The sequence below is a fragment of the Mucilaginibacter inviolabilis genome (assembly GCF_011089895.1).
In the GTDB taxonomy this organism is placed as follows: domain Bacteria; phylum Bacteroidota; class Bacteroidia; order Sphingobacteriales; family Sphingobacteriaceae; genus Mucilaginibacter; species Mucilaginibacter inviolabilis.
On sequence record NZ_JAANAT010000001.1, the window covers coordinates 1,037,366 to 1,095,036 of the forward strand.

Consider the following 57,671-nt stretch of genomic DNA (forward strand, 5'->3'; position numbering starts at 1 on the left):
GTTTTGCCAGTTAGAAAAATTTAAGTGCTTACGGCCCGTATTCACGTGGCTGGCTACTTTCCAGTAAACTGGCGACACCTGGTCATACCAGCGCAGGTTAGTTTGGTTCGAGTGGCAATCATAGCAAGCCCGTACCAGTATACTTTTTACCTCTGCAGGAGCTTCTATCTCAGCTTTTACCGGTGGATTTGTAATTTGTGGGCGGATGAATTGAACAGATAAAAAGCCTATCAGTAAAATGGCTGTGATGATGACAGGCTTTCTTCTGAATAAATTGGGCGACTGGATATTCATAGTTTGATGATTATATCGTAAAGTTGCTTAATAATAAGCATTTATAACGCATAATCAACCGTGAAGTAGACAATCGTACGGATGAACCAGACATTTTAATAGTTGAATTAGCCAATGCTCCTATCCGATTAAAAAATACGGATAGTTATTTTTAACCGGCCTCTACAGCTTTATCTAAATCCAATTGAAAGGCTTTATCTGCATCACTTATTTTAATATCCTTATCGGCTTCCAGGTTAATGATGGTGTCATTATTTTTGAAAGCCATGGTTGCATGCAAGGTATATTTACCCAAAGGCACCTGCGTCGCTGTAAATTCTGAACTTTGATCGTCGACAGGTTTTTTCAGGGTAATAATATCGCCTGTTGAGGGTTTTAGTGTAACAATTGCCGTATTAAAGCCTCCGTCAATAATATCGGCGGCTTCCGGTGTTGATAACATAGCCTGGGCTAATTGCAGGCTTATGGTTATATCTGCAGTTTTATCAATGTCATTGGCTGTAGAGGCGTTATTGTTAATTGTGGTACTGTCGGTTGAGCTTAAGGGTAATATCAGATCTTTTAGCCGGTCAATAAATTTCATAACCCGACCTGAAAAGAAACCGGAAATAAAAGAAAATAGTAACAATCCTTTACCTACGCTTATATCTGTCATTTTGGTGTTGCTGCCGGCCAGTAAGTTGTATCCGAGTACTAAAACAAGGGCACATACAGGGGCATAAAACATTTTTGATACCTGTCCAGATATTTCAGCAGGGTCAAATGGCCCTGTATCAGCGTCACCAGCCACTTTTAACGACTGGCCGTTAGCAATACTCACATAATAAATTAAACTCACTAAAACGCCTATAAGTGCCCAAAACAGCACTTCCGCATAAGTGCCTGTTCCAACAAACCAGAAAAAATCATTTACAATGATCTCCGTATCCGTAAGATATGTTTTGGTGTCTTTATTATTCAGGTTGATCAATAAACCATCCATGCGTTTTAGTCGGTATTCATCTATACGGCCGTCGTATTCATTTCTTAAAAAATTAAACAGCGCATGATCACGTTCTTCGCGTTTCGCTAATACCGCTTTTTTAACCGCGGGATCTTTTGAAGCGGATTGTGCCGAATCAGGATCTGGATATACAGCTAGCACGTTATCAATATTTAAGAGCTGCATATTATTAAGTTTTTTATGATCTGTACCTTTATAGCAAAGATGAAGTGCTGTATAAATCATTGCTATAAAAACAAGTAATACGCAAAGGGTCAGTAACCAGCCGGCACCGCTCCAGGTTTTTGCTTTAAAAAGTGATAACATGATCTTTTTATGTTTTTGGTTAAAAATGTTTAGGATAAGTAGCTGCTGAACACCCACTCATCTGCCGTGTTACTTATTTTACTCCATTGATTGGTTGTGGTATAAATAGATACTTCTGTGCCTTGTGTAATAGTTCGCAGAACCGGGAATGATGTGCCTGGCCCCGAACGTACGTTCAATAAGTTCACATTTACAGTGCGGGATGTGATTGGAGGTACAGGGGCTCCATCGAGCTGCTTTATTTTGTTATCGATCAGGGGGAAGAAATTTGCTTCGGCCGATGTAATGGTATTGGTGCCAAAAAAAGCAGTGCCCGGACAGGTTTTCTGTTGGTTGCCCACTTGGTTATTGTTAACTACGCTTTCCGGAAATCTTTTACCTGTGCGATCAAACCAATGGTGGTAAACCACTTGTTCTTTCACTGGTTTCAGATTAAACTTCATACAAAGCACAGCATTTAAAAATACAATGGTATCCTTATGGGGTAATGTCATCTGATCATGCCCTGCATCAAAGTTACCTAAGTTTTCAATACAAATAGCACCAGAGTTTGCTCCAAAAATGCCGGCCGGGGTAATATTTATAGGGCGGCATAAGCCAATATTCCCGGAAGGAAAAGTGGTTAAATTTTGGGCAATATCGCTCCATCCATTATTGTGGATATGGTAATCCCTCATCGACTCGAGCCAATACATTTCTCCCTGATTAGCACTTAATGAGCTATAATTGGGTTCCCAGGTATGGTGGTTCTGTATCACCTTAATGCTTCTTGAAAAAACGGTATTTACCAGATATTGCTGAAACTCCTGCGGTGTGTAAATATGAAATTGTGCTAAAGCCATGTTTTTTTCCTCCGGTTATTTATTTTATTAACTCATGGTACGTTCTTCTTTACGGTATTCCTTTCTGATTGCCTCTATCAAATCGGTATTACGAATATATTGATCATCTCTGGAAATAGATTGTAGCGCCGCGTAATGTATAATATTGAGTATCGCTGCCCCGGTTAGCTCATATTTATCGGCAAGATTCTGTAATTGAATAGTTGGTTCTGGTTTACATGAGGCGGGGAATGCTTTTTCCCATAGTTTTAATCGTTCATGGGCATTTGGCGCCGAAAAATGTATGATGGTATGGAAACGTCTTAAAAAGGCATCGTCCATATTGCTTTTTAAGTTGGATGCCAATATAAGCAAGCCCGGAAAGTCTTCTATGCGTTGTAGTAAGTAGCTTACTTCCTGGTTAGCATATCGGTCATGCGAGTTTTGTACATTGGTACGTTTACCAAATAAGGCGTCAGCTTCGTCAAAAAATAGTATCCAGTTTTTATTTTCGGCTTTTTGAAATACTTTTTCCAGATTTTTTTCTGTTTCGCCTATATATTTACTCACCACCTGCGACAGGTCGATACGATATACATCTTTGCTAAAGTGTTTACCCAATAAGGATGCTGTTAATGTTTTACCTGTTCCGGAAGGGCCGTGGAACAGGGCCCGGTAGCCTGGTTTTATTTTTCGTTTCAGTACTTCATCCTGCATCAGGGTTTCATTATGTTTTACCCATGTCATGATCTCATTAAGCTGATTTTGGGTATAATTATTCAATACCAGATCATCCCATGTCATTGCTGTACTAATATTCTTTGCCGGAAAATCGGGACTAAACTTAGGTACAGTTTCGGCACCGGTGAGGAAACGACTTATCCATTCCGGATCAAGTATTACCCGGCCGCTCATCAATGGTTCACCTTCTTTAACGGTTTCTAAAGATAGTACGCTTTGTTTAACCAGTATGCCATGAGTAAGTAAATACTGAACTGCAAGCCGTTTGTCAATATCATTACTGCCTAATATAAATTGAACGGTTTCGCCTGTTGGCAATAATCCGCGATGGTTACTGCCTTTTATTCCGCCAAATTCCGGAAAATCGCCGCCATTAGGTAAAAATTCTTGTATGATGTTTTCAAAGAAGGAAGTTTGCAAATGCGGAGCCAATGCTGTTAATAAAATAATATATTCCTCAATCGGAAGCTTATTTTCGATGATAAACCTGTTCAGAGAACTGCCATCGTCTATGATGGTAACCGCCGGAAAAGGGGTTTCCGCGTTATTAAAATGTGATTGCAGGCGATTATGTATCACCTGGTACAGCATTTCCAAAGAGTTTGTTATTGATTGAGCCTGCATTTTTTTATTTTTTATCCGGTGCTTTTATATCGCAATCTTTTATGATATCCGCAGAGGGGTGTTGGCCTATATCCGGTAAATTACCGGCGCTCAAAACGGTTATTGCCTTCTGACAATGTTCATCTACCCTTGTTCGTAAGGATTTGGGGTAGTGCCATTTCTGGGTATCTCTGACTCTGGTTTTTGAGGCTAAGCACCAGAAATAATTATTCCACTGATCTGGGTGTACTCCTGTTTGTTTTTCCAGATAGGTATTGGCTTGTGATTGGGATGAAAACTTTTTTCCAGCGGCGCTATTCACAGCCTCCCTAAATTTGGCTAAACTAAGGTTGAATGCAAGGGTAAGATCGCTGCAATGTTCCTGTTCCCCCTCTTTGATCTTATCCGAACCACTCTGGGTTATCTGCCAATGTTTATCGTAAGTGCCTTTAGGGCAAAAATGATTTTCCTCACCGCTGCCGCCATCCTGTATAATAACACTTCCTTTATCTTTAAATGTTTGTGGCAATAAGTAAAAAGAACTAACCGGCATACCGGCAGTTGTTTTTTGTAGTTCACCGTTTTTTAAAATAACTTCCGGGAATGTAACATCGTCCCTATTCAGTGTTGTTTTTCCAAATGAATCATCGGTGTTACCGGCTTGTTTTAGGAACTGATCAATAGTGACACCCTGCGGATCACAACTGGGGCCGGTGCTTGCTTTAATCTCCATAGGCTTAACCTCATCTTTATTTCCACCCTCCTGTTGAGCAACACTATCTTTAGGTGATATTTCGGGATTAGCAACCGGCGCATTTTTCGTTTCTACTGGACTAACAAAGGCGTTTATCTGCTTCTCTGTACCATCATCAGACCCATTGCTTCGCTGTATCCCAAAGAAAGAAGCACTGCGTGAAGTTGTTCTTTGGGTTTGCTCTTCACCCGGTAAATTCAAATATCTTTTTCTTTCAAACATGGTAGCTTTTGTTAAAGGTTTGATTATCAATTAATGCAAATTGTGATTTTATCAAGGCGAGGTTTTATTTGTACCGGTAACAACTACCTCAACAGGTGGTAAGTCTGACAAGCTTGCAAAATCTGTCTTCGCCTTTTGTGCTGCTGCATTTAATTCAGGTGTAACCGGCGCCTCGGCAAGATGTATATGCACAATTACTTTATCTGGCGTACCTGTGCGCTCTACCCGTCTGTATGTATCCGGTGCTATGGGATTTGGATCACGCGCAGCAGCGTTGCCAGTTGGATTATGCAAGGCATCAAAAATGGCATTGAGTTTATTTGTTACTGCATTACCTACATTTTGCGTAGTCGCTTTATCGGCAGATAACACAGTATGCAAACTGGTCCATGTACCACCTTCAACTGATGTTTCCTGAACTGTAATCGGTTTGTTCTTATATTTTGATGGAATATTAGTAGTTGTTTCTTTTCCACCTTCATACCAGTCAAATGCTTTAAATTTAGGAGGAAGCTGTTTTGCGGCTGGTGCATAATCTTTAATTACACCGGCCTCTGCCAATTCGCCAACGCTGGATGCATATGGCGCTTTGATATTAGCAGGCATAGCTTCTTTTAATTCCTTTTCAGCATTTTTCTGCAGTTCCGACTTTGCTGCACCGGGCGCCTCTTTTTCTGCAATATCGGTAGCTAATTTACTCTCGGCAGATTTTGCCAATGCCGATTTTAAGCCCGATGCCATTTTTGCACCTACAGGTAATAAAATAACGTATTCAAAACCATCGGGTAGCGGTGGTCCGGCCATAAAAGCTGTAGCCGCCTTAAAAAGGTTATCCTGGGTATCAACATCAAGAGCATTTATGGCAGCTATTAACCTAGGGGCCACAGAGGCCCGAATATTTTGGGGTTTTATAATGTGCTGAGTGGTGTCTTCATAAAATTTATCAGCTGGTCTGGTATCAATTGATGTATACTTGCCATCGCCTTTTTGTGTGGATGAAGGGAGCTGAAGATCACCTGATTTTTCAAGTTCATCCAATTTCTTTTTGAGTGAATCGCTTATCACTAATGGTTGATTATTACGGTCAATTTGATTTATAGGGATAGCTACTTCGTTTCCATCCTCATATATGAGGTGCACTTCCCGTCTGAAAACGTCATATGAAGCGCTTTTAAAGTTATCAATATAGGCCAGGTCTGATTTTACTTCATTATAATCAGCGTTAACGGGTATCGCATTTTTTAGTGATGATAATTGGCCTGAAACTACACTTAGCGGCACTCTTTTTTTAAATCCCAGATTATTAAAATCTACCGATGGTATCTCTACTTCAAACATCATTCCTCCGAAAAGCTTACTGTTATCAGGCTTGAATATATTCCATGTTCTTAGCGCGTCGGGGCCATAAACCCGTTCGGCCTGATAGTTTCCTGTGATCAGATCTTTACTGATGCTTCGCACAAAACCATCATATTCTCTGCCTCCAATGGTTGTTAGGCGGGCATGAAGAGATTTACTATCCAACACCATGGAGGCAATCGTATCTTCAGTATATCCTTCCATAACATCCAGAGGATCTTTAAGATCTCTTTGTATACTTGCTGTTTGCAAAGCTCCGCCCTGCTGTATCACATGGGTGAGTTCATGAGCCATCAGTCTTTTTCCACTATCACTATCAGGCGAATATTGCCCGCTATTAAAAACAATATTATTACCTGTTGTATAAGCGAGGGCATTAATGGATTGTGCCGATTTTGCGGCTACAGAGTCGGTATGGATGTGCACATTTGAAAAATCATGTCCGAAGCGCGGTTCAAAAAACTGGCGGCTACTATCAGATAATGATTGCCCCGATGATCCTAATGACGCAACATAGCTATCCAGATCATGGCTGCCTTCAGTTTTGGCAGCAGAACTTTCTTTACGGTGAAGTTTTTCTTCCTCTTCGCAATGCTGGCATTTGCGTTGGACGTTTGCCTGAGCCGGTTTAAAAAAAGCATGATCATTTATAATAGGATCAGGCATTCGCGTAACCCGTTCGGCCGTGTCATCTGCCTCGTGCTCATAAACATCATTGGGTTGATTTATGGTAAGTTTGGGTTGAAAAAACACATGTCTGTCACCCTGACCTGCTTTGTCAGTTGACGCTTGACTATTATTGTTCTTAAATACCATGTACGTAAAGTTTATTAACCTGATCTTTATTTATGGAGCAGCGTCTTCGGCTGGAATAATTGGTGAACTGCCGGTATAATATTGCCTTGGATACCAGTTAACCCTAAATGCCGGGCCTGTATAAGCAGTTGGACACGTAGTAGCACAGTTCGACCTGTCAGGTGCTGCCGGTCCCCCTACCGCCGGCCAACCCTGATAACCGGCATATGCCCATACCTGCGATGCGTGAAAATTAGCTGATGGAGTAGCCAGACCAGAGAATCCTGTTCCTTTATAAAGATCGATCAGATGCATCATACTAGCTAAAGTAAACCTGGCATAACCAGTATTGATGGGGCCATGAGCCAGGAAATGATCGGCGCATAGTTTGCACATCGCACCAAAAATTACATAGTTTACTGATCCCGCATAATGGCAGCCATTACCAACCTGAATTGATGAACCGCATGCCGGTGTGGCATGTTCAGAAGCACATGCCGGTCTGTATCCTAATATCCACGCGTTATTATGAACTTCTACAATATCCCATGCCATACCACCGGTTGTAAGGCCATCAAGAGCATCACAAGCTTCAACCTTCTGAGGATCTGTCCATCCTGCGAATCTCGAACGTGTTTGTCTTACCGCATCTTCAACCTGGGTTGTTACATTTGGTCCGCACACAAAAGCAGGTGGCGGTGCTGGTGGGGTACCTTCAATAGTTTCAGGTGCAAAACTAATCGATCTTGACATAACGATCTCTACCCGCCTGTTCTCCGGTCTTGTGGCATAATGAGTGTCTTCACCATGTGCCTCGGTACTCACGCGTCTTGTATCTACTCTACCTGCTCTTAATAAGCGTAACACAGTTTCATCCCTTCGGCGTGAAAGGTCCATATTATAAGCAGCATCTCCTTCTTCGCTCGCATATCCATGTAATACAACCGTGCCATCAGGATTATCACGAAGATAGGTTCTGATCTGTGCCATGCAGGTTGCGAACTCATTGGCGTCAACAAATTCTGTAGATCCTTGTACAAAATGTATGCGGCATGAACTTAAATCTGATGGTGAAGGGCCGGTGGGTGCGGCAGCTGCCTGTCTTTGAATTTTACGCCCTACTGAGCCTCCCTGCTGCACTACATGCGTTAACTCGTGAGCCATTAACCTTTTTCCACTATCACTATCAGGAGAATATTGACCGCTATTAAAAACAATATTATTGCCAGTAGTATAGGCTAGTGCGTTGATGGATTGTGCCGATTTTGCGGCAACCGAATCGGTATGGATACGCACATTTGAAAAATCCTGACCAAAACGTGGCTCAAAGAAGCTTCGACTGCTTTCTGATAAAGCCTGACCAGATGAGCCTAATGAACTTACATAGCTGTCAAGACCCAAACTTCCATTTACATCGGCACCTGAGCTTTCTTTACGATGGAGTTTTTCTTCCTCCTCACAATGCTGACATTTACGCTGAACGGTCATTGATGCATGATTAAAGTCAATATTTTCGTTTACACTTTCCGTTGAGAGTTCCTTACGATGGAGTTTTTCTTCCTCCTCACAGTGCTGACATTTACGCTGAATATTTGCTTGAGCTGGCTTAAAAAAGGCATGGTCATTTATAGCAGGATCTGGCATCCGCATAACTCGGTCGGCCATGGTATCTGCCTCCTGCTCATAAATATCATTCGGCTGATTTACGGTAAGCTTGGGCTGAAAAAATGCTCCCCCACTCCCTGATCTGGCTCTGGTTATTGTTTGATTTTCATTTGTGCTAACTTGTTGTAAATTCATCGCTTAAATTTTATTTAAAAACACATTGAAAATTTATTTACGGTTTTAGATAATCGGACAGCTTGGATCAAATGGTGTTATGCTGTAGATATCAGCAACCAAACTTGAATAACATTCTGGCTCAGTTCTTCTTTGAGCCGATGACTGTGCAAATGGTGCCGTGTCATGATCACCAAAATGGAACAACATATGCGATATTTCATGAATCATGCCTATTGCTTGTTGATCCGGCGCACTCACTCCCCAAAAACCTGGACATATAGCCATTTCGTTACCATGCCCGGCAGAACACGAGGCCAGTACGGTAGAGGCTCCGCAATGATGTGTACAACTACCTATTGTGGTATGGCGGGTGCCTGTGCATTTAAAGTGGATACTCCCGCCCAGAAAATTACTGATGGTTTCTAAACGTTTTGATAAAAATTGTAATTCTGAAGCCTGTGCTTTCACTAACGTATCATGGAGACTGTTATTAAACCGATTTTGGAATTTAGCACCTACAGCTACCGGATCGCCGAATCTTCTTTTGTAAAATGTAAATACAGAGGATGGGCCAAATGTAGCATCCTGAATAAATAAGGATTCGCTAAATAACAATAAGGATGTTCCCAAAGACATTAATACTGCTCTGTCATTTGCCGCTTGTAGCGCAGATGTCGGGTCTGCCGGTGAACCATCGGCGTTCGGGGCGCAGTTAGTACGTGCGCCAAGAGCCCGTTGTATTTTTCTATCAACTCCACCACTTTGTTGTACCACATGGGTAAGCTCATGGGCCATTAATCTTTTACCGCTATCACTTTCAGGTGAGTACTGACCGCTATTAAAAACAATATTATTTCCCGTAGTATAAGCCAGTGCATTAATGGATTGAGCCGATTTTGCTGCAACTGAATCGGTATGGATACGCACATTTGAAAAATCCTGGCCAAAACGTGGTTCAAAGAAACCGCGATTGCTTTCTGATAAGGCTTGACCAGATGAGCCTAATGAACCTATATAGCTGTCAAGATCCAGACTGCTATTTACGTGAGCGCTTGAGCTTTCTTTGCGATGAAGGCTTTCTTCTTCACAATGCTGGCATTTGCGCTGAATACTTGTTGAAGCTGGTTTGAAAAATGAGGACTCATTTGATGCAGAAATATTCATAACCTGATCGGCCATGGTATCGGCTTCCTGTTCATACCTGTCACCAGGCTCATTTACTTGTAATTTTGGCTGTACCAAATGCCCCGAAAAAAAAGGAGCATTATTTTTTACCTTTACGGCATTTTCAGGTTGTGATTGTTTAGTTGCCAACATAACTTTATCATTAATACCAGTCTACGTTTAATATTTCGTGCATCCATGGCAGCCGTATAGTTGAATAACCCCAGGGCAGTTTCCCTAACAACACATCAATGGTTTTTTGTTCAACAGTTAATAGCCAGCCGTTTTCTTTTTGGCTTAGTTTACCATCCCGTTCAAAAAAGGCACTGCGTAAGCCCTTAATCGATGTGTTATTTAACGGAGTCCAATAATCTATAAGGGCTTCAAGTAATCTTTTTGCCTCTGTTTTTTCCTTTCTTGTTAAGGTAATAACAGCCGGCAGGGTTTCTGTAATGGGATAGCCGCATAAAATTTTAGAAAGTGTTAAATCAAATTCAGCGACTTTACTTTTCCCTGTTGTCAGGTAATAAAGTAATAATACTGCCCGCTGATGAGCTATGACATCTTTAAATTTTCCATTAGCTAATAATTTCAGATCAGCAAAATATGGGGATAAAAAATAATGGAGTATTACAATTCCGCTACCTTTTACATATAACGTTTCCTTTTCTGTAATACCCGTGAGGATTTTATTTTGAAATGGTGATTGCTTCCCTTTGTTTATATTTTCTTTTTTATCAGATACGGCTTCGCCCGGTTCACCTCTCCGGTCTCCGACGCTTTCCAGAGGGTTTAAAAATCTTTCATCTCTAGTGTTAGCGGGATGCGCTGTTTGAGTAGCTTCCTGCTCTCTGGCTACGTTTTCACTTATATCAATAGGTGTTTTTTGGAGATCGTTATTTTCTGATAACATATCCCCTTTCATCAAAGCATCTCTATTTTTACTTTTAATCTTGCTTTTTTGACTGTTTATAGGATCTGTATTTCCAGGCCGTTTTTTCTCTGTGTGTTTCTCTTTGCGTGTGCTTATTACTTCTCCCTTATCAGGAACATTATTTTCATTCTGTCTTAAAGCTATAGAATGGTCTGTGTTTTCTGCAAAATCAGTTTCTGTGGTTAAATGGGAATGGAGCTTTTTAAATGCTTTTTTTACGATGTTTGTCTTAAGTTTTTTAGTTACTTGGTTTTTCAATAATACTATATATCGGTCCTCTATATTAAAGTGTTCCACCAGTAAATCTAAGGCATAAAATAACCACTCGGGGTTTCTTTTATTTGCCGGGACGAGGTGATTTTTTAAAAAAGTATAGTTTAAAACTGCTTGGAAAATGTGTTGCCATACTTTATCACGAACCGGTAACCTTTTCTTGGTGAAATTGATGACTAAAGCTTCCAGGTCATTATAAATATTTCCCCAGGATTCATCCGCTAAAGGAGCTATGATTGATAATATTTCTTCCAAAAAAGTATTATCAAATTGCAAAACAAGTCTTTGCAATATCACTGGTTTATCTGCATAATTATCATGAAGCCAGTTAATGAAATATTGATCATTCTTTTTTGAGAAAGCATTTAAGATTTCATTACTCCAATGAGCCATATTCCCGACAGAGCTATACCATGGTAAACGGCCATTCTCCAAAAAATAAATGAAAGCTTTTATAAATGATTGCTCAGGACTTAATATCTCTTCGTCATTTTCCTGAGACGACTTACTTTTTGGGGATGATAGGTTTTTCCTGAGTTTTTCAATAAGATGTACCTTAAATTCCTGTTCAAAATTGTGTATTTCAATTTTACCCAAGTCAAGAAGCAACGAGTCGATCCGTATAATATCGCTACTCGGGAATATTTCATCAAAAATAGTTTCCATGCTGGCTGATAGTTCATTACGCAGTAAGTCGCTCACACGATTTTGAAATACGTGTGCCTCTTCCCGCTTAGGAAGATTTAAAGTGACTTGCTGCTTATGAATAATATGCGATGCCATGGTGATATTACTTATCGATTAGTTTAATTTTTCTTTTTCCTGGTAAAAAGTTTCTCTATAGCCCCTGGTTTTTTAAGCGAAGCCGGTGGCCCGTCTGAAGGCACAGGGCTAAAGCCTATGGAGCTAACATCTAGTTCCATTGAGCTTGTATATGAATTGCAATTTCCGTTTGATATGGTTAATGAAACTTCAACTGTTGAAGCCCGCACATTCACTACCGAGGTATCGTATGATATCCTAACAACTCCGTCGGTAGCCACAGTACCTTTTATGGCATTTGCAGAAACCTTCCAACTATAGGTAAATCTGTTATCCCTGACGTTAGGAGTAAATGTTGCACTTACAATACCTTTATTAACGGGCGCTTTGCTAACTACTGCTGCGCCTTTAACGGTATTACCAGACCAATCATTGATAAAAGTGAACTTGCTATCAGGAACGGGAAGCACGGTTACCACAAATGCATCAGAACTTACATTATTTACGGTATAAATTATTCTATATGTTCCGGCTTTTGCTAGGGCCGGGATAAAGGTTTGTTTGACGGGATCAAGACCTGGCACGGTATTAAAAGTCCCTCCGGGTATGGACACTGTAATTGGCTCAGGATTGGTATCATTATCACAGAAAGTATTACCCATAGTAATAACTGGTGCGGGAGGTGGCGGAGGTGTCATTTCGGCCGAACTACGCTCGATTGGTGAACCGATATAAGGAACATAAAAATCAGCAATAATAATTTTATTGTTGATGTCATAGCTTGGTTCGGGTGCCGGATTATCTCTCCCTGCCAAAATATCTATCAGCCTCATTTTGTCAGCATCAGATACCACTTTACTGTCGGCCACCATTTTTTTGACCATATTTAAGGTATTTACATCAAGCTCTGGAGATACTGCATCACCGGCTTTAAGGGCTGGAGTATTCGTGCTCTTTAAGCCAATAGCATTAAAATTGGGAATATAGTTTTTATAAACTAATACTAATGTACCGCCTTTAGGTACACCCGCTTTATGTTCAAGTCCGGGGTTGTTTTTATAGAAGTTTGAAAATGTATGGTTATGGCCGTAGCGGGAGTACCTGTTGTCGGCTTCATGGGTTAATTCCCATAACCGATCGTCAAGATCAATGTCAATCAGCGTTTCAAACGCTACAATTAAGACGTCTAATTCATAATTCTCAATTAATGATATCATTGAGGCATCCCTGGGCACTTGTGTTTTAGCCACTGGACCTTTTAAGGTAGCGATAACGTTATTGACAGAATCGTAATAGTTATTAAATATAACATCCTGAGCCCTCACGTCGATGTCAAGAATAGAGTTGGTATTGCGTAAATACATCATCAACTCTTCAATAGCATCAATAAAATTAAAAAAGTAGAAATAAAGTTCATCTACACTACCTTGTTGATGACTGGTTATTGGATTAGTGAACACCCTTGTACTGCTTAGCGCATTAAGGTAAGCGCTACCTATTGTATTGGGCTGTGGCGGACAATAGATTCGTATAAAATCACCTTTACTATAGTTGTTGTAATGGATAGTCGATGAGCTTACCGGTTCAGTACCACGAATAGTGCTCGTTTTAAATTCCGAAAATCTTTTAATTGGGTTACCTGTTTCTACAGAAAACCTTCCAGGTATATTAGTTCCTGTGGCAATTTTAGGAACATAGGGCAAGCCTGCAACAAAAGCAAATGGGACTAATATCTTATTTTGTGCTTCGGCTAATATTAGCTTGTAATCAATTTCTAAGTCCTGAGTTTCAGCATTGGGCAATGTTACATTTGAAAAATCAAACTGCTCATCAGCAATAGCTACTACATCAAATGGTAAATTATAGGTTAAACGCTGAATTAAGATATTGGATAAAACATTCTGGTAATTTTGTCCTATATGTCCTTCAACTCTAAAAAAATTATATTTTTCAATATCATACAAAAGCGGTTGCGTCACTGCGGTGCTATTGTTATATAAACCAGAATTGTAACCCAGGTTTAGCGTGGCTTTTCCGTTGTTTGTTTTGGCATAGTTCCATGATTTATATAATTCGGCACCGCTTTCATTTACCGTGTAATAGTATGGAATAGCCCGTTCTGAAAGCGGAAAATGCATGTATTGGCTTGGGGTGATCTTTACTGTAAACTTGTCTGACTGGGTTGTATCAGGAATGGTAAAATCCTTAATCAGTAGTACCATTCGGCTAAACAGCAGGAGCACTTCGGCCGATTCTACCCCCATTTTTGAAAATAGCGGTGAATAAATAAAATAGTTACGATAGCTATCTTTTACATAATCATTAGTTGCCAAAGATGCATCACCTAAAACAAGATGCAAAGGAAATAGATTCTCATCCGGACACGCGGTGGTGACGATATGAGATACCTTAGCAGAAAACTCATCATATGCTTTGATCAGGTCATCGATAAAATCATAAAAATATTCAATCGATAATGGGTTTTGTTTTAAGAGCAAATCAAGGTAATTTTTCAGCACCGCCAGCATATCAGAAAAGGGGTTTGATGTGATGTTTAAAATTCGCCCGTATTGCTGATAGCAGGAATTATAAGCATCTGTCAACTGACTTAATGTAGCATCATCAACCAAGTTAACAAAGGCGTTCAATATATCATCAGCGGTTTTCAGATCAGTGTATGGTACATTAAATCTTTTTAGCTGTATTGGAGATCCTAAATTTAACTGGAAAGGTTTAAATGGAATATTTAATGACGGAGGTATTTTAGTTACGGTACGTATCCTGTCAACGCCGCTTATTGTATTAGCGTTATTATTATACAGGTCATTTTTGGCAACAAGCAGAGGCCTCACTTGTAAAACCATTTTTTCACCTTTGTTATTACAATCCTGTGTGTCGCAATTCTTTAGATCGGTTTCGCGTATTTCCAAAAACAAGGCAACTACATAGTCGCTTAAAAAATTGGCTGCCGCAGATGAAAGTGTTTGCGCATTTAATTTTTGTGCTGCTTCCAGGGCATTGAACTGATCATCAGTAAGTAATAACCAAACATTTTTATTGGTGCAAAAGGGTTTGTAAAATGGAAGATCGCCATTATTATAAACAAAGGGCAGATCAACGGGGACATCAACAGCCGTATACGGCATATAATAGGTATACTGATTGATATCCTGCGTAATCAAATACCCTTGCGAGGTAACTCCACAGCCTTTGTTAATTTGAATAACCCCCGGATTAAGCACTATATCCAGCCCGCAAACAATACCAATACCTATCAGTTTGTTACGTGTCCAGCGATTTTGCTGATCAAGGTAGTTAAAAGTTTCATTGAGATGATCGTTAGTAAGTACCTGATCCGGTTCAAACACGATGTATTCTATTGGATTTGCCATATATCAATTTTTTAAAGATCCTAAAATGGTTTTGCCCAGCATTACCGGGTTGGTATCCTTGCTTTCGGCACAATCGTGCAAAGTGGCTACCGGGTATTCACTATGTAAATTAAACAGCAGTTGTATTAAAATATCATTAGCTTGCTGCAGATCATCTATTTTGGTGTTATCAGATGAATAATTAGCTAAAGCCGTTATCCATGCCTTATAAGCATTTTCAAAACCATAAATCGACTGGTCATTTATCCAGCAGATTTTTACCATGGTATGTGCAGGTGTTTCCTGCCGGATAATATCTTCAAAATAGTTTCGGAAGGCTAAATTGCGGAAGTGCATTGGCCAATAGGGCAGCACAACAGACATTTTGAACGAGTAAGGGTCTTGCTCACCGCAAAAATCACAATTCTGATCAAGGCATACCGGTGCAAATTTGAATTGGTTATTCCGGGGTCTTAAAAGTAAATGCTCAATCAAGTGCAGCCCGTCGGCATCACATTCCTTATTAAATTCTGTTACAAATTGAGCCAGTGCTGCATTTGCATCAGCAAGGGATGTAAAATCATTGCTTGTGGCAAGGTTATTATTTTCATTATCAACAACGTAAATATTCCAGCTGCTACCGGTTTGCTTAATATTATAATGATCGTTAGTTAAAACAAGATCCATAAATGCAGGTAAAGCACTATTCAGCTTATCTTCTGTATCGTAAACTGCTATTGATGTTAACGTTCCACCATTTTGATTGCTGAATGAAAACTGGTATTTAGCTGGCGTATCACCAGTAGGCACAATAGTGACGTTGCCAATACAATACAAGAACCGGCGATAAAAATTATTGATACCTCCCAGGTGACATAGTTTTTTTTCTAGACCAGACACATTATCCGTATCCCATAATTTGCTGTTATCAATTGAAAAGTCAGGCTGAGGCGGGAAGTAGTTTTGTGGGAAATAATTGAACGCCCTCCCTCTTTGGTAACTAATAACAGGATAGTCTTTCAAGAAAGAGATCTTGCTATCAATCATATCCGCAGGTGTTAAATTGGATTCCTGCTGAGTTACATAGTCAAGCGAATAATTCAATAAAACATACTCATTAAATGATTCGCCGAAACGGCTCATCAGGTGATCGAGGAAACGGCTGCGCCTATCTGTGAAAACTTCATTTGATTCATATAAGTTCTGCCAGTTGTTTGCTGGCACAACGGTTGAATCCTGGTTTTGCATCACCAGTTGTTCAATAGTATGGGCTGCCCCATCTTGTTTATATACCGGTTGAATATTCTTTATATCGCCCAAAAACTGTGCATAATAAGTTTGCACGATATTATCGGTAGAAAACAATTCTTTTGCGCCATTTAGTTGTGAAAAGAAATCAGCCAGTAATTGGTCAAATAATAACAGGTAAGCTTGTAATTGTTTGGCTTGTCCTTTTCTTTGATCACTTTCATTTGATGAGAGTCCTGCCGAGCCAACCCCATAGGTCTGAGGTAAAAGATATTCAAGGGATGTGTAATTGCCGAGTGGGTAATAGCTGCCAGAAGGAATAGCAAGGTCATCAGTATGACCAGAAAGTTTATTCCGAGCTTTTACAGCACGCAGCCATTTAAGGGTATCGCGTACCTCGGTTAGAGATGGCAAATACGGAAATTGATTTTTATAGAAAAGAAGCTTTGATTTTGTTTCAGAAAATACAGGTTTACAGCCTGTTGTGATGGGCATACACCAGTTTTTTCCGGTTAAACCGGTGACGGGTATATCATCAGCTCCGTATTTTGTCATCATAAAATTTCGGGCAGCTAATACACCGTCGATATCCATGATCAGACTGATAATATCCGATGCGTATATTTCCTGCCGTAACTGTGTTTGCTCCAGCTCTGCTGTATCAATAAATCCATGTTGCAATGTAGGACCTTCAAATATGGCATCTGTTGTATAGCCTTTATCCTGTAATTCGCTTAACAGGTAAAAGTTCACCGATGGGTTAAGGTATTCCTCTATAACGTAAAATACCTGTGCCTGTATCTGTTCCATATCTGCGGAGGGTGAAACTTCTATATCGCAGCAAATGGCTACTTCTTCATCTTTTATCGTGGTAACGCTTACAAAATCTTCACACAAATTTCTGTTTTCATTCAAGGTACGGACAGCCGATTGAACAATCCTTTTTGCCTGTTGAATTTTCAGCAGATACAGGTTAAGTACCTGAGCGGTAAAATCGGAACTAAAAAATGCCTGGATATCGCTCAATTGTACCAACTGACCTGATGGTTGCAAATCAACATCAACTATGCCGGCTATTACAGCAGAAGAGTTTGTCCCTCCAGAGGTGTAATTAAAATCAATTTGAATAGTAATATTATTTCCGGTTGTAAAACTGGCAGTAGCTCCTGAAACAGATTTGGGATCAATGGTTAATAATGGGGCTACGGCTGCATCGTCCCACACTGGAAAGATGAGGGTAAGACTAACATCGCCTCCTTTAAATTTGCCGCTGGCCGGATTTAAAACCTGTAACTCGCCATTGTTCATATCACCAAACTGCTGATCCGAATCCAGATCAAGTAATACTTTATACAAACCTGACAAGTAAACCGGATGTGGTGTTTGATCGTATGATAATGTATCCTTCTTACAATCGGCATAAAGGGCTATTTCTCCGGCAGGAACGTTGCGATCATTACTGATATAGAAGTCATCGTACAAAAACCAGGCGTTATGTACCCCTACTATATCTATCAATAATTTACGATAATCATTTACTGTAAGTGGCGATTGTGTAAGTATATTTTTGGCGGTATACAGAGTTTGTGAAGATGCTATTTGACCATCAGCCCCGGTAAGCAGGTCTTCCATTGGCATCCCAGTTCTGTAACCCAACTCGGTTATAGCATAACAGAGGGCTTCTAAGATAGTAATGCCTGGATCGTGCTCGTTATAATCTGTCCAGATTTTACCACTAAGCTTTTCAATATAACTCAGACCTGCCTCTCTGAGAAAAGCATAATTTTGATCGTCGGTTAAACCCGGATCTTTGCTGATTACTTTTTGCTTATCCATTACAATCGCAGTTAGCTGGTGAATTAATCAAATGTTTTACTTTAGTTTCTTCATTATAATAGGATACCAAAATGGATCTGGCAGTGCTGGCTATCGCCTCATCTATATCGTATTCAGCCTGTAAGATTAACTGCCCCTGCCGAAGGATAATATGATTCATCTTAAAACAGGTAACAAAGTCTACATAAGGCCTTTCCTCAATAAAATTGAGCACCACTGATTTTTCAATACTGTTACCAAATTGAATTGCTTGTGGATTGCCAAAAGCCCAGGGGGTTAAAAATTGCTCAATTTCATCGTTCAATTGATTAGAGAAATAAACGGGGTCGATATTTTCGCGGAACGTCACACTAAACTGAAACTGAACTTCTTCAAACAACGGGTTACTGAGGTGTAGTTTTACAAATGGCGATGTTAACGTTGCAATATATTTCTCTATTTCAGTCAGCAAACCTATACTGGTATATGGCCTGAGCGGATTGGCATTATTGAGGTGCGTAAGATCTGGGATCGTTATTATCGTTACGTGTCCTGCCAGCATCTCGCTATATTTTTGCTGGTTGGTATTTTCATCTGGCAGGAAACCGGTATGATCAATACATTTTACTTTGAAAACCTGTGGAAAATACTGTAGGATTAAACGTTCATAATCCCAGGTGGTAATAGTCCTGTTTTTGTGGCGCAGGCGTTCACTCACCCTTTGATAAAACTGATCATCAGTTTCCTGTACACGACCGCCAAACGAGGTATATGGTTGTTGTGTTTTCTTTAAAGCAGCGTCGGCAATGGCTGGTTTACTGATTATATTAGGCGGCAGTACTTGGGTAAATACGATGTTATTTGCAATATCTTGTACAAACTGTGCCTTTGCAGCGTTTACATCAACGGCAATTAAATTACAAATAGCATCTGTATCGTGTTGTACAACTGCTTTTATCCAAATCAGCCCGCTGTCTGCACGGCTATTCACAAGTGTGGCATCTGCGGGGACATTAAATATCACCAAGCCGGAACTGGTAAGATTATTGGTTTGATCGGTAACCGATTGTTTGTTAAATGACAGCCAGTTGTTATTGCTCAGATAATACCAATCAACCTGTGTCATGTTTTTCAATGGATTGGCACTTCCGTCAGATACCTGGAACAGGATAGAGAATGTTTCGTCGGCTTTGGCATTGATAAGCCCAATCCACAATTCGCCACCGTCATCTGTAGGTATTCCGTCCTCTACATTAAAAACAGGTAATAATGTAAGCGCGTCTGTAGTAATAGTCGGGTGCATTTCACGATAACCGAATGGTTCCAGATGATAAAAGAAATTGCTACGATCGGTAAAGTCTGTATTACTGAAAACAACACTATCCTCAGCAGTATATTTTACGTTTATTGATTTTAAAACCGGATGGTTTGGTACTGGCGCGGCGGCAGTATCAACGGTATAACCAACAATTTTATTGGGGTCTGTAGTATCATAAACAACCTTAACCGAAGGTTGGGGAATATTGCTTAGAAATGTAGCCATGCTATAATCATTGCCAATCATTTCCAGTTTTATATAACCATCAATGGAGGTTATACTATAGTCTTCGTTTGGTGTAAAATCCTCAGGCGATTGTACTACGCGTTCTAACCCGGTAATATCAACCTCTTTAGGCCCTGCTGCAACGTAAATGTGTGTTGGATTGGCTATTATTATGTTGGGTATTTCGTTTTTAATAACCTTGTTTGGATTAAAGGATAAACCGTTGTTGATTATATTTTTAACGTTGAATGGCTGATCATTCTGCGCGAAAGCGCTTATATTCATGAACTGAGTATTATTAGCTTCAAATCCTAAACCTTTATTTACTATCGAAGTGATATCAGTGGTTAAAGTATTACGTAAGTTGAGGTCATTGAATATTTGTGGGTTACGTACCCTTTGTTGCAAGTCTGTTATAACAATGCTCGATGCATATAAACTTGTTGCATTAGCAATGGCTGTCCAACCTCCTTTAGCTAGCGACGATATATTTACCGTTGTTTTTGATAATGGAGCCTCTTGCCAATCGAAATCGACGGTTAATTTAGTCAGTTGCTTTTGAAAGATTTCTTTACTGCCAATGATAAATGAGGCACCATTTTCAGGAAAATCACCAAATGGCTTAAATGGTTTTGCCGGGTTTATTTTCCCATCATCGTTTTGCAATATTAAATTCTTAATGGCATCAACAGTTACTGATACTGTTACCGCATTTATCCTGGGGAGTTTTATTTTTTGATAAGAGGCATAGCTGTTGAGCAATACCTGCACCATTGGAAGCGTAACAGCGAAATTTCCACCATGTATTTTTAACGAATATGGAACTATAGCAGGCGCATCGCCCTCCAAAACTATGGTTAACGAGAATGTTGTATTATTAATAACTGAAGCCGTATAAGCAGAAGCAGTATACCAGCTCTTTTTTCCTGTTAATTGTATGCTGAATATCCCAGAAAGATCGGTGTAGGTGATACCGGCTAAACTATCGCAGGTAAAAGTTAACGTTATAGTTCGATTACCTTCATTTAAATATAATACGTTTGATGCTATTGCAAAGCCTATAGATGCCTGTTGAATGTTCTTGGGGTTGCCAAAAGGAAACCAGGAGTTATCTGCGCTTAGTAATTTGCCGCCCTGTCCGTCTTCCGAATTGGCTATAGGTGAAGAATACAAGGCTACGGGTGTATTGTCTTTATTTAAATAAATAGATTTTAGTTCCTGAATACTGGCTGTTTGAATCACAAGATCATCTGTGAGCGAATAAAACAGGTCTTTATTGTTGGCATCCTTTCCGGCTTTAAATGAAGTGCCTTTTGGTAATAAGTGCTGATCTATATTTTTTTGCAACTCAAAAACCAGATGCACAAAATCAGCTTCGGCTACATTATTACTTAATTGTAAAACCTGTTTATAGTAAAAGTCAAGGTGTTTTTTGGTATACTGATTCAGATGCTGCTGGGCAAAGCCAAATAACTTTATGAAAACCAGGTAAAGTGCATAATGAGGTGCATGAGTTGGATAATTATCCAATGCTTCGGATAGATAAGTTGGAGTTCGGCTTACTATATTTACGATGCCCGAAATAAATGATTGTAAGGCACCGGTAAATAAATTATGTGTAAGGATATGGTCGATATCTTTGTGTAGGGTGCCTGTTAGTGTGATCGGAAAGGCGGTAACAGGAGGATTAACTGTAAAAATACTATCCAGCTGTTTCTGGGAAGAAATGACGAATATTCCCCCTACCGGATCAAAAGTGAAATTTTGTGAGAAGACAATATCATCGAGAGGGATTGAAGCATCTGTGTATGTTGAAGCAGGATCAATAAGCGAGCCAGCCACAAACGTCTCATAATATTGATACAAAATGCTTAATGGCGCCGCTATTTTTGAAACAATGGAAACGGATAAAAAGGTTTTGTAACTCAGATCATCAGCTAAATGTTTATAAGCATCATCTAGCGCGCCGGTAATGGAGAAAATAAAATCAAAAAGGATTTTAAAGTTATTTTTGGCATCGGTATCATTAGGGGCATTAACTATGGTGTCATTTAGGTATTTGATAAATGATGCATAATCATTTATTCTCCATTCGGCAATTGCTGCAATTACTACGGCAATATCTTTGCCCATGAGCTGTTGCCAATCTCCGTTGATGGTATTGGTATTATCATAATAATTTAACCAGGCACTATACTTTTTTGTGAGCAGGATCAAATCTGCATCAGTACGCTCATCTACAAGTGCACATTTAGCCAAAAGGGCATCCAACGCACGCTGAGCCTGGCTGGTGCCGTTATAGGATAAGAGTTTGGTATCGAAACAATTATTTGCCATCAGTGTATTTCTGTTCCTTCGTTTTTATAGAAAGGATATACAAAATTGAACCTTGAATTTGTAGTGCGAACAGTATAGTTGAGGATGATTAGAATAACCCCTTCTGTTTCGCGACTGTCGTCTACCTGTATCGAACTCAGATCAATACGCGGCTCATAATAAAGTATAGCCGTTTTGATCATCTCGCGGACATAGGTTTTAAAAGTGGTAGTCATGGGCTCAAATAACATCTCATCTAAATTACATCCGTAATCGGGCACCATCACGCGTTCACCCTTGCGTGTTGCCAGTAATATTTGCAGACTGAATTGTATGTCGGCCTCATCACTGGTCATGATCACCGAGTTTGCGGTGGTATCAAATGTTGGCGGAAAACTCCACCCTGTTCCTAAAAATGAATCAGCCATGTTAACCTCCTATGATTACTGTTGGACATCCTATTATAATTGAACCGCCATGCGCCGTTGGGTCACCCATGCGCGCCGCTGGTTTACCTCCTATTAATACTGTAGCAGAGCCATTTGCTATTACGTCCGGCGGACCTGCGCAGGTACACATGTCGCCTACACAGGCTGCGGGTAATCCACCTATTAATACGGTAGGGCTTCCTGGTGGCAATATCGGTCCACCTACATGCGGAACCGGCCCTGTAAACATGGGGCAAACGTGCATATCTGAAATTCTTGCTGCGAGTGGCATATTTTTATTGGTTAAGTGGTTGATTGAGTTGGATTAGGTTAGATTAAGTGAATGGTTGATTAAGTTATTATTCGTCAACCTATCAAACCACTTAACTCAATCAACCGTTCACCTAATCAACTAAAAATTAATTAATCATTACTACGCCGCCTTTTATGGTTGCCGTTCCAGAACCTTCCACCTTTACAGATGGTGCCGATATGGCAGCGCTTCCGCTATCGGCTTTTATAGATGAACCACCGGCACTTACCGAAAAACTTGACGACGGGCTAAGCGAAATATTCACCGCTTCGATAGTAAGGTCGCCCGTTGCTTTCAGCTTGATATCCGCCCCGCTTTGCAAGCTTATGGCTGATGAATCCATAGTTACCTTATTATTATTCTCGTCCTCCATTTGTATATAGCCTTCTTTCTCACTGATGGTTACCTTTTTGCCTGCTGGTGTTTCGATTTTTAATGATTTTTCATCGTCATTAAAAATCATTTTCATGCCGCTGCGGGAGGTATAGCCCTTTTCATCGTTCTTATTAGCGGCTTTCAGTGGCGCCGGTTTATTGCTACTATTCAGCATGCCTAATACTACCGGGTGCCTGGGGTCATTATTTAAAAAACCAACAACTACCTCATCTCCTATTTCCGGACGAAAAAAAGTGCCCCGGTTATTGCCAGCATCTAAACAAGCTACACGTGTCCAGATACCATCCTCGGCCGGATCAATGATGGGGAGCCTCACCCGTATCCGGTCTTGCGTATCCGGATCGTTTTCCAGGTCGGTCACTATCCCTATCTGTAAACCTTGTATGGCCGGTAGCATATCTACAGCTGGTGCAGAATTTACATCTGGTTGGCGGGTAAATAGTTCATTTGACAAACCAAATTGCACATCAGTCGTCCAGCTTCCATTTACTATTTCATGGCGCACACCAGATACAAATACTTTTCCGTTAAAACGGTCACCCACCCCGCCTATATTGATCAGATCACCTGGATTTAATTGCCCGCCATATCCACGAAAACGAACCCGTCCCCTACAACGTGACATGCGTGCTTTTTGAAGACGTCCATCAGCCAGGCTTTGTAACTCATCACTTGTAAGGTCTTCGCCCGAGTACAGGTCATATTCTGATACACTTAGTACCGCCCCCAAATCGCTGCTTGAAATATTGCCATTCTCTTCAAAACCAGGTTCAGCAGCGCTTGCAGTGGCTATTTCCTGGGTAGTATAATCCCATGTTTTGGCGGTAAGACTTTGATATTGATTACGGGCATCCAGATCGGCGTCAAACTCCAGGATGGTGGCTCCAAATAAAGCATCAAGTACTGTTGCTGAACTGAAATCAGGTTTTTTTGCGGTTATTTTACCGTTATCAACCATGCAAAGCTTTCCGTTGGCCTCCATACGTGATACCATAAAATCCCAGTCGGTACTGTCATATTGAACAATAGCTTTTAGTGTTGTGCTGGTATCCTCTATGTCGGTATCTAATCCGTAATTACCTATGATCTGTGTTATAGCATCGCTGTCTTTACTATCATAAAAATATTTGTTCTTGCGGGCTACGGTCATTTTAATGGCTTTGTCACGGCAGTCCAGAATCAACATGGGTGAGCCATTGCCTCTTATTTTTAAGCTGTGTTTTAAAATAATGCCATTAAAAAGAGTGGCTTCGTCTGCATGATAACCTACGGCTATTTCAATTTCGGCACCTGGAACCAGGGTTGCTTCATTACTTATTGCAAAATCCTGTACCGATGCATTGCCATCATATATCAGCAATTTAGCTACCGGGATGCGGTTTATCTCTTTACTGAAATTCATGGAAGCCACCTGATAGGACGCGCCTAATACTGTCCCGTTTACCTTGATAGTGAAGGTAACCAGATCTGTATTTTGTGTTCCTGGTAATGTTTGGCTTAGTGACATGGCTTATTTGGCAATTGGTGGAAAAATGATCTTAGTACCAGCTGTTAATTTTTTAAAATCGGTTAACCCATTGTATTGAGCTACCTGGTAGTAATACTTACTATCTCCATACTCTTTATAGCACATTAAAGGAAGTGTATCTCCTTTAATTACTGTTCGGATATGTGTAAGATCTGGTGACTGTCGATTTTCGATAGCCGCCAGTTTGGTTTCGTCAATTACACCCTGGAAAGTACAATCCGCTTCGGCTCTTAATGGTGTTCCATCTGGGTTGAATAGTTTAAAAGTTAACGTCATGCGGGTCATCTGGCAATTGTAAAGCAAAGGGCCCCATTGTAGCTGAACATAACGTGGCTGATGTGTGGTACCATCGTAGTCATAAACCACGCTTTTAAACTTTTCAAAGTCCTGAACCACATCAGGTTTATCTGCCGGCAATCCCGGTACAGCTAAGCCTGATAACAATCCGCCACCTCCCCTTTTTATCACACCCGTACCATCAAACAGAAATTTAAAGGTGAGTGATTGAGCTGATCTTTTACTAAAAGAAGTAATACTTTCGCTGGAGCCCTGGGCACTTTTTTGATTTACTTCGGTTCCATAGGTAAGTGCATACGATTCCGGATTGATTAAGACGTCGTAATCCAATCCATCGGCTTTTGTATTAAAACTGATATCCGTATAGGCAACCAGCTTCATCTTTTTTAATTCACCCAGGCTCATCTGTCAGTTTTTTCTTTTAAAATTTCCAGTACCTGTTCAACACATTTGGCAATGATATCTTCACTACCAGTAACGTTCGGTGAAGGCGACGGTGTGTTACCACCCGTACTTCCACCTTCGGTGATGGTTGTGACAATTTGCAATTCTCGTATCTCTACTGGCATTGGTTTACTATTAAACTGTTTGTTAAAACATATGGATTATCCTACAGAAATACTGGCACTTGCACTGGCCCCTCCAAACAGATCGGCCACGGCTCCTACTGCAGCGCCAACCGCTGCTGATAGGTTGAGTGTCTTGTAATATTCATAACGAAGGGTCATAGATTCAATCACTATCGAGTTTGTTTCCGCATTAAATGAAGAAAGACTGTATTTGATTGGTATGGCATTGGCAATGTACCATGACGATACCGGTAAATGATCTTCGTTTAAAAGCGATATCAACATGTTGGTTGGCTGATAATTGAAATTCTCGATCGAATCAAGACACCATGCGGTTACACCTGATACCAGTGTCATTCCCCGTTTTAAAACCAGGTCTGAATACGTGTTACGTCCGGGTAACCGGTGTACAAAACGGTTCTCGCCACCCTCCTTATAAGTATCCAGGCCCACATCAACAGTTAAACCGGTTACCTCCTGAAAACGGAAATCATTAGGCACCTGGGGAAATATTTCAAATACTACCAGGAAATGGAAGCCGGTAAAAGGATAATCAAACATGGCTATTCGTTTTGCATGGTTAAGCCTTCATGTGCGAGTTCAAGTGTTTCGATAGCAACCTCGTTACCATCAGCTTTCAAGTCGGTGGATGTAACTTTGGTTGGCCAAGCATTTTTAACTTTCCATACCACTACAGGTGCTAATGTTTCATCAAGCAGACTGATGGTAATGTCGCGGCGCTCAACCGTATTCATGTTGATAGAGTTGTGCCAGTTATAAAACTCATTGTCTGATTTAAACACGCCACGTTTAAGCGTTATGTTGCTGAATTTGCGCTGTCCGGGCATCTTTATTTTATGATACTCCGGGCTTGCGCCGTCGCGGTATTCAATTACATCGTTTGTTATATCTAGTCCGCTTACGTCAGTGAAGCCGATGCGTGTGCCGCCCCAGTCAACACTAAAATGGAATTTCGGAAGTGGGTAATTAGCCATAATATTTAAGTTTTAGATTGATTGATAATTAATTTTTAAATGCTACTATTAAGCTTGTTGCTGAATCTGAGAAAAACGTAGGATGATAAATTCAGCAGGGCGTACCGGAGCCATACCAATTTCAATGATCATTTTTCCATTCAGGATGTCATCAAAAGTCATGGTTTGTCCCAGACCTACTTTTACATAAAATGCTTGCTCGGGTTTTGGCCCGGCTAAAGCACCCTGACGCCATAAATTAGTAAGATAGTTTTCGATCATGGCACGTACGCGAACCCAGGTATTACCGTCATTAGGTTCAAATACAAACTGCATGGCTGCTTTTTTAACTGATTCCTCAACCATGATATAAAAGCGGCGTACCGATATGTATCTGAAATCATTACTATTGCCATCCAGTGTACGGGCTCCCCAAACCAGGATACCTTTACCTGTAAATGCGCGTACCGCGTTAATTGACTTGCCCGAGTCTGTATCAATATTCAGATCTTCCTGGGTGTTGTCATCTACATTTACTAATGGTTCAACTATGGTGTTGACACTAACATTGGCTGGAGCTTTCCAAACGCCCCTGGTGCCATCAACCGATGCATAAATACCGGCCAGGGCTCCGCTCGGAGGTACTACAATGCCTTGATTTGCAATGGCTACAGTAATGTTGCTGTAAATGGAGCTTGAATCATTCAATTGAAGTTCCAGATTTTGCAAACGCAAGTTTACTTCACTAATGAATGCCATCACAGAATTCACAACACTTGAATACAGGTTGTTAACTCTTGTCCTGATGTATTTTACCGCAGCGGCAGCGTCGGCGGGTGCTGGTGTGCCATATATGGTAGGATCTGCCACTACACCTGTAGCATTTGGAAATGCCGGGGTAAAATTAGCTGCAATTGCTGCGCCAACAGCTCCGCCGGGGAAACTTTCATCCAAAAGAAGAAGTTCGCGGATCAGTTGATCCATTGGTGAAATATCAGTTGCGTCAGCCCCAGCACGGATATAACTGGAATGAATATCCTTGGTTGTGCGTCCGCCGTAGATGTGGCTCGGATCAGAATCGGTTAGTGTACTGTTTAATGCCACAAACCCCAATATCATATCTTTAATATATGATAACCGCAGGGTCATTTCAGGCTTATCACTGGTGGAAGGTATCAGGCCATAGGCATCGGTTATTGCCCCTAAATATGGCGCCACATTGAACGGGGCACCAAAACCTGGAGTATTAACAAAAGTGTTGATATGCGTATTCAGGTCAGTTACTGCTCTGTCAATTTGTGTTACAAAAACATTATTAGTTATAATATCTTTTGTAGGCACATTGGTACCGGCAGGCTTTTGTATCTGGATATTTCTATAAGAAAAAGAGTATGACAAACTTGAACGCAACCACGGATAGTAAGCGGCGCCATAATTCAGGTTGGCCGAACCAATGCCATTTCTGAAAACGGTGACAACATCTGCATTGTCATAAGATCTTTCCTGATCGCCATTAAGTATATCCAGTATCGTAAACCTGTCTTGCAGATCAGCGCAAGCTTTTAACGATGTTGTAGCCAGATTATTAAAATCATTGGCACCAAATAAAATAGCATCAGGAATAACTATCAGCGTAGGCTCATCCTCTTTACGTAAAACTTCAAAAGCTCTGATCTTGCCGGCGTCAATAAAATCGGTAATCAGAACTGATCCATCATTTTTGTAGGTACCTACAGAAAGAATATAGCAGTTAACACCGCCATTACTATAAAACATTCGTACCGCGTTATACAACTGGTACCTTGGCGATATGCTTACCGTATCAACGCTATTGTCTGCATTAAGCGCAACATTAGCGGTGAGATTAGGAAAGTCGGCCCCAAAATACTGTACGTATTGAACAAGCGAAGAGATACGTATGGCCTGATTAACCACACTCTTTCCATTTCTTGTTGCAACTTGCGAGTATCCGATAAATATCGGAACCGCAGTGGCCACCTGAGCGATAGATGGCGGAAAGGATGGAATTTCATTCACATAAACCCCTGGAGTTTTAATTGTGCTTTCGTTTATTTGTGACATATTTATCGGTTTTTAAAAGTTTAAAAAGATCTCTGAACATGGATAAGTATCGGTACCCTTGATAATTGTGACGAGCCTCTGAGGATCTGCACAAGCAATTGGAGAATAATCATGATTATTTAAGGTTAATTTTAAATTCAGTGCCTTATTGCTTAAGGGAATTGGCGTAAGAGAGGTTATTACACTTGCGGGATTCGCAAAGTGATATAAGTTTGCTGTATCATTAATATTTCCGGGCTGGTTACTTGCCAGAATATATTTCCAGATGGTAGCCCTGCTTAAAAAGTAAATGCTGTAGTGAGGGGCTGGATTGAGGAGGGCTCCATTACCATCAAGTAAGGTAGAAGAAACTGGCGCAACATCATTAAAAATATCAATTACGGCAAAAGTTTTACCATCAGTAAGTTCATCATTAATGTAGATCCATTGATGAACACCATTAATTGTTAATGAATATTTTCCGGGCTGTAAGAAGCTCAGATCAAGTGTAAATGAGGATGCCGGGTTTGCAAAAGCTATTGTTTTTGAAAGTACTGATTGGGTATAAGCTGTTGTAATGCTATCATAACCTAATACAGATATGCTGACCGATGGTTGCGGAGATCCTAATTGATATACTGATATGGACGGCATCCATTGTAAAGCATCATTATCCGAAAGATACTGATTGTTATCAACCTCCATCCAATGATCGGTATTAGAAAGATCAAAACTATTGCCAGGTTTACTGCTGCTGATAGCCCGGTAGGTAGTACCACTGCCGTTTAATGCTAAATCACCGGGTGCATACGTATTGGCTGCATTATAAGCTGTTATTTTGCTGGTGAGAAAAGTTTTTCCGTTACTGACGTTATTATTTCTATTAGTGAAGTAGTAAATTTTGCCCGGCGCGGTTGACGATAAATTGGTATAGTTAAAAAACACAGGATTATTAAGTTGCATGAAGAAAGTAAATTGTGTACCCTCTTCAATCGCGATGAATGGTTTTGGTGGGTTTACTTTGGCATCACAGTTTGCCCCGGCAATTAGTTGGTTATAATATTGCCTGGCTATTATTTGATGACCACCTAAAGTTTTTACGGTTTGGTTGGAGGCCGAAATATTAAAGTCGGGACACAGTTGATCTTTATAGTAACTATGCAATAGTTCAACAGTGAACAGGTTTCCGAAATTGATATCTATCATAGCGTTTGAAGCGTTTCGTTAACAATAATTTCATGTAACAAAGGAGCATTGCCCTGTTTAAATTCTTCACTTATACTGATCATCCGCATTTTATACATTACAGATGGTAAATACTTTGAACCCAGTATACCCCATAAGTTGTTCATATCCTGGAATGAAAGTGTATTGAGATCCATGATCAGTTTTTCGACTCCGGCAGGTAAATCAGGTGAGCCGAGAGATGTAAATACATTTTGGTATTGGAAAAACTGGATGATGTAAGAAAGCCGCTTTAACGACTCTGTATAAGATGACAGGTTAACTGCGAATAACACATAAAGATTAAGGTATATTTTAGGATTCTTGTAGGTGGTTTCGCTTCCCTGCCGAATATAATTCTCAGGTGATTTACTGATCCTGTCTTCCTCAATATTTACCAGGGTGATGAACGCATTCGAAGGGCTGTTTGTTCCGTTAGATCCAGAGGTATCGCTATCATTCCAAGCAATATTGGCTACCTGAATGAAAGAGTTACTGTTGGCGGGATCCAACTTTAACCGTAGGTAACTATCCAATTGCGTATTCAAGAATGTTAATACCTGATCTATCATGACGTTATAAGGTTTTTATGCGGTTATAAAAATCTGTTTTATAAAAGGGACTTATAAAACAGCAGGTTAATAATTTCAGGGAGAATTATTATGATATAAAGCTAGGTGCTTAATTATTAATTAGCGCGCGTACTTTTACGAAAAATACTTTAAATAGCTGCGTAGTTTTACGCAACTTTTTTGTGTTAGTATGACAGGTGTTTGTTTCTGTTATTGAGGTAGTTATATGGTGTTTCTGTCCGGTTGTAAAGACATGAAAAATTATTTCATTTATCGCGATAAAAAAATGATTGATAACAAAAAAAGGGAGGCACAAAGCCTCCCTTTTTACTACCAGGTAAGAAGTAGAATTAATATCCTGGATTTTGATACATTTTAACCGGGTCTAATTTGGTTTCATTAAACGGAATTGGGAAATATCTGTCTTTAGTCGAGAAATTTGAAAGTAGCGCCGAACCAAAATCAGCCTGTTTTTTGCTATGGAAATAGGTTACCAATTCATCGGTAGTAAATGTTCTTAACAGGTCGAACAAACGATGGTGCTCAAAAGCCAGCTCAACACGACGTTCGTGTAATATAGCCAGTTTAAGCGTAGGATATTTAGAACTGTAGTTAGGATCCAGAGAAGAAACTTCATAAGTTGGCATACCAGCCCTCGCACGTACCATATCCACGTACTGGATAGCGGCGGTATTGTTACCAAGATACATATTTACTTCGGCAAGCATCAGGATCACATCGGCATAACGCATCAGAATCCAATCATTTCCGCCATAGCCGTTTTTACCTGCTCCAGAACTTACATCCCTGAATTTGGTAACGAACCAATCTTTAACAGTAGCATCATTGGCAAATTTGATAGAGAATGCACCACGCGGATCATTAGGTTCATAGTCATTCACCAGGTCATGTGTTACATTGTTACCAACACCTGTTGATGTTTTTTGAGAGTTAATAGTTTCGCCTTTAGCCTGATTATTTGCCGCTATGCTTGAGCTATAAATAGGATCTCCCTGGATATTTACAATTTGCCAGATCAATTCCGGGCAGGTAGACTTCTTTGTTACATCAAATACATCAGTGTATGGAATATCCTTTAAGTTGGCAAAGGTTTTGGCATTATATGCTGCAGTGAGACTTGTTAAAGCATTATTTAAATTAGCAGTTTTGTTTGCCGCATCCAGTGTTGTAGCCATAGTTAAATAAACCTGGCCCAGCAAAGTATTTACAGCGGCAAGTGATATACGACCAATAGTACCAGTAGCCTGGGTAGCAGGTAGCGGGCTACCCTGGGCGTCTTTTAAATCAGCAACTATCTGCGCATAAACTGTTGCCTGTGGCGAGCGGAAGGTATTTGCAGTAACATCGGCAGTACTGATCAATTGTTTGGTAACCAATGGCACATCGCCCCATTCGCGTACCATATGAAAATAGATCAGGGCACGTATAAATTCGGCCTCTGCCTTATATTGTTGTTTGGTTTCGGGCTTTGCAAAGGTTACCTTATCAATATTTGACAATACGATATTGCAATTTGATATAACCGTATACATATTCAACCAATGGGTGTATAAATAGCTGTTGGTCGGTATCAGCGAAAAATTGTTGAACCCAAAAGGTTCGCCGGCGTTTGATTGATTGTCGTTGGTTCCAGTATCGTCAGACCGCTGATCCGTCCACAGGTCGCTACCTTCGCCTATTGTATTACCGCTTCTCAATAAGGAATAACAGCCATTAACTGCTAATAATACGTCGTTCTCAGTTTTAAAGGAAGTGGCTATTACGCTGGCATCAGGGTTGCTTTGCTGTAGAAAATCCTTTTTGCAGGAACCCAGCATAAATAATGCTGCCAGGCACATTAGTTTTATATTTATATTCTTCATGTTGATCAAGAATTGATTTTTTTAATTAAAAAGTTGCTTTAACACCCAGATTGTATGAGCGTACCAATGGGTAAACGCCATAATCAATACCCGGAGCAAGATTAGCACCCTGTGAACCGCTATTGGTGTAATTGTAATTAACCTCAGGATTATAGCCTTTGTATTTGGTAATAGTAAAGCCGTTGTTAATTGAGCCGTATACTTTAAGGCCGCTTAAACCCAAATTACGACTTATGTAGTCTGACTTAATGGTATAACCAATGGTTGTATTGGTATTTCTCAGGAAAGAGCCACTCTGCAAATAAAATGTTGACAACCTGGTACTATTACTTTGCGTGCTGCCGCGTGATGCACGGTAAACAGATCCATCGCCCGGATCAGCGGCGTTACGGTAGCGGTTGGCAACATCCTCGTATTGGTTACCTGAGCCTTCCATATTGTACAGATAGTAATCCTGTCCGTCAAGCACCTGGTTGCCATATGAACCGGCAAATGCCGAACTGAAGAAGAAGCCCTTATAAGTTGCATTGATAGCAAAACCATAAGTGAATTTTGGATATGGAGTGCCAATAACACCTGCATCTTTACTATCAACTACACCATCGCCGTTAACATCTTTAAAATAAAGATCGCCTGCCTGCAGCGGAGTTGTTGAAAATGTAGAAATTGGTGGCCCCTTGATTTTATAACCTGCAGGGTAAGAGTGCGTAGCTGAATTATAGTTTGCTTTATCGGCAGCTATATTAGCCAGATCGGCCTGCGTAACTATGCCGCCTACCTGGTAGCCATAAAACATACCTATAGGTTGCCCGGTCTGTGTAATGCTGGTTAAGTATGATCGCTCGGCGCCGGCGGTGAGGATGGTATTGTTACCACTTAAACTAAGCACCTTGTTCCGGTTTATAGAAATATTACCGCTTAGATTTAAAGTAAAATCTTTGGTGGCAATGGCCTTACCGTCAACCTGAAAATCAAATCCTTTGTTGCTAATTTTTGAATTAGAACCTAAATTGGTAAGGATGGTTGAACTTCCTGAAATGGCTGATATCGGTTGATTAAATAATAAATTGTAAGAGTGGCTCAGGTAATAATTGGCAATAATAAAGAGGCGGCCTTTAAGCAAACCTAAATCAGCACCAAAGTTATATTGTGAAGTTGATTCCCAGCCTAAATTTGCGTCTTTAATTGTACCGGCAGTAAGTGCAGAGGATAGTGACCCTGTACCAAATACCGTGTTTACAGGCGAGTTAAATACACGTTGGGTATTATAATTACCCACATTATAATTACCGCTTAAACCCCAACTTGCACGCAATTTAATGGTAGATTGGTCACCAAGCCAGCTATGATAAAATTTCTCATCAGACAGATTCCAACCCGCAGATACCGATGGAAAAGCTGCATACCTGTTATTAGACCCAAAGCGTGAAGAACCGTCTGTACGGAAAGAAGCCGATAAAAAATACTTACTGTCATAATTATAATTTACCCTTGCCAGGTATGATAATAAGGTAAAAGTATCATCGCCTGTTGGCTGTACACCTTCAATAAAACCGCTGGTGGGTGTAATTAACGTTATCTGGCTTGGAGCAGCACCAGTTATGTTAGGTATATTATCGTTCTGAAAGCCCGTACCTTGTACCGTAAGTACATTATTAGTTGTTTTTTGAGCGGTATAACCTACTAAACCATCAAAATGATTTTTGCCCAGCTGTTTGCTGTAATTTAAAGTAAGCTCACCTAACTGATCACGATAGTCAATGGTTTGTCTGACAGCTTTTGCCGCCTGTATTGATTGAGGTGAACCTGGTGGGTTTGCACCATTACTAATGTTGGTAGGTAAATAATAATTATAGTTCTCGGCATAAGTTTGCATGCCTAAGTTGGCATTGAATGTCAATCCATCCAAAATAGAATAACTGGCATGGGCATTATAGGTTGCACGGTCACCCACCCTATTTATCTTTATTAATGTTGCTGTTGCTATTGGATTTTCAATTGACTGGTAGGCGTAAGCCGTTGATTGCGCTGCAGCCACGTTTGTAGCAATACTGCCATCGGGATTGTAGGCAGGAAAGAATGGCATATATATCAAGGCCCCAAAAGCCGGGCTATGATCCCAACGACCATCCTGAGTTTCCTGATTAGTGGTTTGTGTAAATGCAATATTGGCACCTACTTGCAGCCTTTTACCTATCTGGCCATCAACATTGGCGCGCAGATTAATTTTTTTCTGTCCGGTACCCAACATAATACCAGGTTGATCCTGGTAACCTGTGCTAAAATAATAGCGGGTTCCGTTTGAACTGCCGGTGAATGACAGGTTATGGTTTTGTGTTAAAGCGTTACGGTATAACTCATCCTGCCAATCGGTGTTAACCGTTTGGTGAATCAGTGATTGCGTTTGAAAGTTGTATAGATAAGGAGGAATACTCACGGAACCGGCATTACCCACATTGGCAATACGCGTTGCGTTATTATCTGAGTACATGGCATCGTTCCAGGTATGACCGGTGGTTATCCAAAGATCATGATAAGAGTTATTACGACCATCGATTACCAGTTGAGCAAACTGATCAGAGTTTAACAAATCAACCTTTTTGGCCATTTGGTTTATCCCGGCTTGATAATCATATTCAAACTTACCTTTGCTGTCGGTTTTTGAACCGTGCTTGGTTGTGATCAACACCACCCCTCCTGCAGCTCTCGATCCATAAATAGCTGCCGATGCAGCATCTTTCAATATGCTTATTGATTCAATGTCATTAGGATTAATAAACAGGTCATTGCCGGCAGCGTAGCCGTCAATGACATACAGCGGATCAGAACTGGCATTAAAAGAGCCGACACCGCGTACAGCAATTTTGGTAGTTCCATAAGGAGCACCTGTTATTTGCGATACCTGTACGCCTGCCACCTTACCAACAAGGGCCTGGCCCGCGGTTGGCGCGGTTAAATTCAGTTCTTCTGATCTAACGCTGGCAACGGCTCCTGTAAAGTCACTTTTGCGCACTGTTTGATAACCAATGGCTACAACTTCGTTCAAAATATTGGCAGCAGGTTTTAACTTAACATGGATCGTAGTTTTGTTGTCAACAACAATTTCCTGATCTGCATAACCCACAAAAGTAAAAACCAACGTTGAACCCGGTTCAACAGTAATATTAAACCTACCATTAACATCGGTAGAGGTGCCTTTATGTGACTTTTTTTCATAAACGCTTACTCCCGGTAAGGGTAAGTCAGCTTCATCAACTACGGTACCCGATATTTTTACTGCCGCAGCCTGTTCTGTTTTTGATGGATTTTTGAGATCCAATGCGGGTTTTTCTACCCGGATCACCACATGATGATCATCTACCTGGCTAATGGTTCCTTTGTAGTTTTTTAATAACTGTTTTAATACCTCGCTTATGGTTTGATTGTTTACGCGAAGTGATACGTGTTTTTTAATATCAACAGTATTATCATATCCGATAATGAAATCTGTTTTTTGTTCAATAATGGCAAAAATATCCTTAATGGTAAGATTATCAGCTATAATTGATATACGGGTGTTGTTAATGGTTTGCCCATCGGCTGCAAAAGCAGGGACGCCTATCTGTAATAAAAATATTATTACGAGCAAAGGATGAAGTATTATTGATGTAAACTTCTTTATTAAATAAAATGGAGGACTGATTCGATAAAAATTTTGCATTTTAGAAGAATTTTTAATGATTGTAAGATCGTTTTTGAAGGCAGACACTACTTTAGTGTCTGATTTAACAGGGAATGGTGAAGCGTTCCCTGTTTTAATGAACTGGCTGCTATTTCATGCTGGTACAATTTTTTAGATTAATTAATACAATCTTATTTTTCATTTGGTAGCGTAAACCTGTAAGGCGGGTAAGTACATTTAATACCTGATCAAGAGGTTCGTTATTAAAGCTAACAGTGTAGCGTCGGCACTCTTTATTGTTTTTAAGCTTTATGGTTACATTATACCACCTTTCAAGCGTATGGGAAATCTCATCCATAGAGGCATTGTTAAAACATAGTTTATTATATTGCCAGGCAGTTAAATCAGAGGTTTGAACCTGGCTTAAGGCATGCTTGTTGCTTTGTTTATCATACACCAATTGCTGATTGTGAGTAATTGCGCCGGCAAACATTTCAGGCTTACGCCCGACACTGTTTTTTTCCACCTTTACTTTACCGCTTTCCACTGCTATTTGTATTTTTTGTTCTTCAGGGTAAGCTTTTACGTCAAATTCGGTACCCAGATCGGTAATTAGTAGCCTGGAGGAGTGGATAGTAAATGGTTTGGCAGCGTTGTGTTTTATTGAAAAAAAAGCCTCACCAGAAAGAGACACCTCTCTGCTTTTTATACCAAAGTTTGATGGAATGCGGATATGGGAGCCCGAATTAAGACTAACCCAACTGCCATCGGGTAATGAGAATCGTTTTTTTGTACCCTTTGGTGCTGCAATAATGCTGTAAGAAATTGTTGAACTTTGCTTATCAGCAGTTTGGCCATATTTAAACCATGCAATTCCAAAAGATACCAATATTAGGGCCGCTGCTGCATACAGCCATTTATAACCAAATGAATGACGTGGCTGTGCAAAAAGCATTTGATTTATTTTTTCGTCCATTGGCGAAAAAAAATCAAGATTTTCTTTTGTACTTATTTCTTCAATATCTGCCTTTTCAAAACTGGCAAACCAGTCTTCAACTATTTTGCGTTCCTGATTATTTGCTTGTCCCGATTGATACCTTTCAAATAACTTCTTAACCCTTTTGTTCACTATACCCTGCTTTTAGATAAGCTCGTGTGCAAAGGCAGTTTGTCCTTTAAGAAAAGGTTAACAATTTGTTACCTTTTAAGTATGGTTGTTAGAATCACTGAAAAAATAGCTTTAAAGCTAAGGACAATGGTAAGTATTAAAAGTTCGGGATGACTATTTCGTAAATTTAAGCGGAGGCGCTTTAAAGCCTCGGATACATTATTGCGTACTGTTTTTTCTGATATGTTGAGGATATCGGCAATCTCACCATTCTTTTTGCCTTCGTTTTTGCTTAAATTATAACAAGAACGCATGGTTTCTGGCAGTTGTACCACCAACTGATCAATATGATCAGTTAGTTCACGGGCAAATCGGTACTCTTCAGCAGAATGAGCCATTTCCTCAATTTTGCCTATGAGATAATTTTCGCCTTTAATTTGGGTATTCTTTTTCCGATAGGCTGATACTACCTGATTACGACTAAAAACGTATAAGTATAATTTAAAATCATTTAAATTACGTAACTGCTCACGATTTGTCCACAGCGTTATAAAAATATCCTGTGTAACATCTCTTGCGTCTTCCTTACTGGCGAGCCTTAAGCAAACTATATTAAAAACGAACTCTTTATACCTGTGATAAAGTTCCTGAAAAGCAGCGGTGTCACCATCGCTACATCGATTTAGTAGCAATTGTTCTGATAAATTTATATATATCATTGATTCGCTCCTGATAAACGCTACAAATTTAATACCCCTATGTAGTCAGATTATAAACTACATATTAACAAACCAATACATTGCGGGTAACATTACCAACCAATATGGATATAGTTCACATTGTTTTTTCGTGATGATGTTACAGCAATGCCCCTTTTTCCTGTACCGGTAAAGGCAAAACCTTCTAATTCATCAAGTCTTTCATTGACATCAACTGTCTTGATCACTTGTTGCTGTCCTGTTTCGATAGATTTTTTCAGATCAACGTAGGTAAATCTCCACTTTCGGCCTTCAGTTTGATTTTGAATCAGTACTAAAATACCTTTATCTGCCAGATAATATAAATTTTGCACCCAGGCGGTACAGGTAAACTTTTTAAACAATACACCCTTTTCACTTGTTTTGGAAGCTGCTTTTAGCGTTTCCGGATCATACAATCTCACCTCGTTACCGTTATTACCGTAATCGGCAGTAGCTACATACCACTTGTTGTTGTATTTTATATATTCAGGTCTTGTACCCTGAATACAGGCATCATCATCAATGGTATTTATCAAATTACCATCAAGTGTACCGGTTTTCAGTAGCCCTTTCCAATCAACACAATAAATTACAGCTTTCCATTTAGTACCTTCCTTGTTTAAACGGATAGAATTACCCATAAAAGTAGGTCCGGTTCCATTATAGGCAATACCTGTGGGATGATTGATCACATCCTGTCCATTTTGGGTAAGTTTATATTCTTTGTTGGTATAAGTAAGACTATCCCCTATCATCTTAAATTCCCGTATCATTCCCACTTCGCGGTCGCCATATAAAAATATCCTTCCGTTTTGATATGAAATACCTTGACAGGCACCTAATGAATCGATAGTTATGGAATGGGTAATAGCCATATCAACCGTTTTATTTATAAATGCGAAGAAGCCTAAGCATAGTATAGTCGTTGAAGCAAAAAATAATTTCTTCATGATCATCTTTTTATGTGTTTGAAAAATAGTTTCCCGGATAAACTGACCTGCTATGGATCCAGAGGTTCATCATTATCAATTCGCAGGGATTCAATGGTTGGATAAAATTCCTGTTCGGTATCTGACAGGCGGTTGCCCAGCTTGTAAGGCACATATCCTAACTCTTTTTCGCAGCGGGTAGCCATGTTTGATATAAAATAGCTTTGTGATTTATCTGTTGAGGTGATACATGGCTTGCTAAATGGCATCCCGTAACGGAATATGATACGGGCACAATTACGCATGTTGGTAGTGGTGTGCCGTGCATGAGGGTCAACCAATATGGCGTTTTCCGGCACATGCAGTTTTTCGATCATATACTTTTTCATTTCATCAGCTTCACAATATTTTGTTTTATACGGATGTACTTTACCGCCCGATGTCATGATAAATGGTGCCAATCCTTCAAAGTATCTTAATGCAGCTACCCGGCATCGTAACATCCCTTCGGCACTTAAGGCCACACCATCAATATCCGGACCTGCTCCGGGTATCAGGATCATGGTGTATTTATACTTGGCCCAATTGATGGTTTTTGCACGATTATAAGCGTTCTTATTGATCCCCGAGATCATTGGTTCATCATTGGCGGCATCATCTCTTTCATTTATTTCCAGACAATGTAATGCATAATTCATGGATGGTAAAAAAAACAGCTTTTCGTTTTTGCTTTCGTCCCATATAGTCGCAGAGGCATCATAAACCAGGTTAAGATATCCCCGGCTTTTTACATTGAAGCTGATAGAGTCAATAGCTGGATAGTTGGGTTTTCGTCCTTCAGCATAAACTTCAATCGTATAATTAACTGCTTTAGCATCCTGTTCCCACGCACTAACCAATATTTGAACCGGTGACAAGCTATTAAATTGCTGGTAAGTACCAGAAGGTATTACATGTTGTTTTATCAAATTGTCCAGGGCATTACCTGTTTTATATAAATTGGTTAGTCGGTCACTAACGGTTTTGATCTCGCCGTCACTAAACTTTAATACTTGCGTAAAACACAATGGATCCTTACAAGTTGTAAGTGACGATTTAATATTATCCAACCGAGTTTGATTCAATTTGACCAGTTCGGGATCATTGCTTAGCAGCTGTTTTACCGCTGCATTATTTTGAAATAAAGTAAGCAGGAAATAGTTTTTGGTCTGTATAATATTGCTGCCTATCAGTTTGTAGTTTTGGTCTGCTGTTTGGCCATAGCTGTGGTAAGCAACTAAAGTTAATAATAGGAATAAGTATTTCTTAAAATCCATGTTGGTGAAATATTGGTGTTTTAAATGGTGAATAAGTATGACCGACCGGTTAATTAAATACTGAATCAATCATCGTCATCTTTCTTTTTTTGCTCTAACAGTACAAAAGCACTTCTTTTAGGTGCCGGCATTGTGGAATGCTCACCTTTTACCGATTTCCAGACTACCTCGTTCAAGTCAAGATCAGGTACCGCATCCTCTTTGGCAAAGTTGAATGATTCAGAGCGGCGGCTACTTTCGTTATTGGCAATATTCCGCCTTTCCAGATCAACCTCCGCCGGTTTTAGTTGGTAAGGTGTAACATCAGCTTTACTGGTGAAGCATTCATATAAAGGCATTGCCCCGGCATCATACTGGCTCATAGGGGGTAAACCGAGTATCAATTCCATGGTTCGTAAAAAGCCCGAAGTTGAATACATGGTATGCACAACAGCATTATGTTTTACATAAGGGCCAACTACAAATGCAGGCGAACGGTGAGCGTCTACATGATCCGGGCCATTTTGAGCGTCATCTTCCAGTATAAATACAACAGATTCCTTCCAGATAGAGCTTTGTGATAAATGCTCGATAAAACGACCGATGGCAAGGTCATTATCGGCAACCGCCGCAACTGGCGAAATCTTACCTTTCTTTTGCCCGCTGGTATGATCATTTGAAATGCGGATAGTATTAAACTGAGGTACAGCATTAATTGTAAGCAGCGAATCAAAATCATGTTGCCAGGCGTCAACCCTGACTTGATCTTTTATATCGAGGTTGAAGCCCGGTGATTGTGGACAAATATGTCCTTGCAGCGTTTTAATATTAGCCTTTCCATCGTCACTGAATTCGCCATAGCTTCGATAAGTAATGCCAGCTCGTTTACAATAATCCCAAATAAAGCCATCGCGTGGATAAGTGGCCGGCCTGCCACCTTCAAAATTGGTGCTGCCACCCCGATTGCCATAGCTAGTTGGCCAGGTTTTTTCAACAACATCGGTAGCGTATGCTGCCATACTCCAATTATGTCCATCGGCACTTACTTCCGCATCAACATAAAAATTATCAAGCAATACAAATTCACTGGCTAATGCGTGGTGATTGGGGGTTACGTGTTTGCCAAATAAGGTTAAGGATGTGTCGCCATTACCACCCGGCATATCTCCTAAAACCTGGTCATAAGTGCGATTTTCTTTAATAATATAAAAAATATGTTTTATGGGCGATTTTTCGCCGAGTTTACGGGGGATTGGGTTTCCCGCCTCCCCATCAGCGGTTTGGGTCCTTTTGTCGGTAAATGGGGTATTAGCATAAACCTGATGTGTATATTGTTTCAACTGTTCAGGCTTTGGAACATCAATAAAAGATAATGAACCTTTAAATAAGCCCGCAATGTATTGTAAATGGCTGTTTGCTGTGCTACCCGTTTGATAGCCACTATTATCGGCCTTTGAGATAGGTTGAGGACCCTGAGGGTTAGCCATAGAACTTAACCCTTTTCCATTGGTTACCAATATTTTATTCCCTAATGTTTTTACATTGGTGGGATACCAGCCTACAGGGATAAAACCCTGACTTTTGCTATAGCCAGGCTTTGATACATCAAATACCGCCAGGCAATTATTATCGGCATTAGCAATGTACAATGTTTTTTCGTTAGCGCTAAGTGCCAGCCCGTTGGTAGTGGAACCGGTAAGGCGGGTTGGGTATAATGTAGTGGCAACCGTTTCAATTACCTTATTACTACTAGTACTGATGATGGAAACCGTATTGTCATTAGCGTTGGCCACAAACAGGTAATTCCCTTTTTTATTCAAGAGCAATTCATTTGGATGATCGCCGGTTGCTATTCTGTTTTCAATAACCTGAGATGTTGTATTTACTACCGCAACAGCTTTGCCACCCCAAAGCGAAACGTAAAGCTTTGTTTCGTCAGAGGATAGCACGCAACTGTAAGCAATAGCAGGAAGCTGAACTTTATGAAGTATCTGTTTTGCTTGCGGATCAATAATATAGAGTGTACTGTCTTCCTTGGTTACTGTATATAGTTTAGTATTAGTTTTATTAACGGCGATACCTGTAGGGCATATTTTGCTTTTAGGCCATGGCGTACCCAACTTTATAGTATCAGCCTGGTTTAGTTTATTATCTTTTAAATGAAAGTCCAATATCCAGTTATCGTTCCCGCCTGATGCGTACAGATGTTTTTCGTCGCGGCTAAAGGCTAATCCGTACCATGATTTGCCCAGCACCTGCTCGTCCAGTAGTTTTTCGGTTTTGGGATCTATGAGCTGCAATGATTGCGTACTCTGTCCATTATTGGTTACTGCCAACAATTTGCCAGAGGTACTTAGTTGCATATTTAAAGGCAGATCGCCCAATGTTAAAGACCTTCCGGCTGGACTTAACTTCCAGCCATTGGGAAGTAATACCTGCCCTGTTCCTTTTACTTTACCTGGTATCTGCGCCATTGCTGATGCACTAATTCCTAAGCTTAAAGCTATAATGCAGCTTATGTTTTTAATTGAACTAACCATAATAGTTTAAGTAAATGTAAATTAAACCTGAGCCCTGATAACGTATTTGCTTTGTGATAGATTGAAGCTCTGATACGAAGAACCACCTGTAAGCGTATTAACAGAAAAGAAAGATAATTGTGCAGTCGCAGTTAGAGATTTGTGGGACAATAATTTTGTGTTCGTCCAGCCAATCTTAATGTCAATAAAAGCGTCATATACTAAAACTCTCTTTTCATGGTGTGAAATAACCCTCTTTATGTTAACCTATGATTAAGTAAAAGTAAACATAATGTTTGATGGCTTTTGGCCATGACTTTGTTACAAATGTTCCCCTCACTCTGGTTCGATCAATGTAAACCCAGAATAATGATGGTTTACACTATATGATGGTTTGTTTTATTTAACTTATTGATTTTCAATTTAATAAATCAATTTTAGTCGTAAATTGTGTAAACCATGTAAACCCACAATTGCCCGGCTTTTACCGCACTTATTTGGAAAACTTTACATAGAAAAAGGGACATGTTTTATTCTCTGGCTTTTTTAAACGTAATTAGAATACCCATTACCAGCCCTATCGCTATGCCCACAGGCAAACTGTGCAGAATTAAACCGATGATTATGCCAATAACCAAACCTCCTATAAAATACCCGGGTTTTATCTTATTCATTTTGCCTATAAAATTAAAGCATCTACGCTAAATAATGATATCTTTTACGGCTGACAAACTGCTGTTATTCCGAATCATTAATTTTAACTTTATAATCAATCTATCAGGAATTATAATGAAGAATAACTATCTGGCTGCACAACGAATCCATAACCAACAAATTTATAACCCACAGTTTAGTGAACCAGAAAATGTTATAAAACACATGGTAGCTATGCAGGCTCAGGACTATGCCGGAGCCAAATGGGCGATAGCTTTGCGGACGCATAACGCCAGTGAGGATGTTATAGAACAAGCTATAAGAGATGGCAAAATATTACGTACCCACTTGTTACGGCCTACCTGGCATTTTGTTTCGCCCCAGGATATCCGTTGGCTATTAACGCTTACCGCACCGCGTATCCACGCTATAAATGCACCATTTTATCGAAAATTTGGATTTACCGACGCTTTGTTTAATAAAACCAATGAGCTGCTGACCAGAGCCCTACAGGGTAACAAGCAGTTGAGCCGGCCCGAGGTTTTAAACTTGATTAAACAGGCCGGTATTGCGACCGACGATATCAGGTTTACCATAATACTCATGCGCGCCGAACTTGATCAGGTTATTTGCAGCGGAGCCCGGGTTGGTAAACAATTTACCTATGCTTTACTTGATGACCGGGCTCCCGTAACACCCTTATTAACTCAGGAAGAAGCATTGGCTAAACTAGCCCTGGGTTATTTTAAAAGTCGTGGCCCGGCTACTTTACATGATTTTGCAAACTGGTCTGGCTTAACTTTGACTGATGCAGGTATTGGGCTTGAACTGGTCAAATCGCAATTGATTAATGATGTAGTTGATGGTCGTACCTATTGGATGCCGGATAATACAATTGACCTACCTTCTCTCAAAACAAAAGCCTATTTATTACCGGCATTTGATGAATTTGCCATTGCCTATAAAGATCGCGATGCATTGGTTAATCCAAAATATCTTAAGCAGGCACGACATGTAATTTTCGATCCGGCAATAATTGTCGATAATCAGGTTGTGGGTAACTGGAAGCGAACGGTTAAAGCTAAATCTGTCGATGTCCATTTAAATTTTTTTGGCCAATTAAATAAAACACAGGAAAAAACGGTGGGAGCAGCTGTTTCCAGATACAGAAAATTTCTTTTTTCCTAATTAAGGGTATTCCCGGGAAAATTGTCCATGTACTAACGAAATTCATCCATGTTACCGCTTCACGCTTGTATGCAATTTTGTATTGTCAATAACGACAAACTAAAAAGACAAAACAATGGCACGTTTAAAAGCAATAAACCCTGACGAAGCAACAGGTAAAACAAAAGAATTATTTAATGCAATACAAAGTAAATTAGGTGTAGTGCCTAACATGATGCGTACAATGGGTAGCTCACCGGCCTTATTACAAGGTTACCTTGACCTGAACAATACCTTATCCCACGGTTTGTTAGGTGCAAAAAACAGCGAATTTCTAGCGCTCTCCATAGCTGAGACAAACGCATGTGGTTACTGTTTATCTGCACATTCTTATATAAGTGAAAAATTGGTTCATATCGATACTAATAGTATTGTCAAAGCTCGTCAGGCAAATTCATCTGATGCCAAAACCGAAGCGGCTCTGAAATTTGCAAACGTGTTGATTGCTAAAAATGGTCTGGTAAATGATAGCGATGTTGAAGTTGTAAAAGCGGCAGGTCTGTCAGAAGGTGAAATTGGTGAGGTAGTTGGCCACGTTGCCCTAAATATATTAACCAACTATTTTAATAATACCGCTAATACCGAAATTGATTTCCCCGTTGCAAAACCCTTACAAGAAATCGAAGCTTAAGAAACTATGTAACTAACAGTAAAAGTCAAGCACAAATGCTTTGGCTTTTGCTGTATTGTTTAACTTTACGGTTATTTAAAGGCATAATTAGCTAATAATACTAAATGATTAATACGCAAAATACATTTACACTGATTGATGAACCAAAAGGGAATCTCGCCTTTAAATTATTTTGGTTTGATGACAATAGTCACTTTGATCACTTGCAGCGTCATAATTATTTTTCGCTTATCTGGATCAAAGAAGGGTCTGGTATATTAAAATCAGATTTTTCGGAATACAATTTTGAAGCCGGACGGATGCTTGCCTTTTCGCTCTATCAACCGTTTATGTTATTGGCACAGGGGCCTATAAAGGGTGTGGCCATTCAGTTTCATCCTGATTTTTTTTGTATTCTGAAACATCATAAAGAAGTATCGTGCAGTGGTATCTTGTTTGATAACATATACAAACCACCTTACGTAATGGTTGATGCGGTAAATGAATCACTTTTAAATTTACTGCTGGAGCAAATGAAGGCCGAAATGCTGAATAAAGCGCTCGCACAATATGAAATACTCATCTCCTACCTCAAAATTTTCCTGATAACCGCATCCCGTTTAAAAACTGAGCAACAGGATATTTTGTATCAGCTCGATGATGATACAAAGGAGCCCTATATATTGCAGGATCTTAAGGATGCCATCGAAGCTCATTTTAAAACCAAACATAGCGCCAGTCATTATGCCGATATGCTGAATATTTCGGCGAAAGCCCTGGCTCGTATCACTAAAGCCCATTTTAATAAAACCATCAGTAACCTGATTGCTGAACGCATTATTGTCGAAGCCAAACGCGAGTTGTATTTGACCAATAAACCGATAAAGGAAATAGCCTATGAGTTAGGTTATGATGATGAATATTATTTCAGCAGGTTTTTTAAAACAAATGCCGATGTATCGCCGCAATTATATCGTGATACGGTTGGCTATGGCCGGGCAAGCGCTTAAATTAAAACTTATCCTCTTATATTTGGTTTTCCATATTAAAAAGCTTTCATCATGCCTGAATTACCCGATCTGCAAGCCTTTAGTTATAATCTCGATAAAAAGTTAGCCGGTAAAACGGTTAAACATGTAGCCATTATCAACGCCAAAAAATTGAATGTAAGTCATCTGGAGCTGAAGGATACACTAGAAGGCCAGAAGCTGGATAAAGTGTATCGGGAAGGTAAAGAGCTTTACTTTAAATTTTCAAAAGGCGATGTTCTCGGTTTGCACCTGATGTTGCATGGTAAACTATATTTATTCGAAGGTAAAAACGAGCATAAATACCCCATTATTGAATTGCATTTTACAGATGGTAATGGTTTGGTATTGACAGATTTCCAGGGAATAGCTAATCCTACCTTAAACCCAGAAGAAAAAGAGTCACCTGATGCCTTATCTGAAGATGCCGGCGTTGATTATTTAATTCATCGTTTGCAAAAAACAAAAACCAATATTAAAACGGTTTTGCTTGATCAAAAGATTATTCGCGGTATTGGCAATGCTTATGCCGATGAGATCTTGTGGCATGCAGGTATATCGCCGATGTCTATAAGCAGTAAAATTCCGGAGCATAAGATAAAGGAATTGGTTAAATCCATCCACACCGTACTTACTGATGCCGAAAAGGCTATCCTTAAATCAAATCCCGATATCATCAACGGTGAGGTTAGGGATTTTATGCATATCCACAATTCAAAAAAGCCCCATAGCCCTAAAGGCGAAAAGATCATTGTGAAGGAAGGCACAAGAAAAACGTATTACACTGAGGAACAGGAGCTGTATAGTTAAATTGGCTAGTACTTACTCTACTTTAGCTTTTTAACCAGCACATTAAAATCGGCGCCAACAATGGGTATTTTTTTCCATTCTTCGGTTGGGCCATTTTTGCGATAAGTGCCGCCGTTGAGTACGCCGCATGAAAAACCGAGTTCTTTACGGGGCTGCGTTTTTAAAAATTCAACAGCAACCAATATATCGCCTTTTACCTCCACTTTGTACGGTGCCAGATCAACGGTGATCAATTGGTTATTCATTAGCGGCTCGTTAGGATTTTTTTTCCTAATTATTGATCCCCTTATTTCTTCTTTAACCAGGTTGTCGCCCTCTGGCAATTTATCGCCCATGGCATACACGTTCACTTTAAACGGAATAGTATCCTTACCCAGGTTGTCGACATGAAAACTCAGTTTCAGTAATTCAACCGGTTTATGGCCGGCATTCATCCTGATCCCTACTTGCGCCCCTTGTACAACATTGAAAGAGTTATTGGTTGTTCCTGACCGGAGTTTGTTACCGATAGTTTTAGTTTTATCCTGTGCCAGGCTATTAAAAGCAGCAAAACAAATGAAACAGATAAATAATAATTTAAAGATTTTTGATAGCGGCAGGCAGCGGTTGATCATAAAGTTGTTTATAAAAGTATATCTAATTAAGAGCAAGACGAAACCTGATGCAAATTGGTTGCAAGGCCGGTAGCTTTTATTTCCTGATCATTTTATAATGCCATATGCCGGCTTCTTCAAACTCCGGACCTTTCTTTTCAAAATTAAACCGCTCATAAAGGGATACGGCCTGTGTTTGCGCGTGCATATACACATAGGTAGCATCGGCCGGCAAATTATCCAGAACGGTTTGCACCAGGGCCTGCCCTATGCCATGGCCACGGAATTTTTTCAATACGGCAAAACGCTCCAGTTTATAGCCCTTATCTGTTTTTCGCCAGCGACAGGCACCAGCCGGTTCTCCATTAATAGTGGCCAGAAAGTGGGTTGATTCATCTTCAAACTCCCATTCCAGTTCCGGTGGGCAGTTTTGTTCAACTACAAACACTTCGCGTCTTACGGCAAATACTTTATCCAGATCGGTTTGCTCAGTTACTTTTTTTACTTCTGGTTTTAAGTTTGTGGGCATTATAGTGTGGTTTTGATTGTAATAAAGTTAGTTTAGCATTATGATTCTCTTCGGCAGCATCAATGGAGTGCGTACAAGTGAGATCATCTTCGCGTTCGGCCAGTTCCGACAATTGTACGTAAAATTTATGCAATTGGTCGAGCTCTTTTTCATTCATATCTTCAATATCTACCATCCGGTTGCTGGCACCCTGGTGCGAAGCCAGTAATTCATTCAGTTTTAAATGTATGGCTTTTGAATCCTTGTTTTGTGATTTCTGGATCAGGAATACCATGAGGAAAGTAACGATGGTAGTACCCGTATTGATAATGAGCTGCCAGGTATCAGAATAATGAAATATCGGCCCGGTAATACCCCAAACAATAATAACGGCAATAGCAGTTAAAAAGGCCCCGGAACTACCTGTAGCAATAGTGGCCCAGTTGGCAAAATGTTCAAATAAATTCTTCTTTTTTTTAGCGATCTCTGCCATACATTATATTTATTAGGTTGGGAAACGCTTATAATAACAAAGCGCCATTACAACAAATGTAACGGCGCTTTGTTAGTTTATGATGAATATTATAATTTGCTATTTACATCAACACAATTAAGGTCTTCAAAAGCAATAGCTAGCCTTTTTACAAAGGTTTCTTCACCTTTACGTAACCAAACGCGTGGATCGTAGTATTTTTTGTTTGGAGAATCCTCACCCTCAGGGTTACCTATCTGGTGCTGCAGGTATGCTTCTTTTGATTTGTAGTAATCTTTAATGCCTTCCCAGTATGCCCATTGCATGTCGGTATCAATGTTCATTTTGATGGCACCGTAAGAGATAGCTTCGCGGATCTCTTCCTGACTTGAACCAGAACCACCATGGAATACAAAGTTGATTGGTTTTTCGGCAATTAAGCCAAATGTCTTTTTCACATACTCTTGTGAGTTATGTAAAATAACCGGTTGTAATTTCACGTTTCCTGGTTTGTAAACACCGTGAACGTTACCAAAAGCAGCGGCTACGGTAAAACGCGGACTTACTTTTGATAAATGCTCATATGAGTAAGCAACATCTTCTGGCTGAGTATATAAACGTGAGCTGTCAACGTCAGAGTTGTCAACACCGTCTTCTTCACCACCGGTTACACCCAGTTCAATCTCCAGGGTCATACCTAATTTGGCCATACGGGCCAGGTATTTTGCCGAGATCTCGATATTTTCTTCAATAGGTTCTTCAGAAAGGTCGAGCATGTGTGACGAGAAAAGCGGTTTACCTGTTTCGGCAAAGAATTTTTCGCCATGGTCAAGCAAGCCATCAATCCATGGTAAAAACTTCATGGCAGCGTGGTCAGTATGCAAAATTACGGCTACACCATAATGCTCGGCCAGTAAGTGCACATGTTTTGCAGCTGATACCGCACCTAATATACAGGCCTGAAGTTTTGAATTATCTAATGACTTGCCGGCATAAAACTGTGCGCCACCGTTTGATAGTTGAATAATTACAGGAGAGTTTACCTGTTTGGCAGTTTCCATAACCGCGTTAATGGTATTAGTACCGATAACGTTTACCGCAGGTAAAGCAAACTGATGCTTTTTAGCAACCTCAAATAGTTCCTGCACCTGATCGCCGTGCAGAACACCTTTATAATTTTTTAAATTCATGAGCTTTTATTTGGGCCTCGAAGTTATAAAATTTCTTGGTTTTAGTATAAGTATCTGATTATTTGTTACGATTTAACCGTTTAGCTACTCACTTACTGTAATTTATACACTTTGCTTGATGAAAAATAGATTAACAAATAAAACTGAACATGGATTACTTACTACTTGTTATAATATTTTTCGTTTCTTTGTAGTCAATTGAAAGAGCTCGACATAGATATGGCATGGTTTAAACGAGAGTTGAAAGGGATAATTACGACTACTGAGGAAAAGAAAGAGGCCCCCGATGGGATCTGGAATAAATGCCCTAATTGTAAGAAACCCCTGCATTATTCTGAGCAGGTTGAAAATCAATATGTTTGTCACTATTGTGGCTATCACCTGCGTATAGGTTCAAAAGAATATTTTGCAGTATTATTTGATAATAACGAATTTACAGAGTTGTTCCCTGATCTGACATCGGGTGATCCCCTGCATTTTGAAGATACTAAAAAGTATACCGACCGACTAACTGAAACCCAATTTAAAACTGGCTTAAAGGACGCTATACGCGCTGGGGCAGGTAAAATTGATGGACAAGACTTGGTTATTGCCTGTATGGATTTTAATTTTATCGGTGGTTCAATGGGATCGGTAGTGGGCGAAAAAATAGCCCGTTCTATTGATTATTGTATCGCTAACAAAGTGCCATTCCTTATGATATCCAAATCGGGCGGGGCAAGGATGATGGAAGCAGCTTTCTCCTTAATGCAGATGGCTAAAACATCAGCCAAACTAGCTTTACTGTCACAGGCTAAAATTCCATATATTTCTTTACTGACTGATCCTACTACCGGTGGTGTTACCGCTTCGTATGCCATGCTGGGTGATATTAATATTGCCGAACCAGGTGCTCTCATAGGTTTTGCAGGCCCAAGGGTTATTAAAGAAACTATCAAAAAAGATTTACCGAAAGGGTTCCAAACCGCAGAGTTTGTTCAGGAACATGGTTTTCTCGATTTTATTGTTGATCGTAGGGAAATGAAAGAAAAACTGGCTTCGTTTATTAAAATGATGGCCAATTAAAATATCGTTTCATTAAATAATAAGAAAGGCTATCCAAAACGGATAGCCTTTCTTATTATTTAATTTATTTGGTTGTTGCACCGGCATTTGCACCTCCGCCCTCTACATGCGGGTCTGGAAGGTCGGCAAAACTCCCATCTCTGTGAAATACCTTGAAATCACCTCTGTGAGGGCCATATTTTTCAATGTACCGCTCATTTTGAACGCTACCTGAATACGTATTCCGGTAGTTTGATCCTGTTTCTTTGTTATTGCCTGGGTTCATCCCGGGTCTTAAATAGCTGCTCATCGTCTTATCCTCCTATGCTATAAATAATCAAGGTATTGGTTATATACCTTCGGTACCCGGCTCGTGGCCTATCATTCGGCCGGTGGTACGGCCTTGCGGACGGCTTTCAAAGTCGGTTTTAGCTGGGCCTTCGGATGGGAACTCTTTTTTGTTTGGCGGTGTTACGTCGTTTTTTTCGCTGTATGAAGTATCTGCACCACGCATGGGCTGATCAACTTCCGGTTGGCTATGATAGCCTGAGCCTTCTTTTTTTATTTGACCTTCTTCAGGTAGCTCATTATCATCGTCTTCTTCTGGAACTTCATCGGGGCGATCATATTCCTCATCCTCATCATTTAGGTCTTTTTGATTAAACGTGGGTTTCAGATCATTAGTATAAGCATCCTCATCCTCTTTCAGTTCGTCGTCACCCAATTCATTACTATTAAATGCATCTTCGTTTTGGCGGGGGAAAGAGCTGTTGGTATGGTCGGAATCATTACGATTATTGTCCCGGGAATCCCAGGCTTCTTCTTTATTGGTCATCATAGGTTTTTAATTTAGTAGTTAATTGATAAACCAGTTTGATTCCTGAATTGTTTTTATTTTTTCTAAATAAGAAAATTAATTTCTTACAATATGAATTTATTTTACTTGATCTTGCGCTCGTTTGCAACGAGTGTTTAACATTGGTTTGCGTTTTAAGCACCCGTTGCAAACGAGCACAAGTTGAAATGACAATGGGGTATAACGAAAAAGCCCGTCATTAACAAAATGACGGGCTTTGAAAACGAATTGTCTTTTTAATTTAAGCGTTCACCAGGCAAAGTTCACGAACTTTGGCTACAACGTAATCAACTTCTTCTTTGGTGCTGTATTTGGAGAAAGAGAATCTTACCGATGGTCTTGACGAGCTAGCGCCAATAGCCGTAAGTACATGCGAGCCAATATCGCTACCCGAGCTGCAGGCGCTGCCACCAGATGCCGAAATTCCGGCAATATCCAGGTTAAACAACAGCATATCCCCCATTTCCATTTCCGGGAAGGCTACATTAAGTACAGTGTACAAGCTTTTCTCCGGATCTGTTTCGCCATTAAAGCTAACACCCGGTATCTGATCAGTTAGCTTACCCATCATATAGGTTTTCAGGTCTTGTATATGATTGCGGTGCTGCTCCATTTCGGTATAAGCCAGTTCAAGCGCTTTGGCCAACCCTACTATGCCATAAATGTTTTCGGTACCGCCACGCATGTTACGTTCCTGTGCACCGCCATAAATAAACGGTTTTATTTTAATACGATGGTTGACGTGTAAAAAGCCCACACCTTTTGGCCCATGCAGCTTATGCCCCGCACAAACTAAAAAATGTGCCTTTAGTTTACTCAGGTCATGTTCGTAATGCCCCATAGTTTGTACGGTATCACAATGATAAATAGCATTGTATGCCTCACAAAGATCACCAATGCGGATCATATCAGACAGGGTGCCGATCTCGTTATTGGCATGCATGATAGATACAAAACTGCGTTCATTATTTTTCAATAATGTTTCCAGGTGATCATAATCCACATTGCCCTTGCTGTCTACATTAACGAAGCTTAACTTGATGATGCCCGATTTTTCCATCGCTTCCAGTGTATGCAGCACTGCGTGGTGCTCAATTGGAGTAGTAATAGCGTGGGTAATATTATGATCAACAATACCACAGCGGATGGCTGTATTATCGGCCTCGGTGCCGCTTGATGTAAAAAAGATCTCGGCAGGTGAAGTGTGCAATAAACCGGCTATGGTTTTACGTGCCCGTTCGATCAGTGTGCGTGCTTCGCGACCATGGGCATGAATAGACGAAGGGTTACCATAATGGTTCTCCATCACTTTGTACATTTCTTTTAAAACTTCCGGATCAAGCGGTGTGGTAGCCGCGTTATCAAAGTATACACGCATCTCTCTTTTGTAATTATTGAATTATTGAGTTAGTGAATTAGTGATTGAAATGGTGATATGCAGCATTTGAAACTACTATCTCACCACTCTCTACTCACCGCTCACTACTTAATTTAATATTTCTTTTATATCGGCAATTATTTTGTTTGCCAGGCCGTTTGCTACCGTTTCTGAATTACCCTCAGAGTATATCCTGATGATGGGTTCGGTATTTGACCTGCGCAAATGTACCCATTCTTTGTCAAATTCTATCTTCAGGCCATCAATGGTGCTGTGCGGTTGTTTGCTGTATTTCTGCTCAACTTTAGTTAAAAGGGCATCTATATCCATTTCGGGCGTAAGGGTTATTTTATTTTTCGAAATAAAATAACCGGGGTATGACATACGAAGCTGAGAAATAGATTTGCCATACTTAGCCAAATGAGTTAAAAACAGGGCGATACCCACTAAAGCATCGCGACCGTAATGCAGTTCGGGATATATTACCCCTCCATTGCCTTCACCACCGATAACGGCGTTTACCTCTTTCATTTTGTTAACTACGTTCACCTCGCCTACCGCAGCCGCATGGTATTCGCCGCCTTCTTTTTCGGTAACATCGCGCAGGGCACGGGTTGATGACAGGTTTGATACTGTATTGCCTTTATTGTTTTGCAGCACGTAATCGGCCACGGCCACCAGCGTATATTCTTCGCCAAACATGTTACCATCTTCGCAAACAAAGCAAAGTCGGTCAACATCCGGATCAACTGCTATACCTAAATGTGCTCTTTTGGCGGTTACTTCTTTTGATAAAGCCACCAGGTTTTCTGGCAGCGGTTCCGGGTTATGCGGAAAATTGCCATCGGGTTCGCAATATAGTTCATGAACGGTATCTACGCCTAAAGCTTTAAGTAAAGCCGGTACATAAATACCACCGGTAGAGTTTACACAGTCTATAACTACACTAAATTGCGCATTTTTAATAGCCGCCACATCAACCAGAGGTAATGCCAGTATCAGGTCGATATGTTTTTGCATCCAGCTATCGTCTTGGGTAACTTTACCCAGGTCGTTCACATCAGCATAATCAAAATCGCTGTTCTCGGCCATTTCCAGTACCTCTTTGCCATCAGCATCACTTATAAATTCGCCTTTAGCATTCAATAGTTTAAGGGCATTCCATTGTTTTGGGTTGTGGCTGGCAGTAAGGATAATGCCCCCTGCGGCCTGCTCGCCGGTAACGGCAACTTCCACAGTTGGTGTGGTAGACAGACCCAAGTCGATCACGTCGATGCCCAGACCCTGCAATGTGCCAATAACCAGATTATTGACCATAGCGCCGGACAAACGCGCATCGCGACCAACGACAATTTTTTTGATGCCTGATTTTTTTACGGCCCATGCACCATAAGCCGATGTGAATTTAACAATATCCAATGGTGTTAAACCGTCGCCAACAGCACCGCCTATGGTGCCGCGGATCCCTGAGATAGATTTTATGAGTGTCAAAATTATTTGGTTTTGAGTGGCAAAAGTAAAAATATTTAAATGATAAGCGGCGTATAAACGGGTACAATTTGCAGGCTGAACAGGTTTTATAAGCTACTTTTTTCACGCAAACGTTTGTGATAACATGCTTTTAAAACGGAAGTTTAAATGCAACAAAGCTACATTATGTACTTTGATTGTAAATTATCCGTTTATTTATCAGCATTAGCCGTACTGCATCAATGTTGTTTTAAAGTAATTGATAACTTTGTTACCTAATTGCGGCTTCATATTCGTACGGCTTTTATCATTACATACAAACGGCAATGCCAGAACATCTATTACAACTCGACCGGCATTTATTCTATTTTATTAATCATGATCTGTCGAACCCGTTTTTTGACTGGATTATGCCTTTGCTGCGTAACCCAAAATTCTGGATCCCGCTATATCTGTTCATTATAGGTTTTTGTATCTATCGTTATAAAAAAACGGGCGCTATTATTATTTTATTGCTGGCCATTACCGCGGGTTTTGCCGATTTTAGCAGCGCCAGTATCATTAAGTATAATGTAAAACGTTTGCGTCCCTGCCGCGACCCTATCGTTTCGCAAACTGACATCAGTCGGGTACCCTGCGGAACGGGCTACAGCTTCCCTTCTACCCATGCTACCGATCACTTTGCCATGGCTATTTTCCTGAGCCTGGTATTTTTCAGGAAATGGCGCTGGATATGGCTTTGGGCCATACTTTGGGCTGGTATTATCAGCTTTGCCCAAGTGTATGTAGGTGTACACTTCCCTGTTGACGTTACCTGCGGCGCTATTTACGGTGCGTTGATTGGTGGCTTATTTGCCTTACTGTTTAAAAAATTACAACCTGCTTTTTAATGGCTGTCTGGAAAATTTGTTTATTATTTTTTTGTGCCTTCTTTGGCGGTACTTCTGTGTTCTTCTTTAAGGGCGATAACCATAAAACTCTTAAACTGGTGTTATCATTCAGCGGCGCTTATCTGTTTGGCATTACGGTGCTGCATCTAATACCCGATGCCTATCATGGTAATGATAATTGGGTAGGTGTTTTTATACTGGCCGGTTTTCTGTTTCAGATCATACTGGAGCAGTTCTCTGATGGTATTGAACATGGACACATGCATAAACCTAAGCATGATATGCCTATTTTTCCGATGGGGATTATGATCAGTCTTTGTTTACATGCTTTTCTGGAAGGAATGCCGCTGGCACGGGGCAATCAGGATCAGTTGGTGTATGGCATCGCCTTGCATCACATACCAGCAGCTTTTGCACTGGGTACAGTTTTACTGACCAATAAGCAGAGTAAACAGCATACTATTTTATTCGTCGCCTTATTTGCAGTGATGGCGCCTGCGGGTTATTTTTTCAGTAATGCGCTCAGCAATGGCAATATTGGCAATTTGCAGCATTACTTTAACCGTATTATGGGGGTGGTTATCGGTATATTTTTGCATATTTCCACCACTATCCTGTTTGAATCAAGCGCCGATCATCGCTTTAACCTACGTAAAATGATTGCGGTGTTACTGGGTGTTGCCATAGCATTGGGGGCTTTTTTGGGAGAGATGTAGAGCCTCCCAGCCCCCTGAAGGGGGAGCTTTTGACTTGCTAATTCAGTAAATCAATGTAAATAACAAAGCCCTGGTTTCTTTTGGAACCAGGGCTTTGTTATTTTTTAGTCGTGCTAATAAAAAAAGCTCCCCCTTCAGGGGGCTGGGGGGCGTCTAATTTATACTTTCCAGCATTTTTATATACAGATCGATGCCTTCTCTGATTTCGTCTACATAAACAAACTCGTCGGCGGTATGCGAACGTGCCGAATCGCCGGGGCCAACTTTGATGGATGGGATATCTAGTAGCGATTGATCTGATGTGGTTGGTGAACCGTAAGTGGTGCGACCTAAAGCAATACCTGCCTGAACTATTGGATGTTCTTTAGGTATAGATGAAGGTTTTAAGCGGATAGAGCGCGGATTAACATCGCAGCTTACATGTTGGCGAATAATCTCCAATACTTCTTCATTGCGGTAAGCATCGGTAACCCTTACATCAACTGTAAAGGTACAGCTGGCAGGTACCACGTTATGCTGCGAACCTGCATTGATAATAGTTACCGACATTTTGATCGGCCCAAATACTTCCGATTCTTTCGGGAAAGTAAAACTACGGAACCATTCGATATCCGTTAACGCTTTATAAATGGCATTGTCGCCCTCTTCACGTGCGGCATGACCTGCTCTGCCATGCGCCACGCAATCCAATACCATTAAGCCGCGCTCAGCAATAGCCAATTGCATTAGTGTAGGCTCGCCTACTATACCAAAATCAAGCTTGCCTAGTTCAGGAATGATGAGTTCCAGACCATTTACACCTGAGATTTCTTCTTCGGCTGTGGTGGCCAGGCAAAAGTTGTATTTTAAATTCTCCTTATCGTAAAAATAGAGAAATACCGCTATCAATGATACCAGGCATCCGCCCGCATCATTGCTGCCCAGGCCATAAAGCTTGCCATCTTCAATTTTGGCGTCATATGGATCGCGGGTATAGCCCGAATTAGGTTTTACAGTATCATGGTGAGAGTTGAGTAAAATGGTAGGCTTGGCTGCATCAAAATGCTTGTTCCAGGCCCAGATGTTGTTCATTTTACGATGGGTTTGTACACCGCGCTGCTGTAAAAACTCATTGATCAGATCGGCCGTGCGATCTTCCTCTTTACTAAACGATTGTATGGATATCAGTTGCTGCAGTAAAGATACTGCCTGTTGAAATAGATTATTGTTATCGGCCATATATGTAGGCATATCCTATGATGGTAAGCGGGCAAAATTAATATTTTTTAGCCAGTATATTGGTATCAAGTAATTAGTATCAAGTATCAAGACAGCTGCATTTATTTTTATAACGACTTGAAAAATCTTGATACTTGATACTAATTACTTGATACTAAATAAAAACTAAATTATTCATCTTCTATTTTAGAATGTTTGCGCGTGTCATTCATCGTAGTGTATAAAATCAGTGACAACGCGATGCAGACAGTTACATACCAGTAAAACCATTGCTGATGGTGCTCATTTTTAAATAGCAAGGCTATGTACTCGGCAGAGCCGCCAAATAAAGAAACGGCTATAGCATACGGGAAACCTACGCCGAGGGCGCGTACATTGGCCGGGAAAAGTTCGGCTTTAACTAC

The 57,671-nt window shown here is 40.3% G+C and carries 47 protein-coding genes (2 of these 47 running past the window's edge); 7 read left to right on the forward strand and 40 right to left on the reverse strand.

What is annotated here, in order from left to right; genetic code table 11:
• The 30 genes from G7092_RS04085 to G7092_RS04230 all read right to left on the reverse strand — a co-directional run.
• Window positions 1–294, reverse strand: the beginning of a protein-coding gene (locus G7092_RS04085; RefSeq protein WP_166086457.1) for a heme-binding domain-containing protein. 669 nt of this gene lie to the left of the window's left edge; the window shows 294 of its 963 coding nt (coding positions 1–294); the start codon lies at window positions 292–294; its stop codon lies off the left edge, out of view.
• Window positions 295–445: 151 nt separating this feature from the next.
• Window positions 446–1,603 (reverse strand): hypothetical protein, encoded by a 1,158-nt coding sequence (locus tag G7092_RS04090; protein WP_166086459.1) that lies wholly within the window; start codon window positions 1,601–1,603, stop codon window positions 446–448.
• 29 nt (window positions 1,604–1,632) lie between these two features.
• Window positions 1,633–2,445 (reverse strand): SH3 domain-containing protein, encoded by an 813-nt coding sequence (locus G7092_RS04095; RefSeq protein ID WP_166086460.1) that lies wholly within the window; start codon window positions 2,443–2,445, stop codon window positions 1,633–1,635.
• Between the two features lie 27 nt (window positions 2,446–2,472).
• A complete protein-coding gene (locus G7092_RS04100; protein WP_166086462.1) occupies window positions 2,473–3,789 on the reverse strand; it encodes an ATP-binding protein in 1,317 nt (438 codons plus the stop codon).
• Window positions 3,790–3,793: 4 nt separating this feature from the next.
• Window positions 3,794–4,744, reverse strand: coding sequence for a hypothetical protein (locus tag G7092_RS04105; RefSeq protein ID WP_166086464.1), 951 nt, complete (start codon window positions 4,742–4,744; stop codon window positions 3,794–3,796).
• 51 nt (window positions 4,745–4,795) lie between these two features.
• Complete coding sequence (locus G7092_RS04110) at window positions 4,796–6,919, reverse strand: eCIS core domain-containing protein (protein ID WP_166086465.1); 2,124 nt, start codon at window positions 6,917–6,919, stop codon at window positions 4,796–4,798.
• A 30-nt stretch (window positions 6,920–6,949) separates the two neighbouring features.
• A complete protein-coding gene (locus G7092_RS04115; protein ID WP_166086467.1) occupies window positions 6,950–8,698 on the reverse strand; it encodes an eCIS core domain-containing protein in 1,749 nt (582 codons plus the stop codon).
• 45 nt (window positions 8,699–8,743) lie between these two features.
• On the reverse strand, window positions 8,744–9,997 hold the full coding sequence (locus G7092_RS04120) for an eCIS core domain-containing M35 family metalloendopeptidase (protein ID WP_202985215.1): 1,254 nt from the start codon (window positions 9,995–9,997) through the stop codon (window positions 8,744–8,746).
• Window positions 9,998–10,007: 10 nt separating this feature from the next.
• Window positions 10,008–11,834 carry a contractile injection system tape measure protein gene (locus G7092_RS04125; protein WP_166086469.1) on the reverse strand — a complete coding sequence of 609 codons (1,827 nt, stop codon included), beginning with the start codon at window positions 11,832–11,834 and terminating at the stop codon, window positions 10,008–10,010.
• 23 nt (window positions 11,835–11,857) lie between these two features.
• A complete protein-coding gene (locus G7092_RS04130) occupies window positions 11,858–15,205 on the reverse strand; it encodes a hypothetical protein (protein WP_166086471.1) in 3,348 nt (1,115 codons plus the stop codon).
• A gap of 3 nt (window positions 15,206–15,208) precedes the next feature.
• Window positions 15,209–18,268: a baseplate wedge protein gene (locus G7092_RS04135; protein ID WP_166086473.1), complete on the reverse strand. Its 3,060-nt coding sequence runs from the start codon at window positions 18,266–18,268 to the stop codon at window positions 15,209–15,211.
• Complete coding sequence (locus tag G7092_RS04140) at window positions 18,261–22,127, reverse strand: baseplate J/gp47 family protein (protein WP_166086476.1); 3,867 nt, start codon at window positions 22,125–22,127, stop codon at window positions 18,261–18,263. Before G7092_RS04140 ends, G7092_RS04135 begins: the two co-directional genes overlap by 8 nt.
• Window positions 22,127–22,534: a GPW/gp25 family protein gene (locus G7092_RS04145; RefSeq protein ID WP_166086479.1), complete on the reverse strand. Its 408-nt coding sequence runs from the start codon at window positions 22,532–22,534 to the stop codon at window positions 22,127–22,129. Before G7092_RS04145 ends, G7092_RS04140 begins: the two co-directional genes overlap by 1 nt.
• Before the next feature lies 1 nt (window position 22,535).
• Window positions 22,536–22,826: a PAAR domain-containing protein gene (locus G7092_RS04150; protein ID WP_076373021.1), complete on the reverse strand. Its 291-nt coding sequence runs from the start codon at window positions 22,824–22,826 to the stop codon at window positions 22,536–22,538.
• Between the two features lie 127 nt (window positions 22,827–22,953).
• On the reverse strand, window positions 22,954–24,750 hold the full coding sequence (vgrG, locus tag G7092_RS04155; RefSeq protein WP_166086482.1) for a type VI secretion system tip protein VgrG: 1,797 nt from the start codon (window positions 24,748–24,750) through the stop codon (window positions 22,954–22,956).
• A gap of 3 nt (window positions 24,751–24,753) precedes the next feature.
• Window positions 24,754–25,473 carry a CIS tube protein gene (locus G7092_RS04160; RefSeq protein WP_166086485.1) on the reverse strand — a complete coding sequence of 240 codons (720 nt, stop codon included), beginning with the start codon at window positions 25,471–25,473 and terminating at the stop codon, window positions 24,754–24,756.
• The gene (locus tag G7092_RS04165) at window positions 25,470–25,637 is read right to left on the reverse strand and encodes a DUF5908 family protein (protein ID WP_166086487.1); all 168 of its coding nucleotides are present in this window, start codon (window positions 25,635–25,637) and stop codon (window positions 25,470–25,472) included. Before G7092_RS04165 ends, G7092_RS04160 begins: the two co-directional genes overlap by 4 nt.
• A gap of 36 nt (window positions 25,638–25,673) precedes the next feature.
• Window positions 25,674–26,198 carry a phage tail protein gene (locus G7092_RS04170; RefSeq protein ID WP_166086490.1) on the reverse strand — a complete coding sequence of 175 codons (525 nt, stop codon included), beginning with the start codon at window positions 26,196–26,198 and terminating at the stop codon, window positions 25,674–25,676.
• A 2-nt stretch (window positions 26,199–26,200) separates the two neighbouring features.
• Window positions 26,201–26,632, reverse strand: coding sequence for a phage tail protein (locus G7092_RS04175; RefSeq protein ID WP_090470886.1), 432 nt, complete (start codon window positions 26,630–26,632; stop codon window positions 26,201–26,203).
• Between the two features lie 48 nt (window positions 26,633–26,680).
• A complete protein-coding gene (locus G7092_RS30595) occupies window positions 26,681–28,693 on the reverse strand; it encodes a phage tail sheath C-terminal domain-containing protein (RefSeq protein ID WP_166086493.1) in 2,013 nt (670 codons plus the stop codon).
• 12 nt (window positions 28,694–28,705) lie between these two features.
• Window positions 28,706–29,878 carry a hypothetical protein gene (locus G7092_RS04185; protein ID WP_166086495.1) on the reverse strand — a complete coding sequence of 391 codons (1,173 nt, stop codon included), beginning with the start codon at window positions 29,876–29,878 and terminating at the stop codon, window positions 28,706–28,708.
• On the reverse strand, window positions 29,875–30,468 hold the full coding sequence (locus G7092_RS04190) for a Pvc16 family protein (RefSeq protein ID WP_166086497.1): 594 nt from the start codon (window positions 30,466–30,468) through the stop codon (window positions 29,875–29,877). The genes G7092_RS04185 and G7092_RS04190 overlap by 4 nt, the downstream gene beginning before the upstream one ends.
• Window positions 30,469–30,818: 350 nt before the next feature.
• The gene (locus G7092_RS04195) at window positions 30,819–32,351 is read right to left on the reverse strand and encodes a RagB/SusD family nutrient uptake outer membrane protein (RefSeq protein ID WP_166086499.1); all 1,533 of its coding nucleotides are present in this window, start codon (window positions 32,349–32,351) and stop codon (window positions 30,819–30,821) included.
• Between the two features lie 25 nt (window positions 32,352–32,376).
• Window positions 32,377–35,979: a SusC/RagA family TonB-linked outer membrane protein gene (locus tag G7092_RS04200; protein WP_235953772.1), complete on the reverse strand. Its 3,603-nt coding sequence runs from the start codon at window positions 35,977–35,979 to the stop codon at window positions 32,377–32,379.
• Window positions 35,980–36,160: 181 nt separating this feature from the next.
• On the reverse strand, window positions 36,161–37,141 hold the full coding sequence (locus tag G7092_RS04205; protein ID WP_166086504.1) for a FecR family protein: 981 nt from the start codon (window positions 37,139–37,141) through the stop codon (window positions 36,161–36,163).
• A 68-nt stretch (window positions 37,142–37,209) separates the two neighbouring features.
• Window positions 37,210–37,839 (reverse strand): RNA polymerase sigma factor, encoded by a 630-nt coding sequence (locus G7092_RS04210; protein ID WP_166086506.1) that lies wholly within the window; start codon window positions 37,837–37,839, stop codon window positions 37,210–37,212.
• A 92-nt stretch (window positions 37,840–37,931) separates the two neighbouring features.
• Window positions 37,932–38,810, reverse strand: a complete 879-nt coding sequence (locus tag G7092_RS04215; protein ID WP_166086508.1) for a hypothetical protein — start codon at window positions 38,808–38,810, stop codon at window positions 37,932–37,934.
• Between the two features lie 50 nt (window positions 38,811–38,860).
• Window positions 38,861–40,105: a YdcF family protein gene (locus G7092_RS04220; protein ID WP_166086510.1), complete on the reverse strand. Its 1,245-nt coding sequence runs from the start codon at window positions 40,103–40,105 to the stop codon at window positions 38,861–38,863.
• 65 nt (window positions 40,106–40,170) lie between these two features.
• Window positions 40,171–42,624 carry a bifunctional YncE family protein/alkaline phosphatase family protein gene (locus G7092_RS04225; protein WP_166086512.1) on the reverse strand — a complete coding sequence of 818 codons (2,454 nt, stop codon included), beginning with the start codon at window positions 42,622–42,624 and terminating at the stop codon, window positions 40,171–40,173.
• A gap of 509 nt (window positions 42,625–43,133) precedes the next feature.
• On the reverse strand, window positions 43,134–43,277 hold the full coding sequence (locus G7092_RS04230) for a hypothetical protein (protein WP_166086514.1): 144 nt from the start codon (window positions 43,275–43,277) through the stop codon (window positions 43,134–43,136).
• A gap of 115 nt (window positions 43,278–43,392) precedes the next feature.
• On the opposite strand from G7092_RS04230, the gene G7092_RS04235 reads away from it, so the two are divergent.
• From G7092_RS04235 to G7092_RS04250, 4 genes are all read left to right on the forward strand, one after another.
• The gene (locus tag G7092_RS04235) at window positions 43,393–44,445 is read left to right on the forward strand and encodes a winged helix DNA-binding domain-containing protein (RefSeq protein ID WP_166086516.1); all 1,053 of its coding nucleotides are present in this window, start codon (window positions 43,393–43,395) and stop codon (window positions 44,443–44,445) included.
• 115 nt (window positions 44,446–44,560) lie between these two features.
• On the forward strand, window positions 44,561–45,115 hold the full coding sequence (locus tag G7092_RS04240; protein ID WP_166086518.1) for a carboxymuconolactone decarboxylase family protein: 555 nt from the start codon (window positions 44,561–44,563) through the stop codon (window positions 45,113–45,115).
• Window positions 45,116–45,219: 104 nt separating this feature from the next.
• Complete coding sequence (locus G7092_RS04245; protein ID WP_166086520.1) at window positions 45,220–46,104, forward strand: helix-turn-helix domain-containing protein; 885 nt, start codon at window positions 45,220–45,222, stop codon at window positions 46,102–46,104.
• A gap of 51 nt (window positions 46,105–46,155) precedes the next feature.
• Entirely contained in the window at window positions 46,156–46,932 is a 777-nt protein-coding gene (locus G7092_RS04250; RefSeq protein WP_166086522.1) for a DNA-formamidopyrimidine glycosylase family protein, read from the forward strand.
• A 17-nt stretch (window positions 46,933–46,949) separates the two neighbouring features.
• On the opposite strand, the gene G7092_RS04255 is transcribed toward G7092_RS04250, so the two are convergent.
• From G7092_RS04255 to fbaA, 4 genes are all read right to left on the reverse strand, one after another.
• Window positions 46,950–47,546, reverse strand: coding sequence for a hypothetical protein (locus tag G7092_RS04255; protein ID WP_166086524.1), 597 nt, complete (start codon window positions 47,544–47,546; stop codon window positions 46,950–46,952).
• Between the two features lie 76 nt (window positions 47,547–47,622).
• Window positions 47,623–48,054, reverse strand: a complete 432-nt coding sequence (locus tag G7092_RS04260; RefSeq protein WP_166086526.1) for a GNAT family N-acetyltransferase — start codon at window positions 48,052–48,054, stop codon at window positions 47,623–47,625.
• On the reverse strand, window positions 48,014–48,526 hold the full coding sequence (locus tag G7092_RS04265; protein WP_166086528.1) for a low affinity iron permease family protein: 513 nt from the start codon (window positions 48,524–48,526) through the stop codon (window positions 48,014–48,016). Before G7092_RS04265 ends, G7092_RS04260 begins: the two co-directional genes overlap by 41 nt.
• Before the next feature lie 89 nt (window positions 48,527–48,615).
• Window positions 48,616–49,695, reverse strand: a complete 1,080-nt coding sequence (gene fbaA, locus G7092_RS04270) for a class II fructose-bisphosphate aldolase (RefSeq protein WP_166086531.1) — start codon at window positions 49,693–49,695, stop codon at window positions 48,616–48,618.
• A gap of 219 nt (window positions 49,696–49,914) precedes the next feature.
• On the opposite strand from fbaA, the gene accD reads away from it, so the two are divergent.
• Window positions 49,915–50,760 carry an acetyl-CoA carboxylase, carboxyltransferase subunit beta gene (accD, locus tag G7092_RS04275; protein WP_166090885.1) on the forward strand — a complete coding sequence of 282 codons (846 nt, stop codon included), beginning with the start codon at window positions 49,915–49,917 and terminating at the stop codon, window positions 50,758–50,760.
• Window positions 50,761–50,824: 64 nt separating this feature from the next.
• Here the strand turns inward: accD and G7092_RS04280 are convergent, their stop codons facing one another.
• From G7092_RS04280 to glmM, 4 genes are all read right to left on the reverse strand, one after another.
• Window positions 50,825–51,049 (reverse strand): hypothetical protein, encoded by a 225-nt coding sequence (locus G7092_RS04280; protein WP_166086534.1) that lies wholly within the window; start codon window positions 51,047–51,049, stop codon window positions 50,825–50,827.
• 39 nt (window positions 51,050–51,088) lie between these two features.
• Complete coding sequence (locus G7092_RS04285; RefSeq protein ID WP_166086536.1) at window positions 51,089–51,577, reverse strand: hypothetical protein; 489 nt, start codon at window positions 51,575–51,577, stop codon at window positions 51,089–51,091.
• Between the two features lie 259 nt (window positions 51,578–51,836).
• Window positions 51,837–52,973, reverse strand: a complete 1,137-nt coding sequence (locus G7092_RS04290) for a cysteine desulfurase family protein (protein ID WP_166086538.1) — start codon at window positions 52,971–52,973, stop codon at window positions 51,837–51,839.
• Window positions 52,974–53,081: 108 nt separating this feature from the next.
• Complete coding sequence (glmM, locus tag G7092_RS04295) at window positions 53,082–54,464, reverse strand: phosphoglucosamine mutase (protein ID WP_166086540.1); 1,383 nt, start codon at window positions 54,462–54,464, stop codon at window positions 53,082–53,084.
• A 305-nt stretch (window positions 54,465–54,769) separates the two neighbouring features.
• Here glmM and G7092_RS04300 point away from each other — a divergent pair, with 305 nt between their 5' ends.
• Complete coding sequence (locus G7092_RS04300) at window positions 54,770–55,333, forward strand: phosphatase PAP2 family protein (protein ID WP_166086542.1); 564 nt, start codon at window positions 54,770–54,772, stop codon at window positions 55,331–55,333.
• Complete coding sequence (locus G7092_RS04305) at window positions 55,333–56,049, forward strand: ZIP family metal transporter (RefSeq protein WP_166086544.1); 717 nt, start codon at window positions 55,333–55,335, stop codon at window positions 56,047–56,049. The genes G7092_RS04300 and G7092_RS04305 overlap by 1 nt, the downstream gene beginning before the upstream one ends.
• Before the next feature lie 153 nt (window positions 56,050–56,202).
• Here G7092_RS04305 and G7092_RS04310 read toward each other — a convergent pair whose 3' ends face one another.
• Both G7092_RS04310 and G7092_RS04315 read right to left on the reverse strand, forming a co-directional pair.
• Window positions 56,203–57,279: a M20 family metallo-hydrolase gene (locus G7092_RS04310; RefSeq protein ID WP_438861461.1), complete on the reverse strand. Its 1,077-nt coding sequence runs from the start codon at window positions 57,277–57,279 to the stop codon at window positions 56,203–56,205.
• Window positions 57,280–57,437: 158 nt separating this feature from the next.
• Window positions 57,438–57,671: the 3' portion of an MFS transporter gene (locus G7092_RS04315; protein WP_166086547.1), read on the reverse strand. It continues 1,092 nt past the right edge of the window; 234 of the gene's 1,326 nt are visible here — the last part of the coding sequence; its start codon lies off the right edge, out of view — the gene reads right to left on this strand; the stop codon is at window positions 57,438–57,440.

Bases quoted from the DNA above. Each gene is read 5' to 3' on its own strand.
- G7092_RS04090 (WP_166086459.1), bottom strand. From the start codon at position 1,603: ATGTTATCACTTTTTAAAGCAAAAACCTGGAGCGGTGCCGGCTGGTTA.
- G7092_RS04095 (WP_166086460.1), bottom strand. From the start codon at position 2,445: ATGGCTTTAGCACAATTTCATATTTACACACCGCAGGAGTTTCAGCAA.
- G7092_RS04100 (WP_166086462.1), bottom strand. From the start codon at position 3,789: ATGCAGGCTCAATCAATAACAAACTCTTTGGAAATGCTGTACCAGGTG.
- G7092_RS04105 (WP_166086464.1), bottom strand. From the start codon at position 4,744: ATGTTTGAAAGAAAAAGATATTTGAATTTACCGGGTGAAGAGCAAACC.
- G7092_RS04110 (WP_166086465.1), bottom strand. From the start codon at position 6,919: ATGGTATTTAAGAACAATAATAGTCAAGCGTCAACTGACAAAGCAGGT.
- G7092_RS04115 (WP_166086467.1), bottom strand. From the start codon at position 8,698: ATGAATTTACAACAAGTTAGCACAAATGAAAATCAAACAATAACCAGA.
- G7092_RS04120 (WP_202985215.1), bottom strand. From the start codon at position 9,997: ATGTTGGCAACTAAACAATCACAACCTGAAAATGCCGTAAAGGTAAAA.
- G7092_RS04125 (WP_166086469.1), bottom strand. From the start codon at position 11,834: ATGGCATCGCATATTATTCATAAGCAGCAAGTCACTTTAAATCTTCCT.
- G7092_RS04130 (WP_166086471.1), bottom strand. From the start codon at position 15,205: ATGGCAAATCCAATAGAATACATCGTGTTTGAACCGGATCAGGTACTT.
- G7092_RS04135 (WP_166086473.1), bottom strand. From the start codon at position 18,268: ATGGATAAGCAAAAAGTAATCAGCAAAGATCCGGGTTTAACCGACGAT.
- G7092_RS04140 (WP_166086476.1), bottom strand. From the start codon at position 22,127: ATGGCAAATAATTGTTTCGATACCAAACTCTTATCCTATAACGGCACC.
- G7092_RS04145 (WP_166086479.1), bottom strand. From the start codon at position 22,534: ATGGCTGATTCATTTTTAGGAACAGGGTGGAGTTTTCCGCCAACATTT.
- G7092_RS04150 (WP_076373021.1), bottom strand. From the start codon at position 22,826: ATGCCACTCGCAGCAAGAATTTCAGATATGCACGTTTGCCCCATGTTT.
- vgrG (WP_166086482.1), bottom strand. From the start codon at position 24,750: ATGTCACTAAGCCAAACATTACCAGGAACACAAAATACAGATCTGGTT.
- G7092_RS04160 (WP_166086485.1), bottom strand. From the start codon at position 25,473: ATGAGCCTGGGTGAATTAAAAAAGATGAAGCTGGTTGCCTATACGGAT.
- G7092_RS04165 (WP_166086487.1), bottom strand. From the start codon at position 25,637: ATGCCAGTAGAGATACGAGAATTGCAAATTGTCACAACCATCACCGAA.
- G7092_RS04170 (WP_166086490.1), bottom strand. From the start codon at position 26,198: ATGTTTGATTATCCTTTTACCGGCTTCCATTTCCTGGTAGTATTTGAA.
- G7092_RS04175 (WP_090470886.1), bottom strand. From the start codon at position 26,632: ATGGCTAATTACCCACTTCCGAAATTCCATTTTAGTGTTGACTGGGGC.
- G7092_RS30595 (WP_166086493.1), bottom strand. From the start codon at position 28,693: ATGTCACAAATAAACGAAAGCACAATTAAAACTCCAGGGGTTTATGTG.
- G7092_RS04185 (WP_166086495.1), bottom strand. From the start codon at position 29,878: ATGATAGATATCAATTTCGGAAACCTGTTCACTGTTGAACTATTGCAT.
- G7092_RS04190 (WP_166086497.1), bottom strand. From the start codon at position 30,468: ATGATAGATCAGGTATTAACATTCTTGAATACGCAATTGGATAGTTAC.
- G7092_RS04195 (WP_166086499.1), bottom strand. From the start codon at position 32,351: ATGAAGAATATAAATATAAAACTAATGTGCCTGGCAGCATTATTTATG.
- G7092_RS04210 (WP_166086506.1), bottom strand. From the start codon at position 37,839: ATGATATATATAAATTTATCAGAACAATTGCTACTAAATCGATGTAGC.
- G7092_RS04215 (WP_166086508.1), bottom strand. From the start codon at position 38,810: ATGAAGAAATTATTTTTTGCTTCAACGACTATACTATGCTTAGGCTTC.
- G7092_RS04220 (WP_166086510.1), bottom strand. From the start codon at position 40,105: ATGGATTTTAAGAAATACTTATTCCTATTATTAACTTTAGTTGCTTAC.
- G7092_RS04225 (WP_166086512.1), bottom strand. From the start codon at position 42,624: ATGGTTAGTTCAATTAAAAACATAAGCTGCATTATAGCTTTAAGCTTA.
- G7092_RS04230 (WP_166086514.1), bottom strand. From the start codon at position 43,277: ATGAATAAGATAAAACCCGGGTATTTTATAGGAGGTTTGGTTATTGGC.
- G7092_RS04235 (WP_166086516.1), top strand. From the start codon at position 43,393: ATGAAGAATAACTATCTGGCTGCACAACGAATCCATAACCAACAAATT.
- G7092_RS04240 (WP_166086518.1), top strand. From the start codon at position 44,561: ATGGCACGTTTAAAAGCAATAAACCCTGACGAAGCAACAGGTAAAACA.
- G7092_RS04245 (WP_166086520.1), top strand. From the start codon at position 45,220: ATGATTAATACGCAAAATACATTTACACTGATTGATGAACCAAAAGGG.
- G7092_RS04250 (WP_166086522.1), top strand. From the start codon at position 46,156: ATGCCTGAATTACCCGATCTGCAAGCCTTTAGTTATAATCTCGATAAA.
- G7092_RS04255 (WP_166086524.1), bottom strand. From the start codon at position 47,546: ATGATCAACCGCTGCCTGCCGCTATCAAAAATCTTTAAATTATTATTT.
- G7092_RS04260 (WP_166086526.1), bottom strand. From the start codon at position 48,054: ATGCCCACAAACTTAAAACCAGAAGTAAAAAAAGTAACTGAGCAAACC.
- G7092_RS04265 (WP_166086528.1), bottom strand. From the start codon at position 48,526: ATGGCAGAGATCGCTAAAAAAAAGAAGAATTTATTTGAACATTTTGCC.
- fbaA (WP_166086531.1), bottom strand. From the start codon at position 49,695: ATGAATTTAAAAAATTATAAAGGTGTTCTGCACGGCGATCAGGTGCAG.
- accD (WP_166090885.1), top strand. From the start codon at position 49,915: ATGGCATGGTTTAAACGAGAGTTGAAAGGGATAATTACGACTACTGAG.
- G7092_RS04280 (WP_166086534.1), bottom strand. From the start codon at position 51,049: ATGAGCAGCTATTTAAGACCCGGGATGAACCCAGGCAATAACAAAGAA.
- G7092_RS04285 (WP_166086536.1), bottom strand. From the start codon at position 51,577: ATGATGACCAATAAAGAAGAAGCCTGGGATTCCCGGGACAATAATCGT.
- G7092_RS04290 (WP_166086538.1), bottom strand. From the start codon at position 52,973: ATGCGTGTATACTTTGATAACGCGGCTACCACACCGCTTGATCCGGAA.
- G7092_RS04300 (WP_166086542.1), top strand. From the start codon at position 54,770: ATGCCAGAACATCTATTACAACTCGACCGGCATTTATTCTATTTTATT.
- G7092_RS04305 (WP_166086544.1), top strand. From the start codon at position 55,333: ATGGCTGTCTGGAAAATTTGTTTATTATTTTTTTGTGCCTTCTTTGGC.
- G7092_RS04310 (WP_438861461.1), bottom strand. From the start codon at position 57,279: ATGCCTACATATATGGCCGATAACAATAATCTATTTCAACAGGCAGTA.